The sequence below is a fragment of the Aggregatibacter aphrophilus ATCC 33389 genome (genome assembly GCF_900636915.1).
Lineage (GTDB): Bacteria > Pseudomonadota > Gammaproteobacteria > Enterobacterales > Pasteurellaceae > Aggregatibacter > Aggregatibacter aphrophilus.
The window spans coordinates 1,439,525-1,497,195 of sequence record NZ_LR134327.1 but is presented as its reverse complement, the minus strand read 5'-3'; the positions used below and the strand labels follow the sequence as shown (position 1 = coordinate 1,497,195).

Here is a 57,671-nt window from a genome sequence, read left to right as displayed (position 1 = left end):
GGTGACCAATCGCCCAAAACGATCGGCACTTTTTGCCCGCCAATAGCGCAACGCAATAAAAAGAGGGGTAGATAACATCATAACTGATTAAAACTAATTAAAATTAGGGAAAAAATTGCGGGCTAGTTTAGCATAGCCCGAGATAAAAAGCAGAAAATCGACAAAGAATTCTCCCCTATCTCACAGAAACAGAAAAACGCGGTAAAAAATGACCGCACTTTATATAGATAACATTTGACAGCGCAGGCGCATATTCCTACTATTCACCGCATTTATTTATCACACATAATTAATGGAAACCCACAGTGAAAAACACAACCGAATTACTTAAAAAATCCCTTGCCGAACGTATCCTCATTTTAGACGGCGCTATGGGAACGATGATTCAAAAATATAAACTCACCGAAACTGATTTCAGGGGCGAACGCTTTGCTAAAAGTGCGATCGATTTACGTGGCAATAATGATTTGCTAACCCTCACCCAACCGTTACTCATTTCCGCCATTCACGAAAAATACTTAGAAGCCGGCGCGGACATTATTGAAACCAATACATTCAGCTCCACCACTATTGCGCAAGCGGATTACGACTTGCAATCTATTGCTTACGAGCTCAACTTTGCCGGCGCGAAACTGGCTCGTTTGGCGGCAGATAAATACAGCACGCCGAAAAAACCAAGATTCGTCGCGGGTATTCTCGGCCCGACTAACCGCACTGCGTCCATTTCTCCAAACGTAAACGATCCGGGTTTCCGTAACGTCACCTTTATGGAATTGGTGGATGCCTATTCTGAAGCCTCGCGCGGCTTAATCAAAGGCGGTGCCGATTTAATTATGATCGAAACCATTTTCGACACGCTAAATGCCAAAGCCGCCATTTTCGCCATTGAAACCGTATTTGAAGAATTAGGTGTGGAATTGCCGATTATGATTTCCGGCACCATTACCGATGCTTCTGGTCGTACCCTTTCCGGACAAACTACTGAAGCGTTCTACAACTCTCTGCGCCACGCGAAACCGCTGACTTTTGGTTTGAACTGTGCGTTAGGCCCAAAAGAATTACGCCAGTATGTTGAACAACTCTCTAAAATCAGTGAAACCTATGTTTCCGTTCACCCAAACGCGGGCTTGCCAAATGCCTTCAGCGGCTATGATCTCGGTGCAGAAGACATGGCAGCGCAACTGAAAGAATGGGCGGAAAGCGGCTTTGTGAACATTATCGGCGGCTGTTGCGGCACCACACCGGAACACATCAAAGCCTTTGCTGAAGCGGTAAAAAACATTCCGCCACGCAAATTGCCACAAATAAAAACCGCCATGCGTTTATCGGGTTTAGAACCGCTCAACATTGATGATGAAAGCCTGTTCGTGAATGTGGGCGAACGTAATAACGTGACAGGCTCGGCAAAATTCAAACGCTTAATTAAAGAAGACAAATTTGCCGAAGCCATCGAAATTGCCATCGACCAAGTAGAAAACGGCGCGCAAGTCATCGACGTGAACATGGACGAAGCATTGCTCGACGGCAAAAAATGTATGACCCGTTTTCTCAACATTATGGCGACCGAACCCGATGCAGCCAAAGTGCCAGTGATGATCGACTCCTCCAAATGGGAAGTGATTGAGGCGGGCTTGCAATCGGTGCAAGGCAAACCGATTGTGAACTCCATCTCTTTGAAAGAAGGCGAAGAGCTCTTTATCGAACACGCCAAACTGGTGCGTAAATACGGTGCTGCTATGGTGGTAATGGCATTCGATGAAGTCGGACAAGCGGATACCGAAGATCGCAAAGTGGAAATCTGTACCCGTGCCTATAACATCTTAGTCAACCAAGTAGGTTTCCCGCCGGAAGACATTATTTTCGACCCGAATATTTTCGCCATCGGCACTGGGATTGAAGAACACAACAACTACGGCGTGGATTTCATTAACGCCACAGGTCGCATTAAACGCTCGTTACCGCACGCGAAAATCTCGGGCGGGGTGTCAAACGTGTCCTTCTCCTTCCGCGGCAACAACATTATGCGTGAAGCCATTCATGCGGTCTTCCTCTATTACGCCATCAAACAAGGCATGGACATGGGAATTGTGAACGCAGGACAGCTGGCGATTTACGACGATCTTGATCCTGAATTACGCAATGTGATTGAAGACGCCGTCTTAAACCGCACACCGGATGGCACAGAGCGTTTATTGGATATTGCGGAAAAATATCGCAACCAAGGCAACGATGAAAGTGTGGTGGATTCTGTCGCCGAATGGCGCACTTGGCCGGTGGAAGAACGCTTAAAACACGCCCTTGTGAAAGGCATTACTACGCACATCATTGAAGACACCGAAGAAGCCCGCCAAAAATTGCCTACACCGTTAGAAGTAATCGAAGGCCCGCTCATGGCAGGCATGGATGTGGTGGGCGATTTGTTCGGCAACGGTAAAATGTTCCTCCCGCAAGTGGTGAAATCCGCACGCGTGATGAAACAATCCGTGGCGTATTTAGAGCCGTTTATCAACGTCACCAAACAAAAAGGCTCCAGCAACGGCAAAGTGGTGATCGCCACCGTGAAAGGCGATGTGCACGATATCGGTAAAAACATCGTAAGCGTGGTGATGCAATGCAATAACTTTGAAGTGATTGACTTGGGCGTCATGGTGCCGGCAGACAAAATCATTCAAACTGCCATTGATGAAAAAGCGGACATCATCGCGTTAAGTGGTTTAATTACCCCTTCTTTAGATGAGATGGAATACTTCTTGGGGGAAATGACTCGCTTAGGCTTAAATCTGCCTGTGATGATTGGTGGTGCGACCACCTCTAAAGAACATACCGCCATTAAACTTTATCCAAAATACAAACAACACGGCGTATTTTATACCTCAAACGCCTCCCGTGCGGTAACGGTGTGTGCCACATTGATGAATCCGGAAGGCCGTGCTGCATTGTGGGAACAATTCAAGAAGGATTACGAAAAAATCCAACAATCTTTTGCCAACCGCAAACCGTTGCGTAAACAACTGAGCATTGAAGAAGCGCGCACCAACCGTTTTGACGGCTTTAGCGGTGAATGGGCGGATTATGTGCCACCAACGCCAAAACAAACCGGCATTGTGGAATTTAAAAACGTACCGATTGCCGAGCTGCGCAAATTTATCGACTGGTCGCCATTCTTCCGTGTATGGGGCTTGATGGGCGGTTATCCGGATGCCTTTGATCATCCGGAAAGCGGACAAGAAGCCCACCGCGTGTGGAATGATGCGCAAGCGATGTTAGATGCTTTCGAACAAAACCACAAACTCAACCCAAGCGGTATTTTAGGTATTTTCCCTGCGGAACGCGTGGATGATGATGTGGTGCTTTTCGCTGACGAAGAACGCACTCAAGCCATTGGTACCGCTTACGGTTTACGCCAACAAACGGAACGCGGCAAAAACAGCAAAAGCCAATTTAACTTTGCCTTAAGCGATTTTATCGCCGATCGCGAAAGCGGAAAAAAAGACTGGATGGGGATGTTCGCCGTGTGTGCCGGCATTAAAGAAATGGAGCTAGTGGAAGGCTACAAAGCTGCCGGCGATGACTACAACGCCATCTTGCTACAAGCTGTGGGCGATCGCCTCGCTGAAGCGATGGCGGAATACTTGCACTTTGAGCTCCGCACCCGTATTTGGGGTTACACGCAAGAAGAATTCGACAACCAAGGTTTAATCAATGAAAACTATGTTGGCATCCGCCCTGCACCGGGTTATCCAAGCTGCCCGGAACATACCGAAAAAGCCTTGATTTGGGATTTATTAGGAGTAGAACAACGCATCGGCATGAAACTCACCGAAAGCTACGCCATGTGGCCGGCGGCCTCCGTCTGCGGTTGGTACTTCACCCACCCTGCAAGCAACTATTTCACTTTAGGTCGCATCGATGAAGACCAAGCTCAAGATTATGCCAAACGCAAAGGTTGGGATGAGAGAGAGATGTTGAAATGGTTGGGTGTGGTGATGAAATAGGACTATAATCCTCCTATATGTTGAATTTCGGTTATCAGCCTCGTTCATTATATAGCGAGGATTTTTTCTGTTCACCGCTTAAGCTATTTGGCTCCATACGCATAGCGTATAGTTTTTATAGCCAGACTTTGGCTGGCTATAATAAAAAATACCACCTCTAACTAGGTGGTATTTTTATCATCAGAGAGTTTATTCAGGGATACCTTTTTTGTTTGGGGCATTAATCCATTTAGATGCTTCCCCTATAAAATCCCATACATCTCCATTAGCAGGTCTAACATATTCATCTAAATCAGGATTATCTCCCATTTTCTCAAATATACTCCTTAGCCAAGATGACTTTCCACGGTCAATATCAAGACTTTCTAACCATTTTTCAATTTCACCAACAGGAACAACTAAACACCCATACTCAGATAAATTTTTAAAAAAATCTAAACAAAAGTCTTTTTCAGAACCATTTAGTAAATTTACTCCACCATCACGTTTCATGTCTTTTCCTAAAATTTTATCAAAAGCTTGTTTTAATTTACTTCTATTAGTTCTATAAGAATCATGGCTGAGTTCTGGCAAATATATTCCATTTAGCACTTTATTCCAAACATCTCCACCTTCTTTAATTACGTCAATATCAACAATCCCAACAGTAGGAATACCTAACTCTCTTAATGGTTTAACAATATCCCAAACCGTTTGTTTATTTTGAGCATTTAGAAACAAACATCCTTCAATACCTCTTGGATCCTTATCTTTTAGTAGACGTTCATTTATTTCTTGATAAAAAGCTCTATCAGCATCAGCTTCAGTAACCACAACAGCATTATAAAAAAGAGCATTAAAAACACCAATCGAACGTAATAAGGGGTTTTGCATTAATGGCTTTAATTTATCTTGTGTTAATACTCTAGCCGTTGAACCTTGTACATCATAAGTTAACCTAACTATGTTTAATCCAATATTATTTTGTACGCATCCCATTAAAAAATTAGCACTATGTGTAGAAATAAATAATCTTTGTTTATCATTTACAAAAGAAGTTATTTCTTTCCCTAATTTATAGGATAGTGTAGGATGTAAGAACGCTTCTGGTTCATCAATTAAAATCAGTTTAGATTCATCAGCAATCAATGATATTATTATTCCAATGAAAGCCTTTACCCCATCACTTGCATCTTCAATAATTGTGGCATTCTTATGAAATTCTCTTGCTTCACTTGTTAAGCTCTTTTCAATATTATTTGCAGGTTCTACGGAAGATAATCTTAATCTCAAATACCCTGAATGAGTTGGATCAAGTACTAAATATTTCTTAAATGAGTCAAAGACTACGGTTCTTACTTTATTCATTAATTCCTCATCAATAAATAATTTTGAAAAATTATTTATTGGTTTTTCGAGCAAATCACCACACTGCTGAGGATTAATTAAAGATAATCGATTATAACCATCCAACCTTAATGTGTAACAAGAAAGCATATAAAATAGATCTGAATATCCATCTGTAATCTCATTAGGATTAGAGGCATGCTTAATTAGGCTAGGAATATATATTTGCCTATTATTTTGATACTTCCCTATATATTCATATTCTTCACTATGCTTTCTATTCTCAATAGAGTCTGGTAACTTAATTCTATTTAATAGTTCACAAATCACTTCCTGCTCACCAAAACATTTAAATTCTATAAATTCTAGAATTTTAGAAAATTCTTTTATTCCTTCAGTAACCCATCTTTCTATCTCGATTAAAGCCTGTGATTTTCCACTGTTATTTGGTCCAATAAAAACGGTAACTGGACTTAAGTTCAATTCTAATCCAACAGTTGATGACGGATTGATTCCTGATTTAAACCTTATCTTATTTAACATTGTTATTTTTCCCTCACGATAGCGCACGCTTCCCAACGTGTGCCTAATTCCAATAGAAACATTTCAAAAATCAACCGCACTTTATTTAATTTCCAAGGCACGCGTTAGAAAACGCGCGCCAGCATAAACATTAATCACTAAAAGTGCGGTGAAAATTTTCAACGTTTTTAGATTTATTGTAGCAACCAATCCACCACATAAATCACTTCAATCCCATCAATCCCCCCTGATGGCGCACGCTTCACAGCATGTGCCTAATTTCACTAAAAAACACTTCAAAAATCAACCGCACTTTAATTTAATTTCCAAGGCACGCGTTAGGAAACGCGCACCAACATATAAGTTTAGTGAATAATTCTCTCCCGCACTTTTTAATCTCTAACTCTAACATTGAAAAAAGTATGTCCTAAAAATAAATAGCAAAATAATTTTTGATTAAGTAAAATTCTTTTTAAATTTAACGACTTGTAAGGAACTCTATGAAAAAAATTATAATATTTTGTGCTTGCCTATTTTTATTAGTTTTCTTTAATACTAATACTCTCCCTACTGATCAGAATACAGATGACTTTTTTACCCATTCCAATATGTTCTATTTGGATTACGAAGAAATATTAATTCGAGATATCGTTAAAGCGCCGGATAATAAAATTTATCTACTCAGCGATAACGAAGACTATGAATTTTCAGATGTTGAAGCACGTTACCTACAACCTTTGTTGCAACCTGAATACATGACTTCAATTTTAAAAAATAATAACGAAACACATGATCTCTCTATTAGATTTTTTGCAGACCGTAGCAATAACATCGTTCAATTAGAATATAATCTTGAGGTACCAATTCAACATCTTAATACGCTTCGTCATAGTGTGAATGGATTAGATCAACGCTGGCGGATCTTTTATGGCGATGGTAGCTGCTTTGCAGAAGATTTTTTCCATAAAGAACCTTCTGAATGTGAAGAAAATAAGCCTAGGACTAGCATTTCATTTTATATTGACCGACATACGATTAATGGACATATAGTAAAACTGAGTGACCGCGATAAAATTTTGAAAAACAACTCGCTCCCGATGCCAATTAAATCAACGGTTTCTAATTTTCGTCCAAAAACTGATACAGACATTTGGTTAGAAAACTGGGATAACACAAAAAAGTTCATCAAAGATGCTGCCAAAGAGGGTCTAATAATCATTACCGCACCAATATGGCTTCCTATTTATCTATATGCTTTAAGAGATAAAATTGGGTAATTAACATCCACTTTTTTTAATATTCATTTGATGGCGCGCGCTTCCCAGCGTGTGCCTAATTTCACTAAAAAACACCTGAAAAACTGACCGCACTTTATTTACTTTCTAGGGCACGCGTTAGGAAACGCGCGCCGGCAGAATAGCGCCATGATTCCAATTAATTTTGGTGATTGATTTCCAATTTATCTCCAAAAAACACATCAGAACCTCATTGCAAAACTTTCTAAGAACCATTCCGAAAACCGGTAGTCTCAACAATTGAACTCTCGTACTTGTGACTACCTTTAAGTCACACTTCTCTCGGAATTGATACCATGAACAAACTTAAAATGATGCTATTCACCACGGCGTTGGTGAGTTTATTTGCATGTACAACAACGTCTCCCCCAAAAAAAACGCTTAAAACTAGATTTTTAAAGAATAATATTAGCCAAGCGGAATTAAATAATGCCCTTAATTACAAGCGATACCATTATCGTTGTAAAAACTCTGAAACGGGGTCAACCTCTTATTTGGCAACCTACTTTCCCCTCTCAGTAGAGAGTCGAATGAAAGATAATTTCGGTTTTTATTTCCAACTGGATGGCGGCAATGCGATACCGTTTGATCATCTTGCGAATAGAGCATTAAATGCGCGCGGTAGCCGTTTTGAAGTGCTTTATCAATCCTACAACCCTATTCATGGAAGCACTGTTGATTTGGTGGCGCGTGAACATAGTTCCGTTTATTACAAAAACTATCAAGGCACACGAAAGGCTTGGTTGAATTGCCGGGGCGGATAGATTGGTTTGCTTGATGGTGCACGCTTCCTAGCGTGTGCCTTATTTCAACAAAAACACATGAAAAATGAACCGCACTTTATTTGATTTCTAGAGCACACATTGGAAAACGTGCGCCAGGATAAGAATCAACTGTCTAAAGTGCGGTGACAAAATCTGAAGGTGCGAATAACTCAGTAAAGTGATGTATGAGTAAAAAATTTCATCTTTTTTGAGGCTTCTTGTGCCCTACCTTTGGATAGGTTTTTCCAACTTCTCTATTCCAAAAATTTCCTGTTTCTCAGGATCAACTTCTACCCTCACGCCTAACGCTTTCGCGAGATTTTCCGCGTTTAACACCGTTTGAGTTTCTCCACAGGCAATCACGTTGCCTTTATTGAGCAAAATCACTTCATCACAGAATTTGTACGCCAAAGAAAGATGATGAATCGCCACCACGCAAGTATGCGCTGGGGTGAGAGATTTGATCTGTTCCATGATGTCGATTTGGTAGTAAGGATCGAGTGAAGCAATGGGTTCATCGGCAAGCAATAGGGGCGCCTCTTTAATGCAACAACGGGCAAGCTGCACGCGGGCTTTTTCGCCGCCGGAAAGTTGTTGGAAAGGTTTATCTAATAAATGAGTAACAGAAAACGTTTCAGAAATCGACCGTACTTTTTCCTGTTCTTTGGCATAGGCCAATGTCTGTGACAACCCCAGCGCGATAACGTCATGCACGGAGAGATCCCAATGAATCTCGGTGCTTTGCGCAAGGTAAGCCAACTGTTGGCTTTTTTGCGTGGCGGTCATGGCGCTTAATTTGTGTTCGCCAAGCCAAATGTCACCGCTTGAAATCGGCAGAATGCCTGCAATACTTTTGAGCAAGGTAGATTTGCCTGCGCCATTTGCTCCCATAATACCGACCAATTTGCCTTGTGGAATTTGACAGCTGACGTTGGTTAAACCATAAGCTTGGGAGAGATTCTCGATTTTAATCATAAAGTTACCTTGCCAATCTCCGTTGTTCCGTCAATAAAATCCAAATCAAACACGGTGCGCCGATGATGGCGGTGAGCGTGCCAATGTAGATATGAGAGAAAAGCGGAATATATTGCACGCTTAAATCTGCTGCCAATAATAGCAATGCGCCAATTAACGCGCTGGTGACATAAAGCTGTGACGGGCGTTTTTTTAGCAAAATCCGCGCAATATGCGGTGCAATTAAGCCGATGAAGCCGATAGCGCCGGTTTGCGGAATCGTGGCGCCGACCAATAATGCCGCACCAAAAGTGGTAATGAAAAAACTACGTTTCGGATCAACGCCCATGGTAGCCGCGGTTTCTTCACCAAAAGTGAGTAAATCCACATAACGGCGTTCATAATAAAGGCAGGCAACGCCAAGTAACGCGATGGGCAAAGAGATCAATAAGGTGTCTAACTTCGCCCACACCAGAGAACCTTGTAACCAACGGTATAATTCTGCCAATGCCCACGGGCTGTCGGCATTGGACAACAACAAGGCAATAGCCGAGCCCAACAACATATTCACTGCCAGCCCGCTTAAAATCATCATGGTTGTGCCATAGTTTTTGGCGATGAGATAAACAATTAAAAAGCTCGCCAACGCCCCTGCCACGCCGCCGAACAGCAATACCGTAAACGGCACCGCGAAATAATACAAAAGAAACACGCCGGCCGCGGTCGCTCCTGCGCTACTGCCAAGCAAGCCCGGGCTTGCCAATGGATTTTGGAAAATTCCCTGCATGGCATTGCCCGCAAGCGCAAGGCCGGCGCCGGTTAAAATCGCCAAACCAATGCGCGGCACACGAACATCCCACAACACAAGCGAACGCATATCGGTCAGTACACCGTCGGCATTTTTGAGATGAGCGAAATCGCCGAGTTGGTGGTAAAGAGCAATGCCTGTTATCAGCAGCAAGAATGAAAAAAGTATTGCGTTTAGACGTTTTGGATTCTTCATTATTATTCCGTAGGGACAGACTTTATGTCTGTCCTATAAATATTATTAGTAATATCAGACAGGGATAAACTCCTACGAGTGATAAAATCGATCTAATTCCCACTGCAAAGGATTATTTTCAATGTATGTAGCAATTCGTTCATAATCTTTATCATCCCGAATAATATGTTCATAAAAACTACGTTGCCATAAAGGTTCATAAGCTTTATTTTGAGAAATCATAAAACTATGGTACTGCTTTGTTACATTTCCTTTAAATTTTTTGACAATTTCTGATAACTGCACATTATCTTGATTAAACCAAATAAAATGTAAATGGTTTGGCATAATGACAAAATCCGTAAGAATACTATTCGGATAATACTTCGTTAGACTTAATAAAATTTCTTTTAATATTTCACCAAATACATTTAATTGCATTACACCATCAATAATTTCGCCAAATACACACTGACGATTTTTAGTGCAAACCGTAACAAAATAACAACCGTATTGAGAATAATCGAAAAATGGTAATCGTAAATGTTCACGGCGGCGATAAGATGACTGAATCATGTTGACCTTTTATTTTCTCTTTCTTTTGTAGAAATAAACTTATCTCTGTTCTATCAATATTTGTTATGCCATCGGACAGACATAAAGTCTGTCCCTACGATCATTTTTTCATAAGTTTCTGACTGTGAATACTTTGATTATAAATCCTCTCCGCCCCTTGCCACACACCATGATCAAAGCAATAAGTATATTTCATCGGAATGCGAAAGTGCGGTCGATTTTCAAAGTGTTTTTTCACCAACGGATGCGTGAGCAATTCCGCCTGTTCGTTATAACTTTGTTGATCACTGATTTCTATTAGCCAATTGGGCTGTGCAAGCAGCATTTTTTCGAGTGAGAAATTTTGTGGCGTGAGCGTGTTTTTCAGCGGCGTTAAACCAAGTAACGCTAACAGCACGTTATATTGCGGGGAAATAGGTTCCACTACGCCGGTTTCCGATAACATTAGCGTATCGGTATGCGACAGGTTCAGTTTAGTGTGCTGTGATTTTAATTTTTCCACCAATCGCTCCGCATGAGCCTCATTATCGGTGAGTTTGCCCAGTTGTAACATCAGTTCAAACAATTCTTCGGGTGTTTGCAGGCTGTCATTAATCGGCACAATTTTTACGCCAAGGCGTTTTAAATCGGCGACCAATTGCGGATAAAAGGTTTCATTAATCAACAGCGTTTTATCCAAATAAGGTAATAACGCGGTAAGTTGCGGCTCAAGAGTGGGTTTGTCCCGATTAATTTTATCCAACATCATGCGCGGATGTTGAGAATAAGGCGACATCGCCGCGATTTGTTCCGGACGAGCAATTTCCGCAAGCAAGCGGTCGCTGCACAAGGTGAGCGAGACAAATTGCTCGGCGTGCGCAGAAAAGGAAAGAAAAAGTGCGGTTAAAATTACGGGTGTTTTTTTCATATAACGAAGGCGGGTTTTCAGCCCGCCATGATTAAAAAATTCGGCGGACCAAAGCCCGCCTTACGATTAGAACGATCCTCTCAAGCCAACATAAACATGACGTCCGTCTTGACCATAGCCAAGGACGTTTTCGTATTTTTTATTGAATACGTTGTTTAAGTTTGCATAGATGTTGAGGTTTGAAGTAAGTTGGTAGTTCACGCCGAGATTCGCCAAGGTGTACGAAGGCATTTTGAAATCGCCGGAATCAAGACGTTTACCCACATAAGAAACATTCACGTCAGAACCTAATTTTTCCGTGATTTGATAAGCTAAACCAAGGTTTCCTGTGTGTTTCGGACGACGAACATAATTTAAACCATATTGATCATTTTCAGATTTAATATAGGTGTAAGTGTAGTTTGCATAACCTGAAAGGCCATCAGTGAATTTTCCGTTATACACAATCTCTACGCCTTTAATTTTGGTTTTACCATCACGGTTTACAGCACGATTTGTTGGATTCATGTAATTGCCGGTAAGAGAATTTTCGTCACTTAAAAAGTTATCTACATTACGGGCAAAATAGGTCGTATCCAAGCTATGACGCTTATCATCGGTTTCAAGTAAGACACCAAATTCACCACCTAAGCTTTTTTCTGCTTTTAAGTTCGGGTTAGTTAACCAAGTACCACCCCAACCGTAATATTCAGACATGGTCGGATTATGAATAGCTTTACCCAAACTTGCGTGCGCTTTAACTTTTGGAGAGAAACGATAAGCACCGGCAAGACGCGCGGTGAAAGCATTTTCAAATAAGCTATTGTCAGTATAACGACCGCTGACAGAAAGACTATGGTCGGCTTCAGTAAATAAACGGTACTCTGCGGCAACACTTTTCTCTGTCAATTTTTTCTCGGCAAAATTGTAAGCAGAAGCGACATATTTCGTATTTTGATAATCAGCTAATAAACTGACGGCTTGTTTTACCTCGCCTTCACGGTCGAAGTTAATATCAAGTTGATAGTTCGTACTCAGTTTTTTACTGTCGTATTCTGTTTTACCAACAGCAGAAGTCCAACTGTTATATTGTGCCGTATCAGCATCCGTTTTAACGTGACTTACTGCAACCTTATGCACGAATAAATCCTCTGCATTACCGAAATAGCTACTTAATTTATAACGGGTTTCGCGTGTACGGGTATGGTCATCAAATGCACGTTCATTTTCAGCACTGTTATCAAAGTGAACGGTTTGAGATGAATATGAGGCAAGAAAATCAACGCCTTTTTGACCATCATCAAAACCTAAGCGAATGGATGTGTTATCACGGTGGAAACCGTCTTTTTCACTTGCAGGTATATTTGTGCTTTTAGCACCGGATAGACTCGTATAATTGAATACGCGTTCGCTACGCGCAGAAATTCCTCGTGTACGATGGCTATCACCATGAAGCGCATAATAAAGGCCATGATGCTGACCGGAAAGGGTGACAGAGCCATCACGCGTGCGATGAGAACCTGCTCCTAAATCAAAATCGACGTTAAACGGCTTGTCTTTATATAGCCCGCTTTTGGTGGTGATATAAACTACGCCACCCATAGCATCACTGCCCCAAAGTGCAGATTGTTCGCCACGCAATACTTCAATTTGTTCAATATTACTTAATGCTAAACCGCCAAAATCAAAGTTAGTATCTGCCGGATTAACACGAATGCCATCAATAATTACCACTGTATGTTTTGAATTCGCACCACGTAGGAATAGGCTTGTTACTGCACCGCGCCCACCACTGGTTCCCATTGCTACACCTGGCACAGTTTTCAACACATCACTCACATAAGTCGCGTTACGCTCGGCAAACTCTTTTTCAGTGAGAACGGTAACAGATGAGGCGGTTTGATTTTGGCTAACGGGAGTGGCGTAAGCAGAATAAACAGTGACGGGGTCTAATTCGGTTTTTGTTTGTTCATCAGCGAAAGCAAGAGCCGATAAACTCAATAACATTGCAGTCGTAATAAGATTCTTCTTCATTTTAAATTTTCCAATGTAAAGACGAAATTCACCATAAAAAATGGCGCCTTTTTCAGGCGCCACATGATAGCACAGGAAGCGGAAATTACTTACCGTACGCCACAAAATCTTCAATATTTTGTGCCACTTTATTGACTAACGTGGTAACGGCCGAATCACTTGCCCAAGCGACGTGAGGTGTAATTAATAAATTTGGTAAGCGTTTTGCCGCTTGAATTAACGGATTGTCTTTTTCCGGTGGCTCTTTCACTAACACATCTAACGCCGCACCGGCAATTTTTCCATTTTCTAGTGCATCTAACAATGCAGCCTCATCTACTAACGGCCCACGGCCGGTATTGATTAAATAAGCGGTCGATTTCATTAATGCCAAGGTTTTCGCATTGATTAAATTTTTGGTGGTCTCGGTCAATGCGCAATGTAAAGTTACGATATCCGCCTGTTTTAGCACAGTTTCAAAATCTGTATAACCTTCACGAATTTGGCTCGCGCCTTTATGTTCCGCATACAAGACATTCATGCCCAATAATTGTGCCAAACGCCCGATTTCGGTACCTAAGCAACCTTTACCGAAGACTCCCAACGTTGCGCCGCGCACATCCGTAATCGGGTAATCGGTGTAACAAAATTGCCCGCAAGTCGCCCAACGGTCGGAGGTAATTTGATCGCGGTGATATCCCACCAAGCTGTGCTTTAAGGCGAAAATCATACCTAACACATGCTCCGGCACGGTCACACTGGAATAGCCTGTGACATTTTTCACCGCAATGCCTAAGTCTTTCGCCGCATCCAAATCAATGTTATTGGTGCCGGTGGCAGTAATGGCGATGAGTTTCAATTTCGGCAAACGACTTAATAATTCACGGTCAAACACGACTTTACTGGTAATCACAATGTCCGCATCTTTGGCTCGTTCAAAGGTTTCTTCAGGCGAGGTGCGGTCATATTCAATCCAATGATGAGGGAAACTTGGGCGGGGAATATTGTGGGTGGCAGGGATACCTGTGCGATCTAAAAAAACAATATTCATCAAATACTCCTTTTGCTATTAACAATTTCTTAACGGGACTAATAACTTAAAGAAGCCTTGAAACAAAAACAAGGGATTCGCAGATTTTTTGTAATTTGTGTGATCTTGATCTAAAAAACGTGCTGAAAAACAACCGCACTTTTATGTGCTAATCTCACGATAGTTGTAGCCAGTTGCGCAAAATCTGCTCGCCGAATTCGGAAATATAAGATTCCGGGTGAAATTGCACACCATAAATAGGCAACGTTTTGTGTTGCATTGCCATAATCACGTTGTCATCACAACGCGCAGTGATCTGTAATTGGCAAGGAAAATTGTCCTCGCCTACCGCCCAAGAGTGGTACAGCCCGATTTGAAAAGTCTGCGGCAAGCCATTAAATAAAAGAGAATCCTGCACGCGCCACAGTTGCTTGGCTTGCCCATGACGCGGCGAGGGCAAATTGTATAATGCTGCGCCAAAATACTCGCACAGCATTTGGTGCCCCAAACACACACCCAAAATGGATTTATACCGGTGATAACGAGTTAATAAATCAAATAATTGCGGATACGCCCGTGGTACATCTGGGCCGGGGGAAATCAACACATGAGAGAAATGTTCCACCGCATTTAAATCCAACTCCTCCACGTTCACCACTTGAAACGGCACCGCCAAGCGGCGGATTAAATCCACTAAATTGAAGGTAAAAGAATCGTGGTTATTGATAATAAGCAATGACATTAAAGCTCTCTTGGTTTTGGGCTCGATAAGGGGCTAAAGTATATAATTCTAAGCCGATTTACGCTAAAATTTTTGTCGTTTTTTTCACGAGATAAGGTTATGTGGCAAGATTTTATTCAACAAGCGAACCAATTCGGCAAATCCAAACGCCCTTTTTTCTTTTTAATCGATTTTGAGCAACAAAAACCAATACTTTGCCCGTTAAATGAAACAGCGGCACGAGACATTTATGTGCAATTTCCCGCTTATCGTAATCTCGATTGGCGAGAAAGATTACCGACGGAAGCCTTTTATTTACGCAAGCACCCTATGGATTTTACCGCGTATCAACAAGGCTTTGAGTTAGTGCAACGGGAACTACGTTTCGGTAATTCCTATTTGCTTAATCTCACCTATCCAACGCCCATTGAAACCAATTATTCTCTGCGCCAATTGTTCCAAGCAAGTCAAGCCAAGTATAAATTGTTGTTTAAAAATCAATTTGTGTGTTTCTCGCCGGAATGTTTTGTGAATATTCGTGATAACCGTATTTTTACTTATCCCATGAAAGGCACTATCGATGCTACGCTACCCAATGCGCAAACCACGCTACTGAATAACTCAAAAGAACAACGGGAACACTACACTATTGTAGATTTAATGCGCAATGATTTGGCGACGGTAGCAGAAAATATTCAAGTGACGCGCTTTCGTTATGTGGAACAAATTCGAACGGAACTGGGGGCGATTTTACAAACCAGCTCCGAAATTTGCGGTGAATTGACGGAAAATTGGCAGGCGCAGATAGGTGCTATTCTGGCTAGCCTATTGCCCGCCGGCTCCATCAGTGGTGCACCGAAAGAAAAAACCGTGCAAATCATTCAACAAGCGGAAAGTCAACCTCGCGGGTATTACACAGGCGTTTTTGGTATTTTCGATGGCGAATCCCTGCAAAGTGCCGTGGCCATTCGATTGATTGAACAGACGGATAATGGCTTAGTCTTCCGCAGTGGCGGCGGTATTACCGTTCAAAGTGATGTGCAAGAAGAATATCGCGAGCTTATTCAGAAAGTGTATGTGCCGTTACAACGAGGTTAATCATGGAATTCCCTTTATTTGAAACCCTTGCCATAGAACATGGCAACGTTCTCAACATCGAACGACATCAACAACGCTATGAACGCAGCTTACAAGCATTTTATGGCGACAAAAGTGTGGTCGTTTTTCCAAACGTTTTTCAACTTGCCAAGCATATTCATGTGCCAGCGGAATTATGCAGTGAACCGCTTATTCGCTGCCGTATCGATTACAACGCCGAGCAAATCCAATGCCGGTATTTTCCTTACACCCGTAAAACCTACCGAACATTTAAACCGATTGTCTGCGACCACATTGACTACGGGTTAAAATACGCCGACCGCACCTTATTAAACGAACTGTTAGCGCAAAAAGGCGACTGCGACGAAATCCTCATTATCAAAAACGGTTACGTCACCGACTGCACCATCGGCAACCTCATTTTTCGCCAAGGTACTCAATGGTTCACCCCCGACACACCGCTACTCGAAGGCACCCAACGAACAAAACTCTTAGCACAAGGACGCATAAAAGTGCGGTCGATTTTGGCTACGGATTTACACTTATTTGAGGAGGTGAGGTTGATTAATGCATTGAATGGGTTGGAGGAAATTAATTAATTTTAAAGAGTTCATAAATAAGTGCACTATCATGGATCTATAGGACGATAGTGATATTAAAAATTAAAGGCGATAAAATCATATTGAATTTTCTATTTAAAGTGCGGTCATTTTTCCGTGCGTTTTTCATTATCATTTCTTTTTCTTTGGCTCAACCAATCAAACAACACAAAAACCCCAAAAACTAACAAACAAAGACAGCCCAACGGTAAGGTTGCTAAACCAAGCCACCCAACGGCGGTCGCAGAACTGTTTGCTTCGTTTAATGCACTCAAAGGGACGCCACGTTGTAACGCTTCAAAATATGCCCAAATGAGCATCACAATAAAAGGAGAAAAGGCAAAAAGCACAATAGCAATGTTAATAAAAATAAATTGTTTAAGACGCATAAAATAATCTCTCTACCAAATCGTTTTTGCCGCCGATTAATTATACCTGCAAAAAAGCCTTCCCAAACGGAAAGGCTTTTATTTTGAATGAAGCAAATTATTTTTTCTTCGCTTTTGGATTAGGTAAGTCGGTGACCGACCCCTCAAACACTTCGGCAGCAAGACCGACGGATTCGTGTAAGGTTGGGTGGGCGTGGATGGTCAATGCGATATCTTCCGCGTCACAACCCATTTCGATGGCAAGACCAATTTCGCCTAACAATTCACCGGCATTGGTGCCGACGATGGCGCCGCCAAGTACGCGATGCGTGTCTTTATCGAAAATCAGTTTGGTCATACCGTCGGCGCAGTCGGAAGCGATTGCACGACCGGAAGCTGCCCATGGGAAGTTTGCGATTTCGTAGTTTACGCCTTCGGCTTTACATTCTTTCTCGGTTTTACCTACCCACGCTACTTCCGGTTCGGTGTAAGCGATTGACGGAATCACTTTCGGGTCGAAATAGTGTTTTTTGCCCGCAATCACTTCGGCGGCAACGTGACCTTCGTGCACCCCTTTGTGTGCTAACATCGGTTGACCCACGATATCGCCGATAGCGAAAATATGGGAAACGTTGGTACGCATTTGTTTGTCAGTACGGATAAAGCCGCGTTCATCAACGTTTACGCCGGCTTTTTCCGCGTCGATTAATTTGCCGTTCGGGGTACGACCGATCGCCACCAATACCGCATCATAACGGTTAGTGATGTTGCCCGCTTTGCCTTCCATAGAAACGTAAATACCGTCTTGTTTGGCTTCTACTGCAGTCACTTTGGTTTCAAGCATTAAGTTGAATTTTTGCTCGATACGTTTGGTGAAGATTTTGACGATGTCTTTGTCCGCCGCCGGAATTACTTGATCGAACATTTCTACCACGTCAACTTTTGAACCCAAGGCTTCATATACAGTACCCATTTCCAAACCGATGATACCGCCACCCATGATTAACAAATCTTTCGGCACTTCACGCAAAGCAAGGGCATCGGTGGAATCCCAAACACGCGGATCGTGATGAGGAATGAACGGAAGTTCAATCGGACGTGAACCCGCCGCAATAATGGCGTTGTCGAATTTCACGCTGGTGACGTTACCGTCTTTGTCGGTCACCGCTAAAGTGTGGGAATCGGCAAATTTGGCTTCGCCTTGCACCACTTGCACTTTACGCATCTTGGCCATACCGGCTAAACCGCCGGTTAAACGGGAAACCACGCCTTCTTTACCGGCACGGATTTTATCTAAATCAATTTTGGGCTCAGAAAATACTACGCCATGATGTTCAACGTGTTTGGCTTCTTCAATGATTTTCGCAACGTGTAATAACGCTTTAGATGGAATACAACCAACGTTTAAGCACACACCGCCCAAGGTGGAATAACGTTCAACAATCACGGTTTCTAAACCTAAGTCGGCACAGCGGAATGCTGCCGAATAACCTGCGGGGCCTGCACCAAGTACAACGACTTGGGTTTTAACTTCTTTACTCATTTTTACCTCGTAAAAACGTTTAAAAAACTAACCGCACTTTGCGATTAGGATAAATTAGAAAAACGCCCCTCAGTTGAGAGGCGTTGCAGATTACATAACTAAACGACGTAAATCAGCCAATACGGAACCGATGTAGCTAATGAAACGCGCGCCATCCGCACCGTCAATGACTCGGTGGTCGAATGACAAGGAAATCGGAAGAATTAAGCGTGGTGCGAAATCTTTACCGTTCCATACAGGTTCCATTGAAGATTTGGATACACCTAAAATCGCCACTTCAGGGACATTCACGATTGGTGCAAAGTGAGTTGTGCCCAAACCACCGATACTGGAGATGGTGAAACAACCGCCTTGCATATCGGATGCCGTTAATTTACCGTCGCGGGCTTTCTTAGAAACGTCTGCCAATTCACGGGAAAGCTCGATAATACCTTTTTTGTTTACATCTTTAAATACAGGAACAACCAAACCGTTTGGTGTATCCACCGCAACGCCGATATTGATATATTTTTTCAAGATTAAGCGTTGTGCATCTTCGGTAATTGAACTGTTGAAACGTGGGAACGCTTCTAACGCTTTAGCGACGGCTTTCATAATGAATACAACCGGCGTGATTTTCACACCAAGTTTTTGTTTTTCAGCTAAAGCATTTTGTTCTTTACGGAAGGTTTCTAAATCTGTGATGTCCGCTTTGTCGAAGTGGGTAACATGAGGAATCATGACCCAGTTACGATGTAAGTTCGCACCGGAGATTTTGTTAATACGACTTAATTCAACTTCCTCAATTTCACCAAACTTGCTGAAGTCCACTTTTGGCCATGGTAATAAGCCTAAGCCTGCGCCATTCGCAGCGCCTGTAGCAGAAGCCGCACCGCTTTCTAACGCTTTCACGGCAGCTTTCACATAAGCTTGAACGTCTTCTTTTAAGATACGACCTTTACGACCGGTACCTTTCACTTTATCAAGATTTACGCCAAACTCGCGGGCAAGACGACGAATAACCGGTGTTGCATGAGCGTAGCTTTTCGCACCGGTAACATCGGCATCGGAAGTGGTTGCTGCCGGTGCAGAAGGTGCTACGGCCGGCGCAGCTGTCGGTGCAGGTGCAGCGGCTTGTGGTGCCGGTGCGGCAACCGGTGCACTACCGGCAACTTCAAAGCGCATAATTAATGTACCGGTTGAAACCTTATCACCGGATTTTACTAAAATTTCTTTCACCACACCGGCAAACGGAGCAGGCACTTCCATAGAAGCTTTGTCGCCTTCTACGGTAATTAAGGATTGCTCTTCAGTAATGGTATCACCAACTTTCACCATGATTTCGGTAACATTCACCTCATCGCCGCCGATGTCCGGGATATTCACATCTTTCACGCCACCTGCGACCGGAGCGGCCGGTGCAGCTACCGGTGCTGATGCAGTAGGTACGGCAGCCGGTGCGCTACCGGCAACTTCAAAGCGCATGATTAATGTACCTGTGGAAACTTTATCGCCGGCTTTGATGATAATTTCTTTTACGATACCTGCAACAGGAGCAGGTACTTCCATAGAGGCTTTGTCGCCTTCTACGTTAATGATGGATTGATCAACTTCAACGCGGTCGCCAACTTTTACCATAACATCAGTAACATTGACTTCGTCACCACCGATATCCGGTACGTTGACATCAATAACTTGGGCGCTAGCAGGTGCTGCGGTTGGCGCAGGAGCAGCTGCAGGCGCTTGAGCCGGTGCAGCATCAGCGCTATCTAACACGAGCATCGGTGTACCGGTAGTTACTTTATCGCCTACTTTCACTAAAATTTCTTTTACCACGCCCGCTTCAGGTGCCGGAACTTCCATGGAAGCCTTGTCACCTTCTACGTTAATAATGGATTGATCCGCAGTAATAGTTTCTCCAACTTTCACCATGACTTCGGTTACGGTAACTTCATCACTACCAATATCCGGAATTTGAATTTGTTTAGCCATTTGTTTTTTTACCTTTAAAAATACTTGTAAAACTAACCGCACTTTGAGGTTTTAGCACGTAAGTGCGGTCGTTTTTTTCGTTATTTCTTATGCGTATAACGGATTTAATCTTTCAGGATTGATACCGTATTTCGCGATTGCTTCGGCAACAGCTTTCTTATCAACAGTGCCTTCTTGCGCCAACACATGTAATGCAGCAACAACAACGTGGTGTGCATCAACTTCGAAGTGATCGCGTAAGTTTGCACGACTGTCGGAACGTCCGAAACCGTCGGTACCTAACACATGATAGTGTTTAGACGGCACATAGGCGCGAATTTGGTCGGCGAACAGTTTCATGTAGTCCGTTGCCGCCACTGCCGGTTTGTCGTTCATCACTTGCGCAACGTATGGCACACGTGGCGTTTCGGTTGGGTGTAACATATTCCAACGTACCGCGTCGGCACCTTCGCGAGCCGCTTCAGTGAAAGACGGAGCGCTATAAACATCGGAGCTGATACCGTAATCTTTCGCTAAGATTTGAGCCGCTTCGCGAACATGACGTAAAATCGCACCGGAACCTAATAATTGCACGGTGCCTTTACCTTTGCCTTCAACGCTTTCAAATTTATACAGACCTTTACGGATACCGTCTTCCGCACCGGCAGGCATTGCCGGTTGGTCATAAATTTCGTTTAAGGTGGTGATGTAATAGAACACATCTTCTTGTTTTTCGCCGTACATACGGTGGATACCATCCTGCATTATTACCGCCACTTCATAAGCGAATGCTGGATCATAAGACACGCAGTTCGGGATAGTTAAGGATTGAATATGGCTGTGACCATCTTCGTGTTGTAAACCTTCACCGTTTAATGTCGTACGACCTGATGTACCGCCGATCATGAAGCCGCGCGCCAATTGGTCGCCCGCTGCCCACAATAAGTCGCCCACACGTTGGAAGCCGAACATAGAGTAATAAATAAAGAACGGAATCATCGGCACATTACTGATGGAATAAGAGGTTGCCGCAGCCAACCAGGAAGATGTCGCGCCTAATTCGTTGATACCTTCTTGCAATACCTGACCGTCTTTCGCTTCACGATAGTAAGCTACTAAATCACGGTCGGATGGCACATAGTTTTGACCATGCGGGTTGTAAATACCGATTTGACGGAATAAACCTTCCATACCGAAAGTACGTGCTTCGTCCGCTACGATTGGAACAATGTGTTTGCCCACTTCTTTGTCTTTTAATAGGGTGTTTAAGAAACGAACGAACGCCATTGTGGTAGAAATCGGACGCGGTTGCGCCTCTAACAATGCAGAGAACTCGGAAAGCTCAGGCGCTTTGAAATCCACGCTGAATTTTGGTTGACGTGCCGGCACATAACCTTGTAATGCTTTACGGTGTTCGTGCAAGTATTTGTACTCTTCGGAACCTTCCGGGAACGTAACATAAGGTAATTTTTCCAAATCTTCGTCTTTCACCGGAATGTGGAAGTAGTCGCGGTAAGCTCTGATGCTGTCCACAGACATTTTTTTAGATTGGTGTGCGGTATTTTTACTTTCCGCTTCAGCAATTTTATAGCCTTTCACGGAGTGAACTAAAATTACAACCGGTTTACCTGCTGTTTGCGCTTTCTTGAATGCAGCGAAAACTTTTAATGGATCATGACCACCACGTTGTAATGACCAAATCTCATCATCGGTCATGTCGGCAACTAATGCTGCCGTTTCAGGATAACGACCGAAGAAATGTTCACGTACGTAAGCGCCGTCTTTAGATTTGAATGTTAAGTAGTCACCATCAACTACTTCCATCATTAATTGAGTCAATTTACCTGTGGTATCTTTAGCGAATAATTTATCCCAACGACTACCCCACATCACTTTAATCACTTCCCAACCGGCACCAACGAACAAGCCTTCTAATTCTTGAACGATTTTGCCGTTACCGTTTACCGGGCCGTCTAAGCGTTGTAAGTTACAAGAAATAACAAAAATTAAGTTATCTAAATGTTCGCGGGCTGCAAAAGTTAATGCACCTTTAGACTCGATTTCATCCATTTCACCATCGCCCAAGAACGCATATACTTTTTGGTCTGAGGTGTCTTTTAAGCCACGATTTTCTAAGTATTTCAAGAAACGGGCTTGATAAATGGCATTTACAGGACCTAAACCCATAGAAACGGTAGAGAATTGCCAGAAATCAGGCATTAATTTCGGATGAGGATAAGAAGACAGGCCGTGACCGTGGGCTTCTTGACGGAAATTGTTTAATTGATCTTCGGTTAAACGTCCTTCTACAAACGCACGCGCATAAATCCCCGGCGCCGCATGGCCTTGGAAATAAACTAAATCACCACCGTTTTTCTCAGTTGCCGCCTTGAAGAAATGGTTGAAGCCAACTTCATACATCGTTGCTGCAGATTGGAAAGTGGATAAGTGACCACCTAAATCAAGATCTTTTTTCTGGGCACGTAATACCATCATTACCGCATTCCAACGAATGTAAGAACGGATACGACGTTCAATTTCCAAATTTCCCGGATAAGCCGGTTGCTCGGAAACCGGAATAGTATTCACATAATCGGTTGTGATTCCACTTGGTAAAGAAACACCGCCGGCACGAGCTTGTTGCATAACTTGATCAATAATAAACTGAGCACGCTCAATACCTTCCTCACGAATTAACGAATCAATTGATGCCAACCAATCGTTAGTTTCGATCGGATCTACGTCATTTTTTAACAATTCTGACATAGTTTTTTCCTTATTTTATTAAGTTAGAAGTACGTTTAATCCTACTTTTGGTAGCAATTAAACAACGAATTAATAACTAAAAACGATTCAATTTGTAAAAATTTTCGCCGCCTTACTGTATAAAAAACGCGCATCACAAATTTTTAACAAATAATGTAAATCTTATTAGATTTTTTGAAAAAATGGTAGTGATTTTTCGCTCTAGGCCTGAAAATATCCCATTCGAGCTATATTTTACACATGGCAAATTCACCTCTATTTTGAAAACGTACAAAAAATCAACCGCACTTAATATGATCGCCCAATTTTGGCTTTTGATAATACTCTGAATCGGAATAAAATATTGCATATTTAAAGAATTTAACCTACCATTGCGCTCAACTATTTTACGTTGGAGAAAAAAATGCAAAACGAACTGATTTGTTACAAAAAAATGCCGATTTGGACCAAAGACAGCTTACCAAAAATGTTTCAAGAAAAGCACAACACTAAAGTTGGAACTTGGGGAAAAATTACCGTTTTAAAAGGTCAATTAAAATTTTATGTGTTAACAGAAGATGGCGATATTGTTAGCGAACATGTTTTCACTCCAAATGAAGACACTCCTTTTGTTGAACCTCAACTTTGGCATCAAGTGGAAGCCCTTTCCGATGATTTAGAATGTTTCCTTGAATTTTATTGTACGAAAGAAGATTATTTCAGCAAAAAATACAACATGACCGCTACCCATGGTGATGTAGTTAATGCGGCTAAAATCATTAAGCCTTGTAAAGTATTGGATTTAGGCTGCGGACAAGGCCGTAACTCACTCTATTTGAGTTTGTTAGGTTATGATGTTACCTCTTGGGATCATAATGAAAACAGCCTCATGTTTTTAAACGAAACCAAAGAGAAAGAAAATCTGAAAATTCAGACCGCACTTTACAATATCAATGATGCCAATATTCAAGAAAACTACGATTTTATTATTTCTACCGTGGTCTTCATGTTCCTCGATCGTACCCGCGTACCGGCAATTCTTAAAAATATGCAAAGCCACACCAATTCGGGTGGTTATAATTTAATCGTAGCCGCGATGTCCACTCCGGAAGTACCTTGCCCATTGCCGTTCTCTTTCACCTTCGCTGAAAACGAATTAAAAGAATACTACAAAGACTGGGAATTCTTGGAATACAACGAAAATATGGGCGAATTACACAAAACTGATGAAAATGGCAATCGCTATAAAATGAAATTTGTGACCATGTTGGCAAAAAAATGATCTTCTGATTTAAAGAAGAATAAAATCCCTTACGTAAAATATGTGGTTTTATCCTATCAATATAGGAATTCCATACCGGAAAATTCTCTAGAAAGCTGATGATTTAGGAGAAAAGACTCGACACAAGTGCTAAATGTTTTTCTTTTTCCTAATTAATATAATTTAAACTGTACATAACATATCTCCTAGGACTGGTAAATGTTGAATTTTATACGATTCAAAGCTATTTCAGGTTATTGTTATGTTGCAGCACTTTCAAAAGTGCTATGAAATAACAGCCTTGCCAGTATTATTTTTTTAAATTTGTGACATATATCACACTTTTTATGGGAATTTAAATTACAAATTAAGGACTAACGTAACTCTCATTCACAATTATGCAACAACTAAAGGAGAATTAAATGAGTTTGAAAAATAAAATTGTAGGATTAACTATGATGCTTGCAACATCAACATGCTTTGCTACAACGTATCAGTTAAGTACACATATTTTAGATATTAACAAAGGTATGCCTGCACCAAATGTCAAAATTGAATTGTATAAGTTCAATGATAAAGGTGAGGATTGGGCTCTAATAACAAAAGGAACTACTGACGAAAATGGGCGAATCAAAGATTTTCTACCGATTCAGGATGGGAAAGAAAATAAAGGTATCTATAAACTAAAATTTGAAGTAAAAGAGTATTTTGACAAATTAGGTACCAAGAGTTTTTATCCATTTATAGAAGTGCCCTTTGAACTAAAGGATAATACACACTATCACGTACCTATTACATTGTCTCCTTATGGTTATTCTACATATAGAGGCAGTTGACAGGTATAACCTATTCTTTTAGATAATAGCTAGATAATCTCTAGCTATTATCTGATGGGCTTATATACAAAGATTAAAAAGATTTTAAATCAGAAAAAATAAGAACTTTCTATACAATACATATGAAAACGAAAATGTAAGGCAATATGAAATCACTGTGCGATTTCATAAAGATTTTTATTTCCTTGGAAGATAAGGTTGCCAGTGTAATATTTAAGTTCAATTGAATAATATTCACCCACAAAAATCTGCACTCTAATTAATTGAGTATTCAAATTTTGAGTGCAGTCATGGCTAGCTCATTTTTTTATCGTTTTAATTACTCTTCAATGGAACGCAATAATTCGTTGATACCTACCTTTCCTAAAGTTTTGGCATCCACTTTTTTCACGATAACAGCACAATAAAGGCTGTATTTACCGCATTTTGACGGAAGACTACCGGAAACCACAACGGAACCCGCCGGTACGCGACCATAGAACACTTCGCCGGTTTCACGATCGTAAATTTTGGTGGATTGACCAATAAATACGCCCATGGAGATCACACAACCATCTTCAACGATAACACCTTCCACCACTTCAGAGCGGGCGCCGATAAAGCAGTTGTCTCCGATAATGGTTGGGTTGGCTTGTAATGGCTCTAACACGCCACCGATACCCACACCACCGGATAAATGTACGTTTTTACCGATTTGAGCACAGGAACCTACGGTCGCCCAAGTATCCACCATAGTACCTTCGCCCACATATGCGCCGATGTTTACGTAAGACGGCATTAATACCGCATTTTTAGCAATGTATGCCCCTTTACGTACGGTAGCAGATGGCACCACACGGAAACCTTCTTGTTGGAAACGTTCTTCAGTGTAATCGGCAAATTTTAAGGCGACTTTGTCGTAGTATTTCGTTTCTGAGCCATCAATGATTTGATTCTCATTGATACGGAAAGATAACAAGACCGCTTTTTTTAACCATTGGTGAGTCACCCATTCGCCGTCAATTTTTTCGGCTACGCGGTATTTGCCGCTATCTAAGCCTTCAATGACCTCTTCAATAGCTGCACGGGTTTGCGCATCCACTGTTTTTGGTGTAATTTCTGCACGTTTTTCAAACGCATTTTCAATGATTTGTTGTAAATTTGACATTTTTCTTCCTATATCAATGTGAGTTAAATGAGGGTTATAAGACGTCTAATTTGATGTTATCAAATAATTTTTTTACTGCATTATTGTCATGCATGCGCTCTGCTCTTTCCACATTTTCACGTGTTAAGTGCGGTGAAAAATAATTGATAAAATCATACATATAATTACGCAAAAATGCGCTGTGTTTAAACGCGATTTGCGTCATACTTGCACGGAATAAGTGATCTGCTTTCAGTGCCACTAAATCTGTATCTGCCGGCGTGTGAGCCATGGAAGCCATAATCCCCACACCTAAACCTAAACGAACGTAGGTTTTAATCACGTCCGCATCAGTAGCGGTAAAGACAATGTTTGGTAAAATACCCGCACTGTTAAAGGCATAGTCCAAGTCGGACACGCCAGTGAAACCGAAAGTATAAGTCACCAATGGATATTTACCCAATTCTTCAATGGTTAAATTTTCACATTTAGCTAATGGATGATCGGGTTTCACAATAACGGAACGATTCCATAAATAACAAGGCAACAATACCACGCCGTCAAATAAATACTGCGCTTCGGTCGTGATCGCCAAATCCACTTCACCGGATAATAACGCATCATAAATTTGTGTAGGCGAGCCTTGGTGAATATGCAGGCTTACATCCGGATAACGCTTGGAGAAACGCTCTACTACCGAAGGCAACATATAACGGGCTTGCGTATTTGTCGTAGCAATGCGTAACACGCCATGATCCGGTTTGGTATATTCATCGGCAACGGAACGAATGCCTTGCATTTTCGCCATTAACTCACGGGAAATAGCGACAATTTTTTTACCGGCAGGCGTCAAGCCTTTCATGTGTTTACCATTACGTTCAAAAATTTCCAAGCCTAATTCATTTTCCAATAAACGAACCTGTTTACTAATACCCGGTTGTGAAGTAAAGAGTGCATTTGCCGCTTCCGTCACATTAAAATTTTGATTCACAGTCTCAACCACATAGCGAAGTTGCTGAAATTTCATAAGTTCCTCTTGTAATAAATACGGCTATTTTTTATAACGTCTACTTAATTCTGAATAGCGTTTTACTGCTTTACGAATTTGACCTGCTTTTGATTGACGACGCTGTTTATTCACGTCTAATTTTGTTTCTGTTTCCGGTGCCAAGCCCACTAGGTCGCGCAAGTAATTCACCTCATCTAACGGCATTTCCTGCCAACCGCCACGAGGCAAAGTTTTCATTAGTTTAATATTGCCATAACGAATACGAATCAGGCGGCTAACTTGGATACCTTGTGATTCCCATAAACGACGTACTTCACGGTTGCGGCCTTCCATTAAGGTGACATCAAACCACTGATTCATGCCGACACCACCGCCAAATTTAATATCTTTAAAATTTGCCGGCCCATCTTCTAACTGTACGCCTTTTTTTAAGCGATTTAACATCGCATCATCTACATGTCCGAAGACGCGCACGGAATATTCACGTTCTACTTCACGGTTTGGATGCATCAAGCGGTTTGCCAGTTCTCCATCGGTCGTAAATAACAATAAACCCGAGGTATTAATATCCAAGCGCCCAACGGCAATCCAACGGGCGCCGGTTAAGCGAGGTAAACGATCAAATACCGTAGCACGACCTTCAGGATCATGGCGGGTACAAAGCTCCCCTTCCGGTTTGTAATACATCAATACCCGACACACTTCTTTTTGCGCTTGAGTAAGGTTAATAAGATTGCCGTCAATCCGCACTTTCACGCCGGAGTGTACGTTAATGCGATCACCTAGTGTAGCGATTTTGCCATCCACACTTACTCGATTCTCTGCAATGATCGCCTCAATTTCACGGCGGGAGCCTTGTCCGGCACGGGCTAAAACTTTTTGTAATTTTTCGCCCTCCACCGCAACGGATTTATTGGCAGGCTTATTGACGGATTGACGGGGTTTCACGCCCGTATTTTTTTCTTTATTGGCTGAAAAGTGCGGTCGATTTGGCGTACGTTTTTGTGTTGTGGGTTTCATAAATCCTCATTGTCGCTTTCCCAAGCGTCTGTTGTCGATTAAATAAATGGTGTAGTTGAGCCGCTACCTTCGCGTAAAATAATCGGCGTACTATCGGTTAAATCCACCACCGTAGTAGGCTCTTGCCCTAAATAACCACCGTGAATAATTAAGTCCACCTGACGTTCCAAGCGATCGCGGATCTCTTCTGGATCAGATTGAGTGATATGCTCTTCATTCGGTAACATCAAGGAACAGGACAAAATCGGCTCGCCTAAGGCTTTCAATAAATCTAGAGCGATCTGATTATCCGGCACACGAATGCCGATGGTTTTGCGTTTTGACGTCATTAAACGGCGAGGCAATTCTTTTGTTGCCGTTAAAATAAAGGTGTAACGGCCAGGTGTGTTATTTTTAATTAAACGATACACAGAATTAGGCACCAAAGAATAATTGGATAATTCCGATAAATCGCTACACACCAACGTAAAATTATGACCTTCCGGAAGTTGACGAATCTGCACGATACGATCCATGGCATGCTTATCGCCTATCATACATCCCAAAGCATAACCTGAATCGGTTGGATACACGATAACCCCGCCCTTACGCAGAATTTCAACCGCCTGATTAATTAATCGGGCTTGAGGATTTTCCGGATGGATATAAAAAAATTGACTCATATTCTTCACTCTCCGAGTAAATGGAGGGGCTATTATATCAGGTTAAAATAACGCGAGATAACGGTTTGTTGGGATTGTTTAAACATTTCTCGCATCACTGGCTTGTTGTAAAAGTTGACGACTCTCTTGCAAAAATTGTTCGGAATATTCGCCAAACCAATCACGAATTTGATTAAATTGCGCAATAAAACCGGCTTTATCTTTATTCTTGAAAAACGCAAAACCGGTTTCGTAGCTGTTTTTCAAATGCTCAATGACAGCCAAATTTTCCGGTTTATCAGCAATAATATCCGCATATAACGCTGCATCTTGAGCAAATAAGCGCCCCACCATCGCCAATTCCAAACGATAAATCGGTGAAGATAGCGCCAGTAATTTCTCCAAATCCACAGGCTGCTGAGACAAATACAAGCCGTATACAAACGTAGAAAAGTGACGCAAGGCCTGAATATAGGTCATGTGATGATCATGTTCCGTCGCATCCACATGATAGATTTTCACACCCCACATTTGAATTTGCTGTAACAGCCATTGATAACGTTCACTAAAACGTCCATCGCAACAGGCAACGATTTGTTTCGCCATACTCGCCACATCCGGCCCGAACATCGGGTGCAAACCCACGACAGGGCCATGATGAACCTCCAGCATTTTCTCTAACGGCGCACGCTTCACAGAGGTTAAATCTGCCAGTAGCATATTTTCGGTTAAATACGATTTTAGTTGCGCAATCACTTCTAGGGTATTGGCAATCGGCACAGACACAATAACCACATCGGCATCCTGCAAAATTTGTGCGGCTTGTGGCCAGTAGTTTTGTTCTAAGGAAACAACATTGTAGCCTGAACCGCTCAAATAGCGACCGAACAAACTACCCAATTTACCGCGCCCGCCGACAATAACAATTTTACGAATTTGCGGATTTACCGTTTTAAAACCGAACTGATTTTCGCTTACATAAGATTCACGCATAATGCGACGCAAAATATCTTCGATCAAATTTGGGGAGAGTCCCAGTTTTGTAGCTGCTTCACGTTTTTTCTGCAACATTTCACTTTCCCGTTGCGGAACATAAATCGGCAAACCGTGTTGCTGTTTCACTTCACCGATTTTATGCACGACGTCCAACCGTTTTGCTAAAAGCTGTAGCAATTCTTCATCAAGCGAATCAATCTGCGCTCTCAATTCCGCCAAGCGTTCCATGTTGTCCTCATCTAAAAAATATTGAAAAAACTAACCGCACTTTTACTTCACGGAACCACAAGTCAAGCAATACAAATATTGTCCTTTTGGATCATTAAAGCTATTCAATGCACCCAACTGTTTGGTTAAACGAGTGAATTCTTTCGGTAATCCAACACTTTCAACTACGAGGCCTTGAGCCCAGGCTTTAGCATCACCTTTGTAGCCATGCAGCATTTTTTTCAAGAATGAGCTTTCTTCATCTACAATCCATTCGACAGAAAAGGTGCCTTCGTCAAGTTTGTCTTTTTCCGCACGTTTTTCATTCACTAGTTCAATGGCCTTGCCTAAAGCAGTATCTAATGTGCCAAGCTCATCCACCAATTTACGTTCAAGTGCTTCAGAACCTAACCAAACTTGACCTTGAGCAATACGATCTACTTGCTCCTTGGTTAAATGACGACCTTCACTCACTTTGGTTAAGAATTGATCGTAGCCATGTTCAATTTCCAGTTGAATAACATCATTTAACGGAGAAGATAATGGTGAGAATAATGAACCTAACGTTAAATCAGAGGTTTTCACGCCATCTGCTGTCACGCCGATTTTTTTGATGGTTTTCTCAAACGTCGGCAACACAGCAAAAATACCGATTGATCCGGTAATGGTATTTTTATCGGCCACAATATAATCGGCCGTGGAGGAAATCCAATAACCACCCGAGGCCGCCATGCCCCCCATGGAAACCACGACAGGCTTGCCGGCTTGTTGTAGATGAGTTAGCTCCTGACGAATCACTTCTGAAGCAAATGCACTACCGCCCGGACTATTCACACGTAACACAACACCTTTGACTTTTTTGTCGTCATAGGCTTGGCGCAATAATTTCGCGATAGTGTCGCCGCCCACATTATCTTCGTCACTTTCACCATCAATAATGGCACCTTCCACATTTACCACAGCAATTTTATTCTCAGTATCACCCGACATACGATCCGGCAACGCGGCTAAATAGGAGTCGTAGTCCACCATTTTCGGCTGATGATCTTTATCTTCACCGAAAAGTGCGGTCAGTTTTTTATCGAAATTAAAACGATCCATTACACCAGTCACTAACTTACGTTGTTTCACATACGCCGTGGTATCACCTTTTAAGGCCTTCAATTCAGTTAAATAAGTTTGTACATCCGGCGCAACCGCGCTTTGTTTAATGTCGCGATTCTCTGCCACCTGTTGTTTATAATTGTTCCACATTACATTCAACCAGCGTTGCAAATTGGCCTTTGCCTCATCGGACATATCATTACGTAAATAAGGCTCTACCGCCGATTTATATGCACCGACCCGAAAAACATGCGGATTTACTTCTAATTTATCCAACATATCTTTGTAATACAGATTTTCCTGAGCTAAGCCCTCAATAGCCACCGCACCAATCGGGTTCATATAAATTTCATCGGCATAACTGGCAAGGAAATATTGTGCTTGATTATAGTTATCCGCATAAGCAATCACTTGTTTTCCGCTTTCTTTGAAGTTTTCAATAGCTTCCCCCACATACTCCAACGCCGGCAAATCGCCCCCTTGGAACAGATTCAAATCCAACACTAAACCACGAATTCTGTCGTCTTGTGAAGCCGAATCAATAGCATAAACCACATCAAATGTAGAATATTGCTGCGGGATATTTTGATTATCCAGTTCTTTTAACAGATTTTTCAAATCGCTTTGGTCATCGCGATTATCCGCCAAATAACCGTCCAAATTTAAGAATAGCGCACCTTGGTCGCCATTTAATGCCACTTTTTCCTGTTTATCGGCGCCGATGACAATGCCTATCACGGACAACAAAACTAAAACAAAAATGAGGAAAACAATGTTCATTACAAGATCGCGAATAAAATTCAATGCACGCCAAATATATTTGAATGTAGAAAAAATAAATTTCATATAACCTCAAAAAATCAACAAGAAAACTCACAAAACGGCGTTTAAAATAACACAAACAGCCGGCACAATAAACCTACGAAGAAAATAAACTGTGCTATAATCCACCGCACTTTTAGCCTGATAAATAAGTGAAGGACAATCATGGATGCATTAAAATTGCTTACCGAACGTTATTCGGAGAAAAAACTCAGTGCCCCAGCACCCAATAAGCAACAATTAACCCAAATTTTCCAAGCGGCCTTACGCGCGCCTGATCATGGCAAACTGCAACCCTATCGTTTTATTGTGATTGAACAAGAGCAAATGACTGAATTTAGCAGCTTATTAAAAAGCGCAGTACATGAACTCAACTTAGGCGAAGAACGCTTGAAAAAAGCCGATGATCTAGCCACTCGAGCGCCGATGATTATTGGGGTTGTCGCCAAAATCAATCCTTGCATTAAAAAAGTACCGGAATGGGAACAGTTGCTTTGTGCAGGTTGTGCTACCTACGCTATTCAATTAGCTTCTAATGCATTAGGTTTCAAAAACGTTTGGATAAGTGGCTCTTGGTTGGACGGCACCAATTTGCGTGAGGCCTTCCAATGTGAAACACAGGATAAAATCATTGGATTCCTTATGATAGGTTCGGCAGAAGAGAAATTAGAACGGGAGAAAAAAAACCTGAATTTGGAAGATATCATTCATTATCTTTAATCATAAAAAAACAAAAAACGCAGCTTCAAGGCTGCGTTTTTTATTAAATATCCTTAAAAGTGCGGTCACCAAAAACTCTGTTTTTTCGAATATTGGCCGGCCATGCCAATGGCTCCGAAGGAACGAATAAATCACATAATCAATTTATGAATATTTTTACTTGCGTTTTTATTTTGGCTTAACTAGGCCTTCCACCTTTATTTCGTTGCCTCGTGAGGTAATAAAATCCCTTGTTTCTTTCATCATAGTTTGAACCCTAGGGTCGCTCCACTTTACTATCTGGTTTTTGTCATCCCGTTTATCAGACCAAATAATCACACCGTCCATGTATTTATGGCTAATCTCTAACATTGTACGCCACGTTTTGGCATCAATAAATTTCTTGAAATGCGGGCTTTGGGCAGCAGAATAATATTGCGGCCATAAATAGCCAATAATCTGTTTATTCGGGAAACGTTGGCGAATTTCTTTTACCGTCGTTTGAACATCTCGTTCCCAGCCTTTTAGATCAGGATCGGCAATATAAAATACCGGATTCAAATAATCACAGGAGGCCGTTGCCTGCTGGCGGCGTTTGCTAAATTCACGCCATTTATTCAACACTGCTTCGTAACTTTCTGTGGGTAGCCCATAGTTACAACTAAATGCACGCGGGTTTTCCTGTTTAAAGATTTTATACATCTGTCCAAAATCCGACGCCAACTGATCAGGTGTCAACAACTGGCCACCTTTATTGCTAAACCAAGATTCAATATCAGTGGAAATGGTGCGATAGCCTTCTTTATGAGATTGACGGGCTAGCTCGCGGATACGTTGCAAATCTAATACACCGTGCTTACGTTTACCTGCAGGATCGGGTTTGACCAATTCAGATTCATAAACTAAAAAGACTTTGGATAACTTATCTTTAGTTAAGTCTGGCTTGCCTACATAATCCATACGATCATAAATAATAAAATCTTCTGCGGCCACCATCCCTGATGTCAATATCAGTGCTGCCAGCAACCCTCGCAATAAGGATTTCTGCATATTTTGCTCTCCGTTTATCGGTTAAATTAATCATATTTGCCGTCAAAGTGCGGTCAAAAAAGCCAAAGATTTTTAGGCTTTGGCTAGAATAAATAAGGTTGAAAAATGAATGTGTCAGCTTGTGATCAATTACTTAATTTTCAAACCGCTTGTTTATGACCGCACTTTTAGGCGAACGGTTCAGATTATTTAAGTACCATTGAACAGTTTTCATCATAGCAGAAGGGAATTTTTCCAAAGGTTGCCAACCTAATTCACGCTGAATTTTACCGGCATCAATTGCATAACGAATATCGTGCCCTGGACGATCTGTGACATGTACGATTAAATCCCGATAATATACAACGCCAGCCGGTTTATTAGGGGCAAGTTGTTCCAATAAATCACAAATCGTATGCACGATGTCTAAATTGGTTTTCTCACAGTGGGCGCTGATGTTGTAACTTTCGCCTACATTCCCCTGCGTCAGGACCAAATATAATGCCCGCACATGATCATCCACATAAAGCCAATCACGAATTTGTTGCCCGTCGCCATAAATCGGCAATGGTCTGCCATCTAATGCATGTGTAATCATCAACGGAATAAGTTTTTCTTCATATTGATAGGGACCGTAATTATTGGCACAGTGGGCGATCATTATTGGTAAACCGTAAGTACGATGCCATGCACGAACCAAATGATCCGCAGAGGCCTTGGAGGCAGAATAGGGACTGCTTGGCGCATAAGGTGACGTTTCTGTGGATAGCGTTGTCTCCCCTGCCGTATCTCCATAGACCTCATCGGTAGAAACGTGCAAAAAACGAAAGGCTGCCTGCTGCTCGGCAGAAAGGGTATAGTAATAATGGCGGGCCGCTTCCAATAAAGAATAAGTGCCGACAATATTACTTTGAATAAAGGCTGACGGCCCATCAATAGAACGATCCACATGGCTTTCCGCCGCCAAATGAACCACACAATCAGGCTGATGCTGCATAAACAAACGCGCTAAGGCGTTGCTGTCACAAATATCCACCTGTTCAAAAATATAACGGGGATTATCGGAAATCGTTTCCAGTGACGCCAAATTGGCGGCATAGGTTAGTTTATCAACATTAACCACCCGCACATCAGTGGTTTGAATAAGATAACGAATTAACGCCGAACCAATAAAACCGGCACCGCCAGTGATGAGAATTTGCATAAAATATCGCTACAAAATATCTAATTTGCCTTAACTCGATTGATTGTGTCACTTTCCCAACCGTTATATTCACCAGAAAATTTCTCCGCCAAATTCTCAAACTGTTCAACATAGTTGAAAATATCTTCGGTATCTAAGGTTAATTCTTGTTCAATTTTAACGATATAAAAACTTTCCTTACTGTCATCCTCATTGGTAATAGTTACCTGCGTATTGCTATAACTCATGGTATTAAAAGATGTGTCACCAAGATTAACCTCTTCCATAAACTGGAACATCATATTTTCTTCAGGAAATTGGAATGTATGTTCAATCGTATAATTGTCTGCCAAATTACGTCTGTGTTGCACCAACATATCAATAATGTCTTCTGTGGCGTTTAATTTCATTTCCAACGGTGAAGGCAGTAAGAAATCAAAATAAGTATCCCACTGGAGATCGTCTTGCACATCAATTTTATCCACACAATCCTTAAATTGAGACAACATATCAAAAAGCGGCTCCGAGTCATCACAATAGTAATACACCTGCAAATGACCATCGCCGGAAATATGTCCGGCATAAATCACTTCAGATAACGAGGAAGATTGCACTAAAAGCCGAAACAAATCCAACGTAATGCGCTCATGCTCTTCCAACGTTGGCATACCTTTTTCATCGCTTTCATAGGGCATAGAAACCTGTATGATTTTGTTGTAGGAATCCGGTGAAAATCGTTCAACAATATCCAAATTAACCGTGCAATAAGAAATATTGCCGTTAATTAATGTGCGGTAACTTTGCCAGTTTTGTTCGGAATCAATTATCGACATTACTTAAACTCCGCCCAAATCGGTGCATGATCCGATGGTTTTTCCATGGCTCGAATATCCAACGCAATGCCGGTATCCACACAATGCGCTACTAAGGCTTTATTCGCCAAAATATGATCGATACGCAACCCACGATTATCATCAAATCCTTTAGAGCGATAATCAAACCACGAGAATTTGTCATTAACCGTTGGATTCATGTAGCGGAACGTATCCTCTAAACCGTAGGCATATAAGCGTTGATACCATTCACGCTCTTCCGGTAGGAAAGAACATTTGCCGGTGCGTAACCAACGCTTGCGATTTTCATCACCAATACCGATGTCTAAATCACTCGGGCTAATATTCATATCTCCCATAATAATGACCGGATTTTCCGCATTATGATCTTGTTCTAGATAACGTTGTAAATCTGCATAAAATTTTTGTTTCGCCGGAAACTTCGTCGGATGTTCACGACTTTCCCCTTGCGGAAAATAACCGTTAATCACAGTGAGTTGACCAAATGGCGTTTCCAAATCAATCATGATGATACGCTTTTGTGCCTCCTCACCATCTGTCGGAAAGCCTTTTTTAACGGACAAAGGCGCTTGTTTGCTCAACAGCGCTACCCCATAATGCCCTTTCTGACCATAATGGTTGACGTGATAGCCCAAATGATCTACCAGCTCATAAGGAAAAACCTCATCCGCGACTTTAATTTCCTGTAAACCCAGCACATCAGGTTGGTATTTATCAATAATCTCTTCTAACTGATGCGGTCTTGCCCTTAAACCGTTTATATTAAATGACATCACTTTCATTGTTTACTTCTCTTGTTTTACCTTCAGGCAACATTATACTTGTAACAAAGAAAAAAGCAGAAGTTTATTCTGCTTTCTTATCTTTCTAGACACTGGAAATCGATGCCTTATGCCTTAATAAGCGCCATTTCGTTCCAACACGACTTTAGGCGTTCTACACAATATGGCAAAATCATTCCATAATGACCAGTTCTTAACATACCAGGCATCAAAATAAACACGGGTATCATAATCTACATTATTGCGCCCACTCACCTGCCATAATCCCGTCATGCCGGGCTTTGCCATTAAATAGTAATCGACATCTTCCTTATAATATTTCAATTCCTGTGAGACAATTGGCCTTGGTCCAACCAAACTCATTTGTCCGATCAATACATTAAATAATTGCGGTAACTCATCAAGGCTGGTTTTACGCAGAAATTTACCAATATTGGTGATTCGGGGATCATTCTTCAATTTAAAATCCCTTTTCCACTCTTTTTTTGCTAATAGGCTTTTTTCTAGATATTCTCGTAATAACTCATCAGAGTTTATATGCATAGTTCTAAATTTCAAACATCCAAATTTCTTACCATTTCGCCCAACTCTCTTATGCTTATAAATAATATCACCACTATCTTCTAATTTTATTGAAATACATATAAATAAGAATAATGGTAAAAGTAAAATAATTAGAAAAAAAGACACAAAAATATCTACACATCTTTTCAAAATCCGAGAAGAACGTTTTGCTAAATTATTATTAATGCGGAGCAACATTAATTCATAGCTAAAAATAAAAGACATATTAGTACTATATAATGGCAATCCTCTTAATGAAGGAACGACTGAAACTGAACGATAATGATGGCAAGCTAAATGGCGTAACCAATTATCACGCTTAATATCTTCATCATCTTCCAATGCAATAATAAACTGATCATTAATATTGATATTTTTCTTCCAAAGATCTTTTTGCTCTTCATCTATTACAGGGATAGAAAAAAGCACATTATTTTCAACAGGCTTACCAATAAAACATACAACTTTCAAACCCAAGTATTTTTCACTAGATAATGCTTGATAAGCATCAATAGCATTTTTTCCTGAACCGATAATAATTGTATTTTTTAAATACCAGCCTGTTTTTATTAGGAATTTTTTTATTAAAATTCGTCCAAAAGGAACCAACACTAAAGTTGCTCCCCATATGCAGACCCATCTATAGCGTGAAAATGCTATATTAGAAAATACAATGATTGTTAATTCAATAATTGAAAATATAACTAATGTATTCAAAACTTCCCTTAACTCATACCAAAAAGGCTTCCTATAAGTATAATGACGTAATTTTACCCAGAACCATGCAATACAAATAACAGATATACAAAAATGAATTAAAGAATTATAAATTATTTCATACTCAGGAAATAAAATATCCACCTGCACAAGATAGCTAATCCATAGACCTATACAGAAAGACAAAATAAAAAAAGTAAAGTCTGTAATAGCTAAAATATATTTACATTGGTTTTGTCTATTCATTTTATATTTATCCTATTAGCTTTCTTATTACAAACTTTAATACTTTAAAAATAATATTTTGTTTTTCTAAAGAAACCACTTCTACTTCTTTTAGTTTTATATTATTTTTCTGCAACCAAACATTAAATAACCGCTCCGCAATAAACCCAAATACTCTTTTTTGATATGAATCATAAGTTGAGACATCAATCTTTTTTTCTAATTCAAATAAAATTGTAAATAACCAGTGACAATACTCTTCAAATAGTGACTTTTTTATGACAAACATATTGTACAAATGTAATATCTTACCTTGCATAACAGAATCAAAAGAGTTCAAGTAATCACTATATTTATCGGCTATAACTGCTCTTGCGGCCTCTAAATCCTTGATATAATGTGCATGCTGATAATGCGAATATACACTTTCAATATAATAATTCCGCTTGCAAGGCACTAAACAATCAGCGTCTTTCAACAAGGTGCTCAATTCATTTTCCGATGCAATAGTCTTTCCTTTAACTCTTAAACCCTTACCAGAAAAATAGCGACGATAGTGTACCAAGCCTATATAATCCACATCTTGAAAAAAACGATTTTTCCAAGCCCAATATAATGCTGTTAGCTCGCAATAAGATTGATTTTTATCTGAAATATTGATTTGCGTATTATCAGATAAAATGTTTAATTCTAACCCCGTTAGTGTTTTTCCGACTTGAATTGGGACATAGTATGAAGCATTGGGGAATTCATATTTTTTGTGAGTAGCAATAATAATCTTTAATGTATTCATTATTTTTACAATAACTTCTTATGAAAAGAAAAATCATCAATGAACCCATGCCACATTGCTCTCCAACTAAATAATAATTTAGAAACACTAGGTTTAGTAAATAGAAAGAACCATGTTGTTTTCAATAAAAAACAGAAAGCATAAAATATACCGTCATGCTTTAAATAAATACTTATTGAATTTCGACAAAAGCAATACAGCTTTAATTTAGAATTAGCATTATTGAAACGTAGTTTACCAAAAAACATTGGTATAGAAGATGAACTATCTGCAGGATGATAAAATATAGAATTAACAACAGTAAAGATATTAGCTCTCGCCTTTTTCATTCTTAATGTATATTCTTTTTCATCTCCCCAAATAAAATAATCTTTAAATGGAAGACCTATTTTACTAATTAATTCTCTAGATATTAGAGTACCATTAAAAGGTAAAATAAGCTTCTGAATAGTTTTATTATTTTTCTCAAAATTTATTAGCGAATCATAAGTGTCAAAGACTGCTAGTGAATTAGGTAAGCGAATTGAAAAACTTAACTTTTCTTTAGTTTTAGAATCTACAACAACGGGACCAATATAACTATTATTAGATAAATAACTTGATAACTCCTTCAAGCAATTAATTTCAGGATATCCATCGTCATCCATTAACCAAATATAGTCATAGCCTTGTTCATAAGCATATTTGATACCGGCATGAAAACCGCCTGCTCCGCCTTGATTTTCCAGTAAGCTAAGCAAAGTAACCTTAGGATTTTCTAAATAACCCTGTTGTTCTAAAAAATCTACTGTACCGTCTGTACTTGCATTATCCACAATGACAATATGTTCCAACGAGTAACTTTGTTGCTCCAAAGCCTGTAAACAGCGAAGAAGTAACTCCTTTCGATTATAAGTCACTACAACGGCACAAATAGATTTTTTATCCATTACATATCCATATTTACATAAAAAGATTTAAGTGCAGTCTGATTTTGCAATGATTTTTTAATCTCATCTGCAGTTTCCAAGGCTTCTTTGATCGTAACATCCATATCAAGATAGCGATAAGTTCCTAAACGACCAACAAAAGTTACATTAGATTCTTGATTTGCGTTTTCAATATACTTCTGTAATAAAGTCTTATCTTTCACCAAACGAATTGGATAATAAGGAATATCATCTTTTTCACATAAGCGACTAAATTCGCGATAGCAAATAGTCTTATCATGTTGCTCCCATGGCGCAAAATGTTTATGCTCAGAAATACGGGTATAAGGTACCTCTTCATCACCATAATTAATCACAGCATTTCCTTGATAATCGCCTTCATCACGAAATGCTTCAAAATCCAAAGTACGGTAACCTAAACGCCCTAAATCAAAATTAAAGTAAGCATCTAACGGTCCAGACCAGAAAATATGATCAAATTCATGTTTCATATTCTCAGCAAAAGGAGTATTCAAACGAACTTCAATATTCGAATGATTCAAAATATTTTCCACAATAACAGTATAACCATCCTTTGGCATTCCCTGATATTTATGCGCAAAATAATTATCATCATAGTTAAAACGCACAGGTAAACGTTTCAAAATACTTGCCGGTAATTCTTTTGGTTCAACGCCCCACTGTTTTTTGGTATAACCATAAAAAAATGCTTTATACAAATCCTTACCCACAAAACGCATGGCTTGTTCTTCAAAAGTTTGAGGATTCGTTATAGAAAGATCGGCTTGAGCCTCAATCAATGCTTTTGCCTCTTTAGGTGAACAAGTTTTACCAAAAAATTGATTAATCGTATGTAAATTTATTGGCAAAGAATAAACAGCACCTTGGTTAATCGTCTTAACCCGATTAACAAACGGCATCCATTTACCAAATTGATTAATATAATTCCAAACCCGCTCATTATCTGTATGGAAAATATGTGGTCCATAAACATGAACCATTACATTAGTCTCAGAATCACGCTCAGAATAACAATTACCAGCTACATGAGAACGTTGGTCGATTACAGTGACGTTATACCCTTGATTAGCAAGCTCACGAGCAATAACTGCATTAGAAAACCCTGCTCCGACTAGAAGGAATTTTTTCATATGTTCTCCATTTAAATGGTTAGTCTTTTTTGAATTGTTTTCGCCAAAAAATTGGGCTTGTTAAATCATCATATGAATTCTGATATTCTGTTTTTAACTTACTGTAATTTAAGGATAAGCTATAAATTACCTTTATATATTTAAATAAATAACCAAAGAATTTTTCCTTACTATGCTCCAAGATAAAACCTTTATTAGAAGGTTTATGAATATACAGTACCTTTTTAAAACGATAAATTTCTCTCAAATGTGCATAGCCTTTGTCTTGCCATACATATCCCCGTTTAAAAAAAATTTTGGGCAACAAATGTCCGTTTAGTGTTGACCACCGAATAACTCTAGCAAGACGATTTTCGTGGGGATTTCCTGCTCGAGCAGAAGCAAATATATCTAATGAAACATCAACTGCTTTTTCATTTGAAATTAATGCATTAATTTCCTTACGTTTTTCAGACATATCAACATTTTTCGTCCAAAATTCAGAACCTTTTGAAGCATCCTCAATTGCATAGGTAATGGCAAGAGCTGTTTCATACTGATAGGTAAATAAATTCTTAAAAAATATTCTTGATAACATCATTATCAATCCACGCCGCCCTTCTTTTCCACAGTGATGGAAATGCTGCATAATCTGATGTCGATTATCTAAGTATGCCGTAAATGGACTGTGTTTTAAGGCAAAGTCTCCTTGCCAAGAACAAATGCCATTCAGTGTAATAATATGGAATTTATGAGCTAACCCAAAGCCAATGTCATCACCACGAACAAAGAATGGAAATGCTAAATGCTTTACTTTAGACAGCGGAAATGCAAAGTACCACCAACCACAAAAATCTATTTTTTCTTCAAACTCATTAACTAGGCAATCTGTTAACTTTCTTAGATTTAAACCGGTTTTATTTGGATGAAGCAAACCATCAAATCTCGCTCCATTTTCATATTGTAAATACATCATTTCTTCGTGTAGCATCGCGCCACCAATTGCTAGCTCACTATCTTTTGCAAACATAAGCAGTGCGAGTGTACGTTTAATTCCTTCAACTTCACTAGAGGCATCATCATCCATGAATAAACAATGTGTATATTCTTTATTTTCTTGTAAATTTAATAATCCTCGACTGAATCCCCCAGCCCCCCCTAGATTTTCATTTGGGATTATCGTCACCCCATTAATTTGAGGTAGATTCTGACTATTATCCACAACAAATAGAGAAACCTTATCTTTGAATTCTGTTAAATCTAATAATTGTTTCTTTAATCTATCAATTGCTGGTAAAACATACTTTTGGCGATTAAAGTGTGTAATAATGATCCCTAGTTTCACATCATTTGTCGGCTCAGTAGTCGTAGAATAATAAAAATCGGTGATAAGGGAGCCACTAAAAGCTTCTATATCAAAAGTTAACATCCCATCTTCTAATGAATCCCAAAATTTCAATGGAATGGAAACTTCCGATAATTCACTATTAGAAATATAATCTTCACCTAGAATACGTCCACTAAAGTAAGCCCGATGCAAAAACCAAGTTATCTTTACATTACCCTTTACCTTTATTGTGAAAGTGAGATTATTGATATTTGTATGTCTTTTCCATTTACCTACACTAACACTATTAAAATAAGTATCTGTAAATACTTTCCCACCTTCACTAAGATTTAGTAAAGATCTATTCATATCAAGATCAACGTGATCATTAAATCTAAAATAAAGCTCTTTTTCCGAACATAGTGAATATGTAGGATAAACACTATTTTGAATAACTATCATTTAAATTTCCTAATTTTATTATAATAAAAATTAAAATTATTAACCCTAAAAAAGATAACCATAATGAATATTTCCAACTCATTGGAAAGTATTTAATTTTTAAAATACTATCTTCTTCTAAAGATTTCGATAAATTAACACTTACCAATCCATGTTCATTAGTTATAGGAACCTCAATATTATTAATGTAGACTTTATAACCATGCCAATAAGCGCGACTAAAAATAATATCAACTGGACCTACCACATTAATAATATACTCTTCTTGGTTATATAAATTTTTTATAACTTTTCCTAAGTTGCCATGATCATTCGAAAAAGAAATACCTGCATCAGATGATGCATCATTTCTAATAAAATAATCTACAAATTGATTTCTCACACTTTTATGAACAAAACCACAATCATTAAGGCTACTTCTTATACTATTATTTAGATCTACTCTATTAATTACAAGTACATCAATATTTAGATAATCATAAAAACAATTATCACCATGCTTTACTGACAATTTATTTATAGTGTTTTCAACATTAAAAAAAGCTTGTGATTGTCTAGTATCTAATAGCTTACTTAATTCTTTATTTCCAACTGGAGATGCTCCATTTATAGCTTTGAGTCCATAAGCTAAATAGTGTGCAGAATGTAAATCTTCAATATGATCTTTTGGGTGACGACCATTAGTTAATGATAGAATATAGCCCCCTTTTGAATAATTATTTTCCATGTTTATAGAATCTTTAATTAATGGGGTTGACATAAATCCAACCACACTGGGCTGAACAAATAACATTAGAATAAGGCAAATATAACAATATATAGGACCTAAAAAACAGTTAGAATTATAATTAATTTTTAGCAAAAAAACATATAAAAAAGAAAACATCAAGAATACTAGTTGAACAATCAAAATTTTAAGAAAATCACCTTCTTGATTAAAAAAAGATAATATTGAAGATATTAGCAGAGTAATTAAGAATATTAAAATCCTTTTTTTATCCAATATTAATCTCTTATTAACACCTAAAATTGAGAAAATAATTATAGCTATTGATAAAAATGGAACGAATCGCAAAGGCCATCTAAGTGGACCAAAAGCAGAAGGAGTTTGAGATAAAATAAACAATAATAAAATTGATACACCCAAGAATATTTGCAACTTATCTTCTAAAACTTCTTTCCAATTTACAAAACATAACAGGAACAAAATATAAATTGAACTATAACCAAAAGGTATCATAGTTAATCTATATCCTCCAAATGTATTCATAAAACCATAATACACGGGAGTAAATGACATAATAAGTTGATTAAAAGTTATAGATAAGAAATTATTAAAGTTACCAAAAACAGAACTTCTATCGATTAAATCTAAAGAAACTAAATACTCAGAATAATTAGGAGAAACGGCACATATTATACCAACGTAAAATAAAATGAATTTAAGAACTAAATAATAATTTTTTAGATATAATTTTTCCAATACATAAACTAAGCATAATAAAGCATACGCAACTATGGCATGTGGCCAGCCTGATAGCATTAAAGATATAACACTAATAGCATTAAGAAACAAATTAAAACTTGAAAACCTATCTCTAAGGAAAAGTAAAGTAACAAAGGATGCTATAAACCAAGCATGACCACTTGCAGCATTCCACCAGGACGGTAAATAGAAATATAAAAACACTGGACTAATATTAAATAATATAGCCATAATATATCCATAATACTTATCCACCTTTAAAACATTTACTAATTTTATTGAAGAAAAAGAAATAATTGTCATGTTAATTAATACTGAAATATTAGCAATAAGTAACATTTTATCAACTCTGCTTGATATTATTGACAATAATATATTTTGAGGTAAAAAAATAGCCCTATGAATATCTATTAAGGTATTTGAACCAATGAGAGTATCTTTTAATATAAATGGGATCTCACCAGAAAGCCAGATTTGTCCAATTTCCCTCATAAATGGAAGAAATTCATTTTGTGCATCATCAACAAAGAAAAATGATTTATCAAATAAGACACATATACATAGTATAGATAATGAAATCAAAATTGATACACAAAAAGAGATTAAGTTATTTTTCATATCTGACTCTCCTCTTTATTATATATTTAGGCCTATTTTTTGATTCTACATAGATACGCCCAATATACTCCCCCAGAACACCAATTCCAATTAGCTGTATGCCTCCTAAAAAAAGAATTGCGACCATTATTGATGGATATCCAGGAACAGAATTTCCCCAGACTATTTTGCTAAAAATTAAAAAGCATCCATAAAGAAAACTAGAGGTTGCGATTAATAAACCAATATATGTCCATAATTTTAATGGAATTGTGCTAAAAGATGTAATTCCTTCTAATGCTAAATTCCATAACTTCCAACCATTAAACTTTGTAGAACCTGCAATTCTTTCTTCTCTTTTATATTCAACAATTGCAGTCCTAAACCCTACCCAACTAAGAAGTCCTTTCATAAAAAGATTCTTTTCTGGCAAGGCAATAATTGACTGAACAACTTCCCTTGACATCAACCTAAAGTCACCTACATTTTCTTCAATTTTCGGTGTTGAAATTTTGTTATGAAATTTATAGAACCATAACGCTGTTTTCTTTTTTAAAAAAGAATCAGAATCACGATTGACTCGTTTGGCCAAAACTACATCATACCCTTCATTATATTTTAATATTAATTTAGGAATTGCATCTATTGGATCTTGTAAATCAACATCAATAGGAATAACTACATCTCCTTCTGAATGTTCTAATCCAGCAAATAGTGCTGATTCTTTTCCAAAATTGCGAGAAAAATGCAAAACTTTTACTGCACTATCCTTAATTATTAACTTATTTAATAATTCTTCAGTACCATCTGAAGAGCCATCATTAATAAAAACCAACTCAAGATCATAAGCATTAAAATAACTATACTCTTTAACTTTTTTATAAAATATAGGTATAGAATCTTCTTCATTAAAAACTGGTACCACCAGGGATATTTTCATATATTAACTTAGCCTTTAAATATAATGAATTTTGAATAAAAAAAACCTAAAACTAGGCTTATACCTGAAAAAGATACTAATGTAACTAATGCTGGTAATTCTAATTTATCAGCCCATTTACCAATTAAATAACTTAACCCTCCCATAAAAGTAATATATCCTAAAAATCTTTCTATAGAAGTTGCTTGATTAAAAGTAAATTTTGCATTCATAAAAAAAGAAAAAATAACAGCGAAAATAAATCCTCCCATATTACTAAGAGACTGTTCTAGTAGAATAATCCAATGTAGGAATAAGAATACTCCCCAGTGAACTAAGGTATTGAGTATTCCAATAGTAAAATATCGAGAAAATTGTTTATTCATATTAATCTACTTTCATACAATGAAAAAATATCGTCTGTCTTTCCAAAAGCTTTTGCTATTCCTTTATCAATCCAAACCACTTTTTCACACAATTCTTTTACTTGTTTAACAGAATGAGAGACAAAAAGTAAGGTAGTACCACTTGAAAGCATCTCTTCCATTCTTTTTTTACATTTTTCCTGAAATGCAGGATCACCAACAGCCAATACTTCATCAACAATTAAAATATCCGGCTTAACAATGGTTGCTACCGCAAAACCCAAACGAGCAGCCATACCTGACGAAAAATTTTTAATTGGTACATCAATAAAATCTTGTAATTCAGAAAACTCAATAATTTCATCAAAATGTTGTTGCATAAATGATTTTTTATGCCCAAGCAAGGCCCCATTTAAAAAAATATTTTCTCTTGCTGTTAGTTCACCATCAAAACCCGCACCTAACTCAATTAAAGGTGCAATAGTACCTTTAACTTCAACAGAACCTTTATAGGGTTTTAGAATGCCACAAATAAGTTTTAACAAAGTTGATTTACCGGAACCATTTGAACCAATTAATCCCCAAGATTCTCCACGTTTAATTTCAAGATTAATATCTTTTAATGCTAAAAATTCCTGGAACAGGAGTTCACCTTTTAGCATCCGAATAACATATTCTTTTAATCCATTATAGCTCTCTGTCGCTTTATTAAAACGTACAGTTGCATTACTAACCTTAATAATTAAGTCACTATTCATCATATATATAAAATAAATTCATCCTGTTTTTTATTGAAATACCACGCCCCTAAGATTAAAAAAACAAATGCTACTAAAAAACCGATTAACATTGAATATAAATCAGGACTCTTTGCATGTAATACAATATCCCTGAATTGCTCAATATACCAATACATTGGATTCAAGATTTTATAAATATCTTGATATTCTAAAGGAATAATAGATACCGGATAAAATAAAGGCGTTAAATACATCCACATTGATGTAAATATGCCCCATAAATACTGAATATCACGAAAAAAAACTGTTGCTGAAGCTAAATATAACCCCACGCCTAAACTAAAAATAAAAACTTGTAAAACAATTAATGGAAAATATAAAAGATTCCAAGAAAATACAGCTTCTGTAAAAATCATTACTAAAATGAGAGCTCCTAGTGAAAATACTAAATTTACCAAGGAACTCCCTACTTTGGATACTGTAAAAATATATTTAGGAACATAGGTTTTTTTGATAAGAGATGCATTACCAATAATGGACCCAACTGACATACTGGTTGCTTCCATCATAAAGCTAAACATGACTTGTCCGGTAATAAGATAAAGAGGGAAATTAGGAATATCAAATCTGAATAGATTAGAAAAAATAACAACTAAAACCATCATCAACATTAGAGGGTTCAAGATACTCCAAAGATACCCTAAATAACTCCGTCTGTATTTTAACTTGATATCTCTTACAATTAATTGTTTCAGTAGCTCATCAAACGCATAAAAACGACAAAATTTATCTATTAATAACTTCATGCCTTGTTTACCCCTTTGCTTAACAAGCAATAAAAAGTCTTATGAATTTTACATTAAAATTACCCCCAAAACTACATATATATGTCCAGAGCAAACTCAACCTTTAGGTTATCTCCCAACCCTTTGCTCAATCCTTTCCGCAAACATGCCAATACTAATCGCAAAATAATTGGATTTATTCCAATGCAGTAGCGTACGGAAGTTATTTGTTACAAGGAACGCTCGGCCAAGTTCTTTATCAGGTCTTACCAACCATAAATCCGCACCCGAAAGTGCGGTCAGTTTTTGCCGCGTTTCCGGCGTTTGATATTTTAAGGCGACACCCATGCTTTGCCAGCTACTTAAGGAGCGTTTTTTACCCTCTTCCGTACCGGATAATGCTATATCAAGTGGCTGGATCAACGCGACTTCAACACCCCAAGGCAGTTTGTCGTTCCAACCAACAGTGTGTAAGTAATTGGCAATAGAGGCAAACACATCATAGTGTTCCGTCCAAATATTTTTTTCGCCGTCGTTATTACCATCTGCGGCATAACTTAAATATGAACTTGGCATAAATTGGGTTTGCCCCATGGCGCCGGCCCATGAACCCAGCATTTTATAACGCTGAATATGATCCCGTTGTAACATTTTCATGGCAGCAATAAATTCTTTACTAAACAATGCTTCGCGGCGACCATCAAAAGCCAATGTAGCTAATACCGACAATACATCGTAGCTACCCTGATAATAGCCAAAACTACTTTCCATGCCCCACAACGCCATTAAATAATTTTTGGGTACGCCAAATTTTTGGCTGGCATTTTCAAGTTGCGGCAACTGTTCCCAATACCGAGTTTCAGCAATATCCACCTTGTTTGGTGTCAACACACGATTTAAATAATTGGTCGTACCATTAGGATTAATCACGGGTGGCTCATTTGGATCCCGTTTGCGGATTCTGCCGGCTTGTTGATCATCTAAATCTACGGATTTTTGGACGTAATTAATATTATTTTGTGCATTTAATACATCAACAGACACACCTTCTGCCGCGGCTTTGCCCTTTAAGAAATTTACATAATCATTGAAGTTATCTAATGTACGTGGTTTGTTATAAACCGCATTAGTACTTACCGTAGTCACCGAATTTTCCGTCGGAGTTGTTTGGCCTTGCGAATCAGAATTTGAAGCACAGCCAGCTAAGAAAAGTGCGGTAGAAATTGAAGATATTTTAAAAAGTGTTCTAAATTTCATCATACTACTTTCTCAAGAATGTTTGATAAATACGCTTTAACAAGGAAGTCGGTAATAAACGGGAACCTGAGCGTAACACAAAGGCAAGTAAGCCAGAGAACACACCTTGAATACCTAAACGATGTTTCAACTTAAACAAACACCATTCTGCTTTGGCTTGATTTAAACCACGACGACGCCCTACCATACCATTGCCCACACGGGCATAAACTAAAATATCCGGCAAGTTTGCCACTTTTTGCCCTTGTGCCATAAGCTTAATCCACAGGTAATAATCTTCCTGTAAATCTTCATATCCGCCACAATTAATGACCGCACTTTTTTGATACGCCACTGTCATGTGATTAAATGGACAACGTTTTTGTGTAAATTTGACGATCTCTTGTGCATCAGTCGGTACATTGCGATATGCCACAATGTCTTGAATATTTTCGCCAAACTCTGCAATCTGCCCACCGAAAATAATCGTATCCGGATGTTGCTCAATAAATGCCACTTGTTTCGCAAAACGCTCCAGCACGCAAATATCATCGGTATCCATACGGAAAACCCAATCGTGCGAGCAATGTTTTAATCCTTCATTTAGCGCTTTACCTAAGCCTAAATTTTTTGGTAATTTCACCAAGTTTAATGGCAATTTTGTTTCGAATTCTGCAACGACAAATTCCAATTCTGGCGTTACTGCACCATCAAACACCAACACAATCTCATCTGCCGGATGGGTTTGGGCTACCAAACTTTCAAAACATTCTCTTAAATATTGTGGATTTTCCTTAATGTATAAGGACATTAAAACTGAAAATTTCATAACAACTTATTCTCTACCTTTAGCAAGGATAAACCTCATTTAAATTGGTAAATCAATTAAATAAATAGGGCGGGTGCAGAACCCGCCTCTACAAACATGATCCCGTCACTATTTCCGCCTAACGAGACAAAAATAACGCTGCCGCGCCACGTACGCCGCCAGAATCGCCATATTTGGCTTTTTTGATAACAGGCACTTTGGCGGTGCGCATTAAATGCGCTGGTAAGGCTTTTGGCAGGGCTTCGTATAAATAATCGAAATTGGATAACCCGCCGCCGAGCACGATTAAATGCGGATCAAATGCCGTGATGATGTTGCCAATAGAAATGGCGGCCAGTTCGATAAAAACGCCGACAAAATCTACCGCACTTTTATCTCCTGCGTAGAAACGTTGGATGATGTCTTTGGCAGATAGAGATTCGCCTTTTAAGTCACGGTAAAGCATTTCAAAACCACGGCCGGACAAATAAGTATCTAGACAAGCAATATTACCACAACCACATTGATAGATCGGTGCGTTATCCCAACCAAGTAGTTTTAAAGCGTGATAGTTGAGTTGTAAATGCCCTAATTCACCTGCCATACCGGTTTGACCTGAGTGAATTTTTCCGTTAATCACAAAACCGCCACCGAATCCGGTTCCCAAGATTAAGCCTAACACAGAAGGATATTGTGCGTTTTCCGCGTCCCAAGCCTCTGATAAAGCAAAGCAATTTGCGTCATTTTCGGCACGCACCTCACGCTCCAATAACGCTGATAAATCACGCAAAATCGGTTTATTATCTGCCACACGAATATTGGTAATTTCCGCAATACCAGTAGATTGATTGACAAACCCCGGAATACCTAATCCCACAGAACCTTTACAGCCAAATTTTTCATCGGCTTTTTTCACTAAATTAACAATGGCATTTAACCAATCTTCATAACTGGTTTTCGGTGTTTCCACGCGTTCGGAATATTGTTTTTCCAACTGAGAATTGAACACCGCCAATTCAATTTTGGTTCCGCCGATATCTAATCCGTACAGCATTTGATTCTCCTCTTAAAAAATACCTAAAAAACAACCGCACTTTTCGCTAAAAATTAGCGCCCCTCTTGCTGAAAATAGTTTTTCTTGACCAAAAATTGAAAAATTCCCACGTGAATTAGCCAAGCAATAAAAATAGAGACAAACAAATCAATCGGGTAATGCATGCCGAAACGTAAGCGACTGACTAGCATTAAAATGGCCCAAAGTGTCATAAAGCCAATCAGTAATTTCGCGCTACCTCTTTTGTTGCCGATTAATTGCATGAAACCGACAGCTAACATTAACCAACTAGTGGCAAAAATAGTATGACCGGAAGGGAAGGAATAACCAACTTCATCCGCATAATGGCCTTTGATCCATTCTGGTATATTGCGTTGAGTTTGATAGAATTGATCGACTATTTGTGCTCTTGCTTTACGATCTTGTGCATAAAAAGCTTCAGCACTGCTGCCGGTCTTTTCAGTGACATAAGTCACAAAAGGACGCGGTTCTGCAAAAGCATTTTTTAATCCGGATTTAACGCCTTGGGTAATGACCATGGAAAAAGCCATGACAGCAAGAGCTAAAATCCATTGTTTACGATTAGAAAATAATGGTAAAAATAGCAACGCAAAAACACCGCAGGTAATAATAGCATAAGGAACACTGCCGCTTTCAGTCAACCAATACAAAGGATGTTCGTAGCTATCAAAGATAATGTTTCCATTCCACTGCCAAGCAGACAACCAGACAAAAATAGGGACAAGACAAAGCAATAGTGTATATAATGACAATCTTTTTAACATATTTATAACCATAAATAATAATTGGACTGCCATTTTATCATTAGAACTCGCTAAAAGAAAAAGAATAAGGACAAAAGGACAAGTTATGGCAAAAATTGAACTGGTCGCCCAAGCCAATTTACCGACGGAATTCGGTTTATTTAAAATCGTGGGCTTTGAATTTCCGGACTCCAAAAAAGAACACGTCGCCTTGGTGTTAGGTGATATTAGCAACGGCGATGAACCTGTTTTGGCACGCATTCATTCCGAATGTTTAACCGGTGATGCATTGCACAGTTTAAAATGTGATTGCGGTTTCCAATTAGCAGCAGCTTTACGTCAAATTAATCAAGAAGGACGCGGCGTATTAATTTATCATCGTGAAGAAGGACGAGGCATTGGGTTAATTAACAAAATCCGCGCGTATTCCTTGCAAGATCAAGGCATGGACACCATTGAGGCCAATCTTGCTTTGGGGTTTGCGGCCGATGAACGGAATTTCAGTGTGTGTGCAGATATTTTTGATTTGCTTGGAGTGAAAAAAATTCGCTTGCTGACCAATAATCCGGAAAAAATCGAAACCATGAAACAAGCCGGTATTAATGTAGTGGAACGCGTACCGCTAAACGTGGGTGAAAATCGCTACAACACCGCTTATCTGGATACCAAAGCTAAAAAAATGGGCCATTTTATTGTGCATAATGGTGAACAGCACTTAATGGAATGCCCTTATTGCCAAGAAGAAGTACCGAAAAAATAACATAAAAAACACCGGACTTAGGTGATTTGAATGAAGCACAGCCAGAAATCAGGTTGTGCTTTTTTATTTTGTTAACTCAAATAAGCGGCTTTACCATCTAAGACATTTGTGCAGGATTTGTTAGTAGTAATTAGGCGGTATGGGTATTTAGTAAATTTATGCTTTCCAAGTCGTTAGATGTGTTTTTATTCGTTGTAGATTTATTAAGCTAATTTAGCCTTCACTGGTTAAATATTCTCCTAAAGCAGATGTTAGTTGGGGTGATATAATTACTAATCTTAGATCTCCCAACGGTATTTTCACTATTATCATAATTACTAGTCTCCCCTCGCCTTTACCAGTACAGCAATTACTATTTTCAGCATCGCTCGGTAAACCACCGAACTGTTTAATGTCTATAAACTTACTTATACAAAAAAGCCATTATTTATATTTACCACATTTCCCGCTACATTATTTCCAGAGTGAATATTGCTGTAAAGTGGTCATTATGATGAGAATATTGAGTATCAGCAACGGTATCGACTTCCGTATTACCGATTGGTTTTTGAGTAATTAGAACATTCTGTTGGTTTATCTTTCTCTTGAACTCAGCATGAAACTCTGTCAACAGGCACGGCGAAAATTATCATAAAGGAATGTATTCTTCATGCAAAATATGATACATCGCAATTTAGAGATCCTGTTTTTACCGTGTTATGTCGCCCTACAAACTGTCTTTGAACAAGTATAGGCATTTCTTTAACTATTGCGCTAGGATTGTTATTCTCGAACTTAAGAGGGCATTATCGTAGCCCATGATATTACCGATAATCAGTTTTTATTTCTCTCAGACTGGTGGCAGTTTAGTTTACTTATAGTTAGATTCTTGTTAGTTAAGTAATAAAACATACCATGCTGCCACTATACGCTTTTATTTGTCCTATTTAATTTGCCTATAAGATATTTTTCTTAGTGTGCACCAGTTTAGATTTAAACGAGCAACAATACATTTGTAATAAAAAATAGAATAAATTATATTCAAACACGCAATAAAAACTTGAAATACAATAAAATTTTAATAGAATGCAAATTTCCTCAATTTAATAACAATAAATAATAAGAATTAGGTCATTATGTTAAAAACGCTTAGTAAAGTCATTTCCTCTTCTATTTCTATGGCATTTCTTGTTGTCTTGGGTTGGTCGGTTGCCTATGCTTATGGTTGGGGGCAATCTTATTTCTATGGTTTCCCCTGGTGGTATGTGGATGTAGGCAGTGGCAATGTTGCCCGAAGTTTGGGCTATGTCATTTGGGCAACCATCATCTTACTTCTCACTTATCTCATCGGTTTGTTCGGCTTAAAAAAAGTTAAACCTTATATGAGTGAACGTTGTGTAAATCTGTTAAGAACATACATTCTCTGTACGATATTCTTCATTCCAATTCCAGTAGCTTGTATTTTATTAGTAGGTAAACTCAACAGTATATTTGCCATCGTCTATATTATCACTACATTCATTTTTACTTTGCTGTTTAAAAATTACTTCCGTAACCACATTAGCACCATTTCAATTCATGTTGTTATACGATTTTTCCATCGAAACAAAAGCTATGTCATGTTATTCATGTATTGCTATTTTGTCATCTTTGGTTTCATCATGGGCTACGTTCGTCCAAATTTCAAAATTATATTTGATTCCATGGAAGTTGAAAAACAATCCTATTATGTACTAGCAAAATACAGCTACACCTTCATTCTATCACGCAGTATCCGCGCTACTAACGGCGATTTCTATATCTATAAAATGAATCCCAATTCTATTTGCCACATTAAAGTGGTAGATATTAGAAAGCTTGGGATAGATAAAATGGCACCAAAAGAAATAGAGCTAAAGGAAGTAAAGGCTGAAGAAGCAAATACAGAACTATAAAAAGAAAAGCGCATTTCTGCGCCTTTTTCTCATGAAATTTACTGAATTTTACGAAACAAATCTTTGCTATAAATTACTTCTGTCGGATTGGATAAATAATAACCGTTTATCGTTGGATTGATATAAATCGGTACTGTAGTTTGATATAACGGCAACACAACCTTCTCTTGCTGGAGAATTTGCTCGATTCGACTGTAAAGTGTGGTGCGTTCTGCCGATGGCATGAGTTGTAAACTTTGCTCAAATAAGCGATCCACTTCTTCATTGTGATAACCGCTTTTATTGTCCGGGCTATGGCTGTAAAACAGACTTAAAAACGCGGCAGGATCGTTGTAATCTGCACACCAACCGGAACGGGCAATCTGAAAATCACCTTTGGCAATATTTTCCAATAATTTCTGTCTTGGCATGCCTTCGCCGATAATTCGAATCATATCCGACTGTGACCACATACGAATCAACGATTGGGCTATTTTGCTTTGCAATTCGGTTTGATCATAACTTAAGGTCAGTTTTAGCGGCGCTTTCTCACTGATTTTGCTTTGACTTAACAGCTGTTCCATTGGTGTTTGCTCCCAATGGCTTTCTACCGTCTGCATAGAAATCGGCAAAAAATTATCACTTAAATAAATAAAATTTTTGCCTTCGTTATTCATATTACGGGAAGGAGCCATCATAGATAACGCCTTACGCACTGAACTTTGCGCCAATTTCGGTTGTTTCATGTTAAAGGCATAAAAATACGTACAAAGCTGCGGAAAGTATTGCGCCTGTTCTGTTTTTGAAGGGTTGATAACCAAATCTAAGGCTATAGGATCTTGCTGAGAGGCAATTTTTTGATAATCCACATGTTTAAACGCTACCTTATCTTGCGCCCAATAATGAGGATTTTTTTCCAAGTGAATAAAATGATTTTCTTGTCCCGCCACCTGATAAGCGCCATTTGTCACGATGCCTTCATGTGGTGCTAAATATTGAGGCAACAAACTGATATGCACCAACATTTGTGGCAAATAAGGCGTGGCTTTATCTAAAGTGAGACGCAAAGTGCGGTCATTTTCCGCAAAGATTCCAAGCTTGTCAGCAGGTAATTTTCCTTTTAACACCGACTCAGCATTGGCTAAATTAATGTATGCCAAATAATGTCTTAGCGGGCTATTAGAAGTAACTAAGGCTTGCCAGCTAGCTACAAATTGTTGTGCCGTAACCGGTTCACCATTCGACCATTTGGCGTCTTGTCGTAAACTAAATTTCCATGTTTTGTTATCCGTGGTTTGCCAGCTTTCCGCCACTGCAGGAATCACATTACCACGCTGATCATAAATCACCAAACCTTCAAATAAATCACGCAAAAACGCAAACTGTTCTGCATTCACGGCTTGACTTGGATTCAACACTAAATCGGAATAAACCCCGCGCACCAATAACTGCCGATTGCCTTGTGATGAAATCAACTGTAGCTGTACGGTCTCTATTGTAGGAGGCGGCGTGACAGGTTCTTGAGGCTTCTTATCACAAGCATTCAGGGCAAAAACGCTGCAAAAAAGCACCACACTTTTAAATGGAAAAAGACGAAAAGCAGAAAGTGGAAAGTGAGCAACAGGCATGGGAATCAATTTATGAAAAAAGTGAGCGCATTATATACCTATTCTTCCTCCAGCGTTTTAATCCAGAAAAAGAAAAACCAATATTTAATCAACAACACAGCGATGATCAGACTTTTACCGATAATGCTCGGTGTGAAATAAAAACCGATCAACAACATGGTGGTGGAGAAGGTTAAAATAGCCATTTTCGTTTTTTTGGTTAACGCCCGCTGTTCGTGAAAATCTTTCAAATGATTTTGATAAATCTTGGTACCAACAAACCAGTTATGCACACGTTCGGAGCCTTTGGCGAAAAAGAATACGGTTAATAACAAAAACGGCGTAGTAGGTAAAATCGGCAAAACAATGCCGATAAGACCAATAATTAAGAAAAGAAAACCTAACCCAATATAGAAATACTTCATAGATACCTCAAAACAAAAATTATTCGCAATTATCCCTGAATGGCTGGATTTTTCAACCTTGAAATCATAAAATCCTCCCCAATTTACTTAACGTTTGCAAATCTGCATTTTTTTCTTTTTAAGGAAGTATTTATGTCAAATCCACTACTTACACCAACCGATTTACCTGCCTTTAGTAAAATTGAACCACAATATATCGAACCTGCCATTAAACAGCTTATTGAAGAAAATCGCGCCACTGTAGAACACTTGCTAAAACAACCGCACTTTACTTGGGAAAATTTTATTCTTCCTTTAGCTGAAGCCGGTGATCGTTTAAGCAAAGTATGGTCACCGATTTCTCATTTAAATTCGGTAAAAAACAGCCCTGAACTACGTGAAGCGTATCAAGCCTGCTTGCCATTATTGGCGGAATACGGCACTTGGGTTGGTCAGCATCAAGGTTTATATGAGGCCTATTTGCAATTAAAAAACAGCCCTGAATTCGCCAATTACAGCCAAGCGCAAAAAAAGGCCATTGAAAATAGTCTACGTGATTTCAAATTATCCGGTATTTCCTTGCCGGCGGAAAAACAAAAACGCTATGGCGAAATCGTGGCGCGTTTATCCGAACTCACCTCCCAATTCAGCAATAACGTGTTAGACGCCACCATGGGCTGGGAAAAAATCATAGAAGACGAAAGCCAACTTAAAGGTCTGCCGGAATCCGCACTACAAGCCGCTAAACAATCGGCGGAAAGCAAAGGTTTGAGCTACTATCGCTTTACCTTGGAATTTCCAAGTTACATTCCGGTGATGACCTATTGCGAAAACCGTGAACTACGCGAAGAAATGTACCACGCCTTTGCCACCCGCGCCTCCGATCAAGGCCCGAATGCCGGTAAATGGGATAATTCCGCACTCATGCAAGAAATATTAAGCCTGCGCGTAGAGCTGGCAAAACTACTGGATTTCAACACTTATACCGAACTTTCTCTTGCTACTAAAATGGCAGAAACTCCGCAGCAAGTACTGGATTTCTTAACCAATTTGGCACAGCGCTCCAAAGCGCAAGGCAAACGTGAATTGCAAGAGTTAAAAGACTTCTGCAAAACGCACTATAATTTGACCGCACTTGAGCTTTGGGATTTAACGTTTTACAGCGAAAAAC

50 protein-coding genes (2 of these 50 running past the window's edge) are annotated in these 57,671 nt (G+C 39.1%); 11 read left to right on the top strand and 39 right to left on the bottom strand.

Translation table 11 applies throughout. The features are described 5' to 3' along the window. On the bottom strand, nt 1-81 hold the start of the coding sequence (locus EL144_RS07360) for a lipoprotein-releasing ABC transporter permease subunit (RefSeq protein ID WP_032994793.1). It extends 1,104 nt beyond the left edge of the window; only the first 81 of its 1,185 coding nucleotides appear in the window; it begins with the start codon at nt 79-81; its stop codon lies off the left edge, out of view. Nucleotides 82-305: 224 nt separating this feature from the next. On the opposite strand from EL144_RS07360, the gene metH reads away from it, so the two are divergent. After that, nucleotides 306-3,995, top strand: coding sequence for a methionine synthase (gene metH, locus EL144_RS07355; protein ID WP_005703049.1), 3,690 nt, complete (start codon nt 306-308; stop codon nt 3,993-3,995). Between the two features lie 189 nt (nt 3,996-4,184). On the opposite strand, the gene EL144_RS07350 is transcribed toward metH, so the two are convergent. Then, nucleotides 4,185-5,864, bottom strand: coding sequence for an ATP-dependent nuclease (locus tag EL144_RS07350; protein ID WP_032994790.1), 1,680 nt, complete (start codon nt 5,862-5,864; stop codon nt 4,185-4,187). 479 nt (nt 5,865-6,343) lie between these two features. Between EL144_RS07350 and EL144_RS07345 the strand changes: the two genes are divergently transcribed. Together EL144_RS07345 and EL144_RS07340 are read left to right on the top strand one after the other, a co-directional pair. Then, complete coding sequence (locus tag EL144_RS07345) at nt 6,344-7,120, top strand: hypothetical protein (protein ID WP_005703046.1); 777 nt, start codon at nt 6,344-6,346, stop codon at nt 7,118-7,120. Nucleotides 7,121-7,434: 314 nt separating this feature from the next. Next, nucleotides 7,435-7,902 carry a hypothetical protein gene (locus EL144_RS07340; protein ID WP_065336491.1) on the top strand — a complete coding sequence of 156 codons (468 nt, stop codon included), beginning with the start codon at nt 7,435-7,437 and terminating at the stop codon, nt 7,900-7,902. Between the two features lie 225 nt (nt 7,903-8,127). Here the strand turns inward: EL144_RS07340 and EL144_RS07335 are convergent, their stop codons facing one another. From EL144_RS07335 to EL144_RS07305, 7 genes are all read right to left on the bottom strand, one after another. After that, nucleotides 8,128-8,877, bottom strand: coding sequence for an ABC transporter ATP-binding protein (locus EL144_RS07335; RefSeq protein WP_005703044.1), 750 nt, complete (start codon nt 8,875-8,877; stop codon nt 8,128-8,130). 4 nt (nt 8,878-8,881) lie between these two features. Further along, the gene (locus tag EL144_RS07330) at nt 8,882-9,859 is read right to left on the bottom strand and encodes a FecCD family ABC transporter permease (protein ID WP_005703043.1); all 978 of its coding nucleotides are present in this window, start codon (nt 9,857-9,859) and stop codon (nt 8,882-8,884) included. A gap of 72 nt (nt 9,860-9,931) precedes the next feature. Further along, nucleotides 9,932-10,414 (bottom strand): REP-associated tyrosine transposase, encoded by a 483-nt coding sequence (locus EL144_RS07325; RefSeq protein ID WP_005703041.1) that lies wholly within the window; start codon nt 10,412-10,414, stop codon nt 9,932-9,934. A gap of 100 nt (nt 10,415-10,514) precedes the next feature. Next, entirely contained in the window at nt 10,515-11,321 is an 807-nt protein-coding gene (locus EL144_RS07320) for a substrate-binding domain-containing protein (protein ID WP_005703040.1), read from the bottom strand. A 66-nt stretch (nt 11,322-11,387) separates the two neighbouring features. Further along, nucleotides 11,388-13,334, bottom strand: coding sequence for a TonB-dependent receptor plug domain-containing protein (locus EL144_RS07315; RefSeq protein WP_032994875.1), 1,947 nt, complete (start codon nt 13,332-13,334; stop codon nt 11,388-11,390). 85 nt (nt 13,335-13,419) lie between these two features. Continuing rightward, nucleotides 13,420-14,364, bottom strand: a complete 945-nt coding sequence (locus EL144_RS07310) for a 2-hydroxyacid dehydrogenase (protein ID WP_005703038.1) — start codon at nt 14,362-14,364, stop codon at nt 13,420-13,422. A 154-nt stretch (nt 14,365-14,518) separates the two neighbouring features. Then, nucleotides 14,519-15,085: an anthranilate synthase component II gene (locus EL144_RS07305; protein ID WP_005703037.1), complete on the bottom strand. Its 567-nt coding sequence runs from the start codon at nt 15,083-15,085 to the stop codon at nt 14,519-14,521. A 99-nt stretch (nt 15,086-15,184) separates the two neighbouring features. Here EL144_RS07305 and EL144_RS07300 point away from each other — a divergent pair, with 99 nt between their 5' ends. Both EL144_RS07300 and EL144_RS07295 read left to right on the top strand, forming a co-directional pair. Further along, nucleotides 15,185-16,162, top strand: coding sequence for an aminodeoxychorismate synthase component I (locus EL144_RS07300; RefSeq protein WP_005703036.1), 978 nt, complete (start codon nt 15,185-15,187; stop codon nt 16,160-16,162). A gap of 2 nt (nt 16,163-16,164) precedes the next feature. Beyond that, on the top strand, nt 16,165-16,761 hold the full coding sequence (locus EL144_RS07295) for an aminotransferase class IV family protein (RefSeq protein ID WP_005703035.1): 597 nt from the start codon (nt 16,165-16,167) through the stop codon (nt 16,759-16,761). A 107-nt stretch (nt 16,762-16,868) separates the two neighbouring features. On the opposite strand, the gene EL144_RS07290 is transcribed toward EL144_RS07295, so the two are convergent. The 4 genes from EL144_RS07290 to aceE all read right to left on the bottom strand — a co-directional run bounded on the left by EL144_RS07290 (nt 16,869) and on the right by aceE (nt 23,388). Further along, entirely contained in the window at nt 16,869-17,150 is a 282-nt protein-coding gene (locus EL144_RS07290; RefSeq protein ID WP_005703034.1) for a hypothetical protein, read from the bottom strand. Nucleotides 17,151-17,247: 97 nt separating this feature from the next. Continuing rightward, nucleotides 17,248-18,672 (bottom strand): dihydrolipoyl dehydrogenase, encoded by a 1,425-nt coding sequence (gene lpdA / locus EL144_RS07285; protein ID WP_005703033.1) that lies wholly within the window; start codon nt 18,670-18,672, stop codon nt 17,248-17,250. A 90-nt stretch (nt 18,673-18,762) separates the two neighbouring features. Continuing rightward, nucleotides 18,763-20,643: a pyruvate dehydrogenase complex dihydrolipoyllysine-residue acetyltransferase gene (gene aceF, locus EL144_RS07280; protein WP_005703032.1), complete on the bottom strand. Its 1,881-nt coding sequence runs from the start codon at nt 20,641-20,643 to the stop codon at nt 18,763-18,765. Between the two features lie 87 nt (nt 20,644-20,730). Further along, a complete protein-coding gene (aceE, locus tag EL144_RS07275) occupies nt 20,731-23,388 on the bottom strand; it encodes a pyruvate dehydrogenase (acetyl-transferring), homodimeric type (RefSeq protein ID WP_050332655.1) in 2,658 nt (885 codons plus the stop codon). A 403-nt stretch (nt 23,389-23,791) separates the two neighbouring features. On the opposite strand from aceE, the gene tehB reads away from it, so the two are divergent. Both tehB and uraH read left to right on the top strand, forming a co-directional pair. Next, nucleotides 23,792-24,649 (top strand): SAM-dependent methyltransferase TehB, encoded by an 858-nt coding sequence (gene tehB / locus EL144_RS07270; protein WP_032994784.1) that lies wholly within the window; start codon nt 23,792-23,794, stop codon nt 24,647-24,649. 401 nt (nt 24,650-25,050) lie between these two features. After that, a complete protein-coding gene (gene uraH, locus EL144_RS07265) occupies nt 25,051-25,464 on the top strand; it encodes a hydroxyisourate hydrolase (RefSeq protein ID WP_005703027.1) in 414 nt (137 codons plus the stop codon). Nucleotides 25,465-25,783: 319 nt separating this feature from the next. Here uraH and dapD read toward each other — a convergent pair whose 3' ends face one another. The 6 genes from dapD to sppA all read right to left on the bottom strand — a co-directional run bounded on the left by dapD (nt 25,784) and on the right by sppA (nt 32,413). Then, the gene (gene dapD / locus EL144_RS07260) at nt 25,784-26,611 is read right to left on the bottom strand and encodes a 2,3,4,5-tetrahydropyridine-2,6-dicarboxylate N-succinyltransferase (protein WP_005703026.1); all 828 of its coding nucleotides are present in this window, start codon (nt 26,609-26,611) and stop codon (nt 25,784-25,786) included. 34 nt (nt 26,612-26,645) lie between these two features. Continuing rightward, on the bottom strand, nt 26,646-27,617 hold the full coding sequence (gene cysB / locus EL144_RS07255; protein WP_126379414.1) for an HTH-type transcriptional regulator CysB: 972 nt from the start codon (nt 27,615-27,617) through the stop codon (nt 26,646-26,648). Nucleotides 27,618-27,641: 24 nt separating this feature from the next. After that, the gene (rluB, locus tag EL144_RS07250; protein WP_005703024.1) at nt 27,642-28,619 is read right to left on the bottom strand and encodes a 23S rRNA pseudouridine(2605) synthase RluB; all 978 of its coding nucleotides are present in this window, start codon (nt 28,617-28,619) and stop codon (nt 27,642-27,644) included. A gap of 38 nt (nt 28,620-28,657) precedes the next feature. Next, nucleotides 28,658-29,281 (bottom strand): L-threonylcarbamoyladenylate synthase, encoded by a 624-nt coding sequence (locus EL144_RS07245; RefSeq protein ID WP_005700338.1) that lies wholly within the window; start codon nt 29,279-29,281, stop codon nt 28,658-28,660. Nucleotides 29,282-29,359: 78 nt separating this feature from the next. Then, entirely contained in the window at nt 29,360-30,484 is a 1,125-nt protein-coding gene (tyrA, locus tag EL144_RS07240; RefSeq protein WP_005703023.1) for a bifunctional chorismate mutase/prephenate dehydrogenase, read from the bottom strand. Between the two features lie 42 nt (nt 30,485-30,526). Beyond that, nucleotides 30,527-32,413 (bottom strand): signal peptide peptidase SppA, encoded by a 1,887-nt coding sequence (sppA, locus tag EL144_RS07235; protein WP_005703021.1) that lies wholly within the window; start codon nt 32,411-32,413, stop codon nt 30,527-30,529. Nucleotides 32,414-32,554: 141 nt separating this feature from the next. Here sppA and EL144_RS07230 point away from each other — a divergent pair, with 141 nt between their 5' ends. After that, nucleotides 32,555-33,109, top strand: coding sequence for an NAD(P)H nitroreductase (locus EL144_RS07230; RefSeq protein WP_005703020.1), 555 nt, complete (start codon nt 32,555-32,557; stop codon nt 33,107-33,109). A 168-nt stretch (nt 33,110-33,277) separates the two neighbouring features. On the opposite strand, the gene EL144_RS07225 is transcribed toward EL144_RS07230, so the two are convergent. The 18 genes from EL144_RS07225 to EL144_RS07140 all read right to left on the bottom strand — a co-directional run bounded on the left by EL144_RS07225 (nt 33,278) and on the right by EL144_RS07140 (nt 51,870). Further along, nucleotides 33,278-34,138, bottom strand: coding sequence for a hypothetical protein (locus EL144_RS07225; protein ID WP_005703019.1), 861 nt, complete (start codon nt 34,136-34,138; stop codon nt 33,278-33,280). Between the two features lie 133 nt (nt 34,139-34,271). Continuing rightward, entirely contained in the window at nt 34,272-35,321 is a 1,050-nt protein-coding gene (rfbB, locus tag EL144_RS07220) for a dTDP-glucose 4,6-dehydratase (protein ID WP_005703018.1), read from the bottom strand. Between the two features lie 20 nt (nt 35,322-35,341). Beyond that, nucleotides 35,342-36,133 (bottom strand): TIGR01619 family protein, encoded by a 792-nt coding sequence (locus tag EL144_RS07215; RefSeq protein ID WP_005703017.1) that lies wholly within the window; start codon nt 36,131-36,133, stop codon nt 35,342-35,344. Continuing rightward, nucleotides 36,133-36,936: an exodeoxyribonuclease III gene (xthA, locus tag EL144_RS07210; protein ID WP_005703016.1), complete on the bottom strand. Its 804-nt coding sequence runs from the start codon at nt 36,934-36,936 to the stop codon at nt 36,133-36,135. The genes EL144_RS07215 and xthA overlap by 1 nt, the downstream gene beginning before the upstream one ends. 114 nt (nt 36,937-37,050) lie before the next feature. Beyond that, a complete protein-coding gene (gene wbaP / locus EL144_RS07205) occupies nt 37,051-38,463 on the bottom strand; it encodes an undecaprenyl-phosphate galactose phosphotransferase WbaP (protein ID WP_005700329.1) in 1,413 nt (470 codons plus the stop codon). A gap of 7 nt (nt 38,464-38,470) precedes the next feature. Then, a complete protein-coding gene (locus EL144_RS07200; protein ID WP_005700328.1) occupies nt 38,471-39,235 on the bottom strand; it encodes a DUF4422 domain-containing protein in 765 nt (254 codons plus the stop codon). A 5-nt stretch (nt 39,236-39,240) separates the two neighbouring features. Next, nucleotides 39,241-40,164 carry a glycosyltransferase family 2 protein gene (locus EL144_RS07195; RefSeq protein WP_005703014.1) on the bottom strand — a complete coding sequence of 308 codons (924 nt, stop codon included), beginning with the start codon at nt 40,162-40,164 and terminating at the stop codon, nt 39,241-39,243. Continuing rightward, complete coding sequence (gene glf / locus EL144_RS07190; protein ID WP_032994781.1) at nt 40,164-41,315, bottom strand: UDP-galactopyranose mutase; 1,152 nt, start codon at nt 41,313-41,315, stop codon at nt 40,164-40,166. Before glf ends, EL144_RS07195 begins: the two co-directional genes overlap by 1 nt. A 19-nt stretch (nt 41,316-41,334) precedes the next feature. Continuing rightward, nucleotides 41,335-43,083, bottom strand: coding sequence for a glycosyltransferase (locus EL144_RS07185; protein ID WP_005700325.1), 1,749 nt, complete (start codon nt 43,081-43,083; stop codon nt 41,335-41,337). Continuing rightward, complete coding sequence (locus EL144_RS07180) at nt 43,064-45,187, bottom strand: hypothetical protein (RefSeq protein ID WP_005703012.1); 2,124 nt, start codon at nt 45,185-45,187, stop codon at nt 43,064-43,066. The genes EL144_RS07185 and EL144_RS07180 overlap by 20 nt, the downstream gene beginning before the upstream one ends. Further along, nucleotides 45,177-46,106: a glycosyltransferase family 2 protein gene (locus tag EL144_RS07175; RefSeq protein ID WP_032994779.1), complete on the bottom strand. Its 930-nt coding sequence runs from the start codon at nt 46,104-46,106 to the stop codon at nt 45,177-45,179. Before EL144_RS07175 ends, EL144_RS07180 begins: the two co-directional genes overlap by 11 nt. 8 nt (nt 46,107-46,114) lie before the next feature. Beyond that, nucleotides 46,115-46,471 carry a GtrA family protein gene (locus tag EL144_RS07170; RefSeq protein ID WP_005700320.1) on the bottom strand — a complete coding sequence of 119 codons (357 nt, stop codon included), beginning with the start codon at nt 46,469-46,471 and terminating at the stop codon, nt 46,115-46,117. Further along, nucleotides 46,468-47,208 (bottom strand): ABC transporter ATP-binding protein, encoded by a 741-nt coding sequence (locus EL144_RS07165; RefSeq protein ID WP_032994870.1) that lies wholly within the window; start codon nt 47,206-47,208, stop codon nt 46,468-46,470. The genes EL144_RS07170 and EL144_RS07165 overlap by 4 nt, the downstream gene beginning before the upstream one ends. Continuing rightward, nucleotides 47,208-47,996 (bottom strand): ABC transporter permease, encoded by a 789-nt coding sequence (locus EL144_RS07160; RefSeq protein WP_065336489.1) that lies wholly within the window; start codon nt 47,994-47,996, stop codon nt 47,208-47,210. Before EL144_RS07160 ends, EL144_RS07165 begins: the two co-directional genes overlap by 1 nt. 108 nt (nt 47,997-48,104) lie before the next feature. Next, nucleotides 48,105-49,235, bottom strand: a complete 1,131-nt coding sequence (locus EL144_RS07155; protein ID WP_005703006.1) for a lytic murein transglycosylase — start codon at nt 49,233-49,235, stop codon at nt 48,105-48,107. Nucleotide 49,236: 1 nt separating this feature from the next. Beyond that, nucleotides 49,237-50,040 (bottom strand): glycosyltransferase family 2 protein, encoded by an 804-nt coding sequence (locus tag EL144_RS07150; RefSeq protein WP_032994777.1) that lies wholly within the window; start codon nt 50,038-50,040, stop codon nt 49,237-49,239. A gap of 118 nt (nt 50,041-50,158) precedes the next feature. Continuing rightward, on the bottom strand, nt 50,159-51,073 hold the full coding sequence (gene nagK / locus EL144_RS07145) for an N-acetylglucosamine kinase (RefSeq protein WP_005700315.1): 915 nt from the start codon (nt 51,071-51,073) through the stop codon (nt 50,159-50,161). Nucleotides 51,074-51,126: 53 nt separating this feature from the next. Continuing rightward, nucleotides 51,127-51,870 carry a phosphatase PAP2 family protein gene (locus EL144_RS07140; protein WP_032994868.1) on the bottom strand — a complete coding sequence of 248 codons (744 nt, stop codon included), beginning with the start codon at nt 51,868-51,870 and terminating at the stop codon, nt 51,127-51,129. Nucleotides 51,871-51,943: 73 nt separating this feature from the next. Here EL144_RS07140 and ribA point away from each other — a divergent pair, with 73 nt between their 5' ends. Then, nucleotides 51,944-52,597 (top strand): GTP cyclohydrolase II, encoded by a 654-nt coding sequence (gene ribA, locus EL144_RS07135; protein ID WP_005700313.1) that lies wholly within the window; start codon nt 51,944-51,946, stop codon nt 52,595-52,597. A 1,115-nt stretch (nt 52,598-53,712) separates the two neighbouring features. Next, nucleotides 53,713-54,510, top strand: coding sequence for a hypothetical protein (locus EL144_RS07130; protein WP_005703003.1), 798 nt, complete (start codon nt 53,713-53,715; stop codon nt 54,508-54,510). 38 nt (nt 54,511-54,548) lie between these two features. On the opposite strand, the gene EL144_RS07125 is transcribed toward EL144_RS07130, so the two are convergent. Both EL144_RS07125 and EL144_RS07120 read right to left on the bottom strand, forming a co-directional pair. Further along, the gene (locus tag EL144_RS07125; protein WP_032994776.1) at nt 54,549-56,117 is read right to left on the bottom strand and encodes a peptide ABC transporter substrate-binding protein; all 1,569 of its coding nucleotides are present in this window, start codon (nt 56,115-56,117) and stop codon (nt 54,549-54,551) included. Nucleotides 56,118-56,155: 38 nt separating this feature from the next. Next, nucleotides 56,156-56,521 carry a YbaN family protein gene (locus EL144_RS07120; protein WP_005700308.1) on the bottom strand — a complete coding sequence of 122 codons (366 nt, stop codon included), beginning with the start codon at nt 56,519-56,521 and terminating at the stop codon, nt 56,156-56,158. Nucleotides 56,522-56,653: 132 nt separating this feature from the next. Between EL144_RS07120 and prlC the strand changes: the two genes are divergently transcribed. Beyond that, nucleotides 56,654-57,671: the 5' portion of an oligopeptidase A gene (gene prlC / locus EL144_RS07115; RefSeq protein WP_050332653.1), read on the top strand. 1,022 nt of this gene lie beyond the right edge of the window; only the first 1,018 of its 2,040 coding nucleotides appear in the window; its start codon is at nt 56,654-56,656; its stop codon lies beyond the right edge, outside the window.

Bases quoted from the DNA above. Each gene is read 5' to 3' on its own strand.
- EL144_RS07350 (WP_032994790.1), bottom strand. From the start codon at position 5,864: ATGTTAAATAAGATAAGGTTTAAATCAGGAATCAATCCGTCATCAACT.
- EL144_RS07345 (WP_005703046.1), top strand. From the start codon at position 6,344: ATGAAAAAAATTATAATATTTTGTGCTTGCCTATTTTTATTAGTTTTC.
- EL144_RS07340 (WP_065336491.1), top strand. From the start codon at position 7,435: ATGAACAAACTTAAAATGATGCTATTCACCACGGCGTTGGTGAGTTTA.
- EL144_RS07335 (WP_005703044.1), bottom strand. From the start codon at position 8,877: ATGATTAAAATCGAGAATCTCTCCCAAGCTTATGGTTTAACCAACGTC.
- EL144_RS07330 (WP_005703043.1), bottom strand. From the start codon at position 9,859: ATGAAGAATCCAAAACGTCTAAACGCAATACTTTTTTCATTCTTGCTG.
- EL144_RS07325 (WP_005703041.1), bottom strand. From the start codon at position 10,414: ATGATTCAGTCATCTTATCGCCGCCGTGAACATTTACGATTACCATTT.
- EL144_RS07320 (WP_005703040.1), bottom strand. From the start codon at position 11,321: ATGAAAAAAACACCCGTAATTTTAACCGCACTTTTTCTTTCCTTTTCT.
- EL144_RS07315 (WP_032994875.1), bottom strand. From the start codon at position 13,334: ATGAAGAAGAATCTTATTACGACTGCAATGTTATTGAGTTTATCGGCT.
- EL144_RS07310 (WP_005703038.1), bottom strand. From the start codon at position 14,364: ATGAATATTGTTTTTTTAGATCGCACAGGTATCCCTGCCACCCACAAT.
- EL144_RS07305 (WP_005703037.1), bottom strand. From the start codon at position 15,085: ATGTCATTGCTTATTATCAATAACCACGATTCTTTTACCTTCAATTTA.
- EL144_RS07300 (WP_005703036.1), top strand. From the start codon at position 15,185: ATGTGGCAAGATTTTATTCAACAAGCGAACCAATTCGGCAAATCCAAA.
- EL144_RS07295 (WP_005703035.1), top strand. From the start codon at position 16,165: ATGGAATTCCCTTTATTTGAAACCCTTGCCATAGAACATGGCAACGTT.
- EL144_RS07290 (WP_005703034.1), bottom strand. From the start codon at position 17,150: ATGCGTCTTAAACAATTTATTTTTATTAACATTGCTATTGTGCTTTTT.
- lpdA (WP_005703033.1), bottom strand. From the start codon at position 18,672: ATGAGTAAAGAAGTTAAAACCCAAGTCGTTGTACTTGGTGCAGGCCCC.
- aceF (WP_005703032.1), bottom strand. From the start codon at position 20,643: ATGGCTAAACAAATTCAAATTCCGGATATTGGTAGTGATGAAGTTACC.
- aceE (WP_050332655.1), bottom strand. From the start codon at position 23,388: ATGTCAGAATTGTTAAAAAATGACGTAGATCCGATCGAAACTAACGAT.
- tehB (WP_032994784.1), top strand. From the start codon at position 23,792: ATGCAAAACGAACTGATTTGTTACAAAAAAATGCCGATTTGGACCAAA.
- uraH (WP_005703027.1), top strand. From the start codon at position 25,051: ATGAGTTTGAAAAATAAAATTGTAGGATTAACTATGATGCTTGCAACA.
- dapD (WP_005703026.1), bottom strand. From the start codon at position 26,611: ATGTCAAATTTACAACAAATCATTGAAAATGCGTTTGAAAAACGTGCA.
- cysB (WP_126379414.1), bottom strand. From the start codon at position 27,617: ATGAAATTTCAGCAACTTCGCTATGTGGTTGAGACTGTGAATCAAAAT.
- rluB (WP_005703024.1), bottom strand. From the start codon at position 28,619: ATGAAACCCACAACACAAAAACGTACGCCAAATCGACCGCACTTTTCA.
- EL144_RS07245 (WP_005700338.1), bottom strand. From the start codon at position 29,281: ATGAGTCAATTTTTTTATATCCATCCGGAAAATCCTCAAGCCCGATTA.
- tyrA (WP_005703023.1), bottom strand. From the start codon at position 30,484: ATGGAACGCTTGGCGGAATTGAGAGCGCAGATTGATTCGCTTGATGAA.
- sppA (WP_005703021.1), bottom strand. From the start codon at position 32,413: ATGAAATTTATTTTTTCTACATTCAAATATATTTGGCGTGCATTGAAT.
- EL144_RS07230 (WP_005703020.1), top strand. From the start codon at position 32,555: ATGGATGCATTAAAATTGCTTACCGAACGTTATTCGGAGAAAAAACTC.
- EL144_RS07225 (WP_005703019.1), bottom strand. From the start codon at position 34,138: ATGCAGAAATCCTTATTGCGAGGGTTGCTGGCAGCACTGATATTGACA.
- rfbB (WP_005703018.1), bottom strand. From the start codon at position 35,321: ATGCAAATTCTCATCACTGGCGGTGCCGGTTTTATTGGTTCGGCGTTA.
- EL144_RS07215 (WP_005703017.1), bottom strand. From the start codon at position 36,133: ATGTCGATAATTGATTCCGAACAAAACTGGCAAAGTTACCGCACATTA.
- xthA (WP_005703016.1), bottom strand. From the start codon at position 36,936: ATGAAAGTGATGTCATTTAATATAAACGGTTTAAGGGCAAGACCGCAT.
- wbaP (WP_005700329.1), bottom strand. From the start codon at position 38,463: ATGAATAGACAAAACCAATGTAAATATATTTTAGCTATTACAGACTTT.
- EL144_RS07200 (WP_005700328.1), bottom strand. From the start codon at position 39,235: ATGAATACATTAAAGATTATTATTGCTACTCACAAAAAATATGAATTC.
- EL144_RS07195 (WP_005703014.1), bottom strand. From the start codon at position 40,164: ATGGATAAAAAATCTATTTGTGCCGTTGTAGTGACTTATAATCGAAAG.
- glf (WP_032994781.1), bottom strand. From the start codon at position 41,315: ATGAAAAAATTCCTTCTAGTCGGAGCAGGGTTTTCTAATGCAGTTATT.
- EL144_RS07185 (WP_005700325.1), bottom strand. From the start codon at position 43,083: ATGATAGTTATTCAAAATAGTGTTTATCCTACATATTCACTATGTTCG.
- EL144_RS07180 (WP_005703012.1), bottom strand. From the start codon at position 45,187: ATGAAAAATAACTTAATCTCTTTTTGTGTATCAATTTTGATTTCATTA.
- EL144_RS07175 (WP_032994779.1), bottom strand. From the start codon at position 46,106: ATGAAAATATCCCTGGTGGTACCAGTTTTTAATGAAGAAGATTCTATA.
- EL144_RS07170 (WP_005700320.1), bottom strand. From the start codon at position 46,471: ATGAATAAACAATTTTCTCGATATTTTACTATTGGAATACTCAATACC.
- EL144_RS07165 (WP_032994870.1), bottom strand. From the start codon at position 47,208: ATGAATAGTGACTTAATTATTAAGGTTAGTAATGCAACTGTACGTTTT.
- EL144_RS07160 (WP_065336489.1), bottom strand. From the start codon at position 47,996: ATGAAGTTATTAATAGATAAATTTTGTCGTTTTTATGCGTTTGATGAG.
- EL144_RS07155 (WP_005703006.1), bottom strand. From the start codon at position 49,235: ATGATGAAATTTAGAACACTTTTTAAAATATCTTCAATTTCTACCGCA.
- EL144_RS07150 (WP_032994777.1), bottom strand. From the start codon at position 50,040: ATGAAATTTTCAGTTTTAATGTCCTTATACATTAAGGAAAATCCACAA.
- nagK (WP_005700315.1), bottom strand. From the start codon at position 51,073: ATGCTGTACGGATTAGATATCGGCGGAACCAAAATTGAATTGGCGGTG.
- EL144_RS07140 (WP_032994868.1), bottom strand. From the start codon at position 51,870: ATGGTTATAAATATGTTAAAAAGATTGTCATTATATACACTATTGCTT.
- ribA (WP_005700313.1), top strand. From the start codon at position 51,944: ATGGCAAAAATTGAACTGGTCGCCCAAGCCAATTTACCGACGGAATTC.
- EL144_RS07130 (WP_005703003.1), top strand. From the start codon at position 53,713: ATGTTAAAAACGCTTAGTAAAGTCATTTCCTCTTCTATTTCTATGGCA.
- EL144_RS07125 (WP_032994776.1), bottom strand. From the start codon at position 56,117: ATGCCTGTTGCTCACTTTCCACTTTCTGCTTTTCGTCTTTTTCCATTT.
- EL144_RS07120 (WP_005700308.1), bottom strand. From the start codon at position 56,521: ATGAAGTATTTCTATATTGGGTTAGGTTTTCTTTTCTTAATTATTGGT.